The organism is Chitinophaga sp. MM2321, assembly GCF_964033635.1.
Classification (GTDB): Bacteria; Bacteroidota; Bacteroidia; order Chitinophagales; family Chitinophagaceae; genus Chitinophaga.
This window is the reverse complement of the sequence record NZ_OZ035533.1, coordinates 2018496-2076166: the sequence shown is the minus strand read 5'-3', so window position 1 is coordinate 2076166 and position 57671 is coordinate 2018496. Positions and strand designations below refer to the sequence as shown.

Sequence of the window (57671 nt, the reverse complement as noted above, 5' to 3'; positions counted from 1 at the left end):
TTGCCTCGGGCATTTCTTCATTACCACGTATTCCTTCCTGTGTCAGCAGGTTGGGATAGGTTCTGCTAAAACCCGTAGGACGATATTCATCATGAATATCAACCATGAGGTTATACTTCGCACATTTCTTCACGGCATCATGCAGCCATGTTGTCCATTTATACGATCCTACTTCCACAAAGCCAAACTTAATACCTTTTACGCCCCACTTTTGATATAGCGGAAGCAACTCGTCCAGTTGCTTATATAATGCTCTTTGATTTACATATAAAAACACGCCGATGCCTTTTTCATTGGCATACTTTATTACTTCCTGCAGGTTGAGGTCACTGTTAGCATTACGTCGGGGGTCAACATTCACACGGGTTGCATCGGAGGCCACCACATATTCATAGCCATACCAGCCGGCATCGAAGTGAATGTATTGAAGTTTACGTTTTACGGCAAAATCAATCAGCTCCTTTGCACCTTTCATCGTAAGGGATACTTCACGCATAATTTTACCCGGTTTTATCCAGGAAGTATTTTCAATTGCGCACGGTGGATTAAGGTTTAAAAGAAGATCATTATTTGCCAATAGATCAATTGGGCGTTGTGCTACCATTACCACCCGCCATGGTGTAGCAAAAGGCGTAAAAAAATCTACACTCCCATTTATTGCTGTACAAATAGTATTTTCTTTAGTAGGATGAAGGGCAAATTTTGTGCGTGAGTAATTCACCATTTCAGCTTCTGCCAAGCTAACATACAGGCCATTGGGCATTTCCAGCGTTAGTGGTCGCTCACTTTCACCCGGCCAGCCTTTTAAGGGCAACAAACTATAATGGCTTTGTGCACTTGCTGCGAACCATGCTTTTGTTCCTTCAGGCATAGAAAATTCAGTATACTCCGCCTTAATGCTTATATCCGTTCCCCCATTCGTATCTTCAGGCAACAAATAACGAAAAGCGATACCTTCATTGTAGGCCCTTACCTGGATCTGGAATTGCTGTTTTCCATTTTTACGCCGTAATAGTGTAACTGTAATTTCATTGTAATGATCTCTTACTAAACTGCGTTCACCGTATACCGGTTTCCATATCGTATCTTTTTTTGATATAACAACATCGGCCACGATAAATCCCTTTTCCCATCCACTTAATCCTAAAGCAGAAGAAAGCACAACAGTTTTTTGCTGATATGTTATACTGTATACCGGTGCACCTCCGGCATTTAACTCAAATAAAAACTGAAGCTTTCCATCGGGTGATGTAAGTGGTTGTACAGATTGCGCAGACAACTGTACACAAAGCATTAAAGAGATGAGTGATAAAATAAGTTTATTCATACTTTCGTTAACTGTATATGACCAGGTTAAAGGAAATTTCTTGTATTTTCCTTCTACTGCGAAATAATTTTGTTCTGATTTGTTCAGCAGCTGTCCGGCGAAATTATTATACTACACTTATAAAACCTATTCCAATATAAAACTCAATGGTTCGAATCGCTGTAATGACACAGTAAGGCTGTTGTTCTTAATCAATATCTTCTTTCCAGATATTTCACTTCGCAGATTAACCGGAACAGCATACTTAATTTTCATACCATGAGGAAATTTGATTGTTACGGAAGAACTGATACCCGTCTGCTCCCATACACGTAACAAGGTACCCTTACTGCCGTTGGGGTCAGCGCCGAATGCTGTTACCAGCACACCTTTACGGGAAACGCTTAATCCTTCCTGTATTGCAGGTAGTGTACCTGAAGCATTATCAGTAATTGCAGCCAGCAATGGCAACCTCGCTTCCCAGGACTGAACTGCAAGGTCATCTATGGCGTTTACATCTTTTGCAACAGGCCAAAAGCGAATTCTTTCACTCCAGGAGCCATCTTGCCAAAGTGGAAAATTTGTATTCCACATATTGTTATATAGATTCACAAAAACAGTTGGCTTTTGCGGAACAAAGTCCATGCTCCAATGCCACAATCCCGGTTTATCAAGTGAAACCAGCGGCGCATCAATGGGACAAAGCGCAACGCCTGCGTCATTCCCCGAAATAGCCACCCCTGTTGTAACAGCATACAAATAACGATTGGTTCCCGGGATAATATCAACAGCAGGGTTAACAGGTGCGCCTAACCGGCCTAGTGTAAAAACAGGCTTTTGGATATTAAATGGAAAACAAAGCCAACCTCCTTCCGGATGTTTGTCTGCGGTCTTCGTATCAACTTTCCATGATACATCAACAGATGGCATATGTTTAGGAAATGAAAAACTAATTGTATAACCCTTTGCCAATCCTCTACAATCAGAAGCGGTAAGTGTGACAGTTTCTTCTATAGCTGATTGTGTAGACCTGATTTTCCAACCTGCAGGGGTTGTAATCATATAGGGTACTTTGCTTTCATCAGGCATACCGGGTTTGCCAATATCATTCAGCGCCCACCCTTCATGTAAACGGGAATATTTATCAAAAAAACGATCAAACACTTCCTTTGTACTAAACCGTTCATGCAAAAACTGTCCAATTATATAAGGGCTGCTTTGATCAGCCAACTCCCTGCCGGTAGCCTTTTCAACTAAAGAACGGATGCCGCCCTTTTCAAGATCGAAACTGGCTACAAAATAGTTCGTTTCTATTTTTGTCTCATTTCCTTCAACTGCTACTTCTTCCCTGAAGGGTACTGTTTTATATCCCTTTGCGGGAACATCTTTTACAAAGACTTTTAATCCATCAACTTCAGTAACACCTGACCGCTTCCACGGAAGTGCATTGTAAACAACAATACTTTTACCCTTTGTTTTAACTGATGATGCCAGCAGCAAAAGTCTATCATTTAATTCTTTGTTTACAATTGATGCAGCTGTGTTGGCATAATTCCGGTGATCATCATAAGACTGAAGCCACTTTCGTTTACTACCACGGGGCAATTTTGAATAATCACCATCAGCGGGTAGGGGTTCATTTTCCATCTCAGTCATCCATTGCTTCCATGCGTCGCCGTACAAACGTCTTGGCCCGTATTCTGCGTTCATACCCCATGTATGCTCGCTGTAAAGCAAGCTTTGCTCATAAGCCTTTGCAAGTTGTTTTTCCAAACTGTCTGGATGGAGCCCCCAATACCGAAGATGCGTATCGAATGTTTCAAGTGCAGGCTCGAGCGGACGGGTATTCCTCGCCGCTTTTGTTGCCTGTGGCATCGACATAAGGCCATGAATCCATGTATCGGGCATATCACCTTTTACTACAGGCAATTCGGGCTTCTCTTCCAATACTGCTTTTGCAAAATCATCAAGCGTTCCGAAATGCACTTTTACGCCAGGCATTTTATCCTCGTATTGTGTTCTCCACCGGGCTACTTCTTCAGTTGAGGGCGGGCCATGATTATCACCGGCCATAATCAGGGACAAATAATTTTTACATGGCCAATCGGCAGGCGGTAAAAAGCTGCTGCCATAATCAATGGTATAACCGCACAAAACCTTTGAGCCATCTGCCCCTTGCCACCAAAACAGTTGCGGTACGCGAGGATACTGACTTGCCGGATTAACACCGATATGTAAAAATTTTATTCCTGCGTGATATAATAAAGTTGGAAGAACCCAACTGTGCGAAGGAACATCCGTCATCTTCGCTGCAATAGGAAGCGGGCGTCCATATTCTTTACAAACATTACTGCTGTAGGAAAGACTGCGTACCAAATCTTCCAGGTCCTGCGATTCGGTATGTGTTGAAAAAGCCAGCGCATGTGGTGTTAACATTCCGTCTCTCACAGCCTGTTCAATTCTTTTTTTTCGGAGAGAATCCTGTTTTGGACCAAGCATTTGCGCATATAATGGCCAACCCGGCACTGTCCATACAAATTGGTTTTCTTTAGACAGCCCTCTGTTGGCCTCCATAACTTTAAGCGACTTGTCCATCATTTCGGTGCGGTATCGCTGGAAAACATTTTCGGCCAGATCAGTAAAGCCAAGATCAAAATGACTTTTCACAACAATCCAAACATCAGTAACCTTGTTGGAAACAGTGTTATTCTGTGCAGTCACATCACACATCAAGAGCATACACACTGCCAGTACAAACAATTTTAATCTTCCCGGAAACAGATTCTTCTGCAGCATAAATAATTCTTTTCAATTAAAACACATTACTTGCGTAAACCTACCATACTCTGATCCGTTGTTTTCCATTCTTAATGATTTCAACCGCGCCAGGCGATGGATTACCCGCACTGCGTTTATTCCCTGAATAGTCAACATCGATCTTCAACGGAGATCCATCCGTATTTTCAAAAGGTAAATCGGGAATAATGGCATTGCTCAAAGATCCGGTGGTTACCATGTTCCTTTTTTGCGCAGTCAGCCATTTTTTGTCCAGTGCAATTTCCAGGTACATTTTATCCCCTTCTGCTACCAGCCTTGCACCTGCATCAAAATTTTCATCCGCTATAAAAGTATCTTCCATGGCATCCTTGTCCTGCACATTTGCAATTTTCTTTTTTGCTTCCGCGCTTATTTCACCAAAACTTCTTTGCTTATTACCGGACACAGCTCTGATAGCTCCTTTCGTATATACATTTCCGTGAAACACCACTGGTAAAATACTTTTCTTATACTGACCTGCATTAGCGCCATTCACAAATAAGTTATTGACGAACTGAATATCACCGCCGGGATTATCGTGCAATGCGGCTACATAGGTAGAATGAGCTTTGTGGTAAGGTGTCAGACGAGCATCGTAGGATACAACTTCCATATTTCCCGCAAAAATGTTATGTACAAATGCAGCTCCGCTCGAATTCATCAGCAAACTGTTTTTAGAGAGAAAAATATTATTGCTCACAAGCATAGGCCCATGATTCACCTCTAAAAAGAGATCACGATCCAGGTTATCATACATCAGATTATTCTTTACCTGCACGCCTTGCGCCATCCAATCCAACCAGATACCCAAAGCAGTCCGATAGATTTGGTTATTACGGATAACCACATCCACAGCGCCATGAAATTTAATGCCTGCCATTTCTGCTCCACCAAACAATCTTCTTATATGGATATCGTGAATGATATTGCCTTCAACAGTGCTGAATGCACAACCCATGCTACCCACAATACCAGTTTGTTCACAATATGCAATGCTGTTGTTGCGTACCAAATGACCGCCAATAGTTCCCTTATTCCATCCAAACTTCAATGCCCTGTTGATAGTGCCTACATAGCCTTCTGCCGATTCGGTATTTTTGTTGTTGTATTCATCACCATACTTACCCAATGATATACCGACACATTTAGAATATTGAACAATGTTGTTCTCAATAATCCAGCCCCTGCTCCAATTAGTGCCAATCAATCCCATTTGCTCTGCGGTAGGCGGCGCCCAGTTGGTAGCAGCATGCTGCATAATAAAGCCCCTAACCATTATGAAATTGGTAAATGGTTGCTCCGGATAAAAAACCTTTTGACGCACATTAATCTCGACGGTTTCTTTGTTGGGGTCTGTATTTTTAAACTGCGCCCAAATCGTAGTGGTAGCAGCATCTACACTAGCACACCATAGCGGATCTTTTTCATTGGCCGGACGCATCACGTCATCCTTCTTTAATGATTCCATCAACCAGTCACCATTCAGGTACACAGCCCCCGTATGAAACTTGCCGCCTGAATACCAATCCCCACGGATCAAATCATCAAAGGGATTAAATTTCCCAAAGAAGCTATTGGGAATTTTTACTACCCAGGTATCATTACCTGTTTTTTCCCAACCCTTTATAATTTCAGATCCTTTAATCTCTACTTTCTCTCCTTTGCCCGCCTGGTAAACGATCCGCTCATTTTCGGAATTACCTCCACGCGGAGGTGCGATCTGCTCCCGGTACACACCTGCATGAACGGTAATTACATCGCCCGGCATAGCTACATTGGCGGCTGCTGAAATGGTTTTAAAGGGTTTTGTTTTACTTCCATCGTTTGTATCATTACCACTTACCGATACATAATATTCTTTATGAACAGGTTTATTCTTATTGACCAGGTTACTTTGCGCACAAACACCCACACTAATCATCCAAAACATTATAATTTGAAAAACGATTTTCATACAAGTAGCTTATAAATTTGAATCACGATAAAATTGCTTTACTATTTATTCTTATGGTCTGCTAAACTGGTAAAACGGTTTTGCTTCAACCCATGTTTGTCCAGGTAATGTTCCCTGTACACCTTGCTGATAAGTATTCATTAATTTATTCCATGCTGCACAACGTGGATCAGATGCTTCAGCCAGTTTACCCATTTCTCCTAAATCAGCACCAACAGGCACTGTAATCTTCATTACCAATAAATAGTCGTACCGGTAGAGCACAATTTTCCTGTACCCTGCTTTTTTAAATCCGGCTTCCACCTGCGGCCATACCTGTTTGTGATAATTGAGGTACGCTTTTAATTTCAATGAATCATGTACAATGTTTACAACAAAAACCCTGTCCTCAAACTCCTGTACTTTTTTCACCTCAACCTGTTTTTGAGTACATCCAGTTATCAACGCGGTTGCAGCCAGCGTGGCACCGGCAAGCAGGAAGAAAATTATTTTTTTCATAACGTTTCTTTTCGTTGTCTACTTTTTAATAATAAGCACTTCTGGTCTTAAGTATGGCTTGTTCATATCTGTAATGGGTTTGGCGGAATATGGATCAGTACCTGCTATCATCACAATATCTCTCATATCTTCTGTTGAAGGTAGTTTTCCATCCTGATCCCAGGGTAGCATGCTTTCAGCACTCATGTAATGATTCACCAATGCCGTACGGAAATTTGCGGTTGTTTTATTGCGCATGGAGCTGTGCAACAAATATCCATTAAAGAATATAACTGAACCGCTCTTTACTTCAACAGGAATGATTTCCTCCTGCTTATAACTACTCACATCAATCGTATCAACATCAGCATATTCATTACTATCATTGTCCACCCTTGGCATGATGTAACCGGGTTTGTGGCTGCCGGGGATAATCCATAAACATCCGTTTTCAATAGAAGCATCGTCAATAGCGATCCATACACCAATTAATGATTTATCCCTTGTAGGAATGTAAAATTCATCCTGGTGCCAGGCCTGACCGGCCTTACCGGGTCCTTTCACAAACAACATACTTTGCATGCATTTCACATTGGGGCTTACTATATTTGTCAACACGTCTACTATCTTCCCCTGCGTCAGGAAGTCTTTAATCACCGGAGAAATTTTATGCGGAAAATGAATAGCCACATACTTTTTCAATACATCGGCATCTGTTTCATCGGCTGCAACAGGCATCAATCCTTCCATTACACCATATTCGCCCCTGAATATCTTTACGGTATCCCTTCTTAACTTGTCGATTTCATCGGGTGAAACAAGACCCTGAGCAATTAAATAGCCGTATTCCTTGTAGAACTGTGTGTTTTCAGAACTGAGGTTACCATTGATAACAAATTGTGACGGATTTTTCATAAAAAAAGTTTGAGCGACAAATAGAGATCTTTTTATAGTATGGTTTCAGGAAGATTTCACCAGCATCTTTTCCAACTCTTCTAATGTCTTCCCTTTTGTTTCCGGAATTTTTTGGTTGATGTAGATATAATAAATAATACATAATGTCGAAAAGATGAGCAGCGTTATTTCTACGCCAAATTTTTCATTTAGAATGGGGAATGTAAAACTTGCAGCAAAATCGGCTATCCATAACAACAAGGTACTTACTGATAATGCCAGGCCCCTGATGCGGTTGGGAAATATTTCAGAAAGAATGACCCATGTTACTGCCCCCAGGCTGGCTGAAAAACCTGCTATATACAGCATCAGGAACAATAGCACCAGGTAATTATCAAAATACCGGAAATGAAAGCAAGTCGCTACGCCTATAAGCGAAAGCCCCATTACAGCACAACCAATCTGCAATAAAATTTTCCTACCCGCTCTATCAACCAGCCAAATGGCTACCAGGGTAAACATCGCCATAATGATTCCAATACCAATGGTTTGCAGCAAAGCATTTTCATTGTTTACACCTGTTTTTTTTATTATTTCCGGCGCATAATATAAGATGGCATTGATGCCTGTAACCTGTTGAAAAATGGCAATAATAATCCCCATCCATAGCAGGGGGCGAAAAGCAGGAAGCCATAAATCAGTAAATTTTTCTTTATGCTCATGCTGAAAACTTTCTTCAATTGCTGCTAACTCCAGGTTGCTGTACTCCGTTCCTCCAACTTTTGTTAAAATAACTGTGGCCTCATTTTTTCGCTCCATTTTTATCAACCATCGTGGTGATTCGGGTACTAAAAACATAAAGCCAAAGAACAACGCTGATGGTAATACCTGGGAGGCAAACATCCAACGCCAGTTATTTTCACCTGCATCGGCTAATAAATAATTGGAGAAGTAGGCCAGCAATATTCCAAAAACAATTGCCAACTGATAAAGCGAAACCATTCTTCCGCGTAAAGCGGCAGGCACCGTTTCAGCAATATACATGGGCGCCGCCATAGCAGCAGTTCCTACAGCCAAACCACCTGCTATTCTAAAAAACACAAACACTGTTAATGAATGTGCCATAGCAGTACCAATACCTGTAACCGCAAATAAAAATCCACATAGAAGTAAGGTTTTCTTCCTACCCCACAAATCACACAGTTTTCCGGCAATAGCCGCACCAATTACACAGCCAACCAAAATGCAACTTACTGCCCAACCCAACGAGTATTCGTTCAACTTAAAATAGGGTTCAATAAAATTGATAGCACCGGAAATAATAGCCGTATCAAATCCAAATAACAATCCACCCAATGCAGAAACCATGCTGACTAAAAATATATAGGAAGCATTAAATTTTACTGCTGGCCGAACCGCCGCATTTGTTAATGCTGAAATTGTTTCCATGCGTAAACTATTAATTAGTTATTGCTGATACCGCCGCTTTAACAACTGCATCATGTAAACATTAATATCCCACTGGCTGGCAACAGGTGTTTGCGAAAAAGGCAATGTCTGCATATAAGGTATTGGTCCAAACTCCGGCGTAATAGTCATTTTTAATGCCCCTTGCTGTCGCTGTTGCTTTATTATACAATCCCACCATTCTAAATGGGCGTTGAGTTGTTTTTCCCATTCCGGCGCACGGGGATCGTTAATCTGTGGCCCCTGCTCGTACCCCACCCGTGCATGAATATGTATAGCATGCTTACAAGCCAGATCCATTGCGTCCTCCTGATCCTCCAATAAGCTTTCCGCCACATTACACCAGTGAGAAAAATCGGCGGTAATGGTTAAACCAGGTATTTCCTGCAATATTTTTTCCGTACTATGTGCTGCAAATAAAGCCTTATTCCGGTGTGTTTCATGCGCAATAGGGATGCCGCTTTCTAATGACATTTTTGTTGCCAGGTCAAAGAGTATTTTATTCTGCGCTATTGTAAAATAATCCTTACCCGTTTGGGCATCAATCTTCAGCGGCTTTACACTAAGAAGGTTTGCCAGATGTTTTTCATAACTGGTCTTATGCTCCGCAAAATTCTTTTCAAAAGATTGATAATACTGCCCAATCAATTGCAGACTATGTTTTGTGAGGGCCTTCAGTACTTCATCTTTTAACTCAGGTTCAAAAGGGATGGCTGCTTCAACACCATCAAACCCCTCATCTTTTGCTTTTTCACAAAAAATATCCCAACTTAAATTTTCACTTCCCCATCGAGGGCAGAAGAAAAGAATCTCCATCTTAAATGATTAATATCGTTAACGGAATATAAAATAGATAGCCCCCATTACAGCAGCCAGCAAGGCCCATCTTATCCAAACCGCTTTGGGTTGATGTCCTGCCTGCCTGTTGGTTTCCACCAATGATGGAAGCGACTGCCGCTCATTTGGCTTGGTAAACAATGTTACCAATACGATTACAAATGAAAAAGATAAAAACAAATAAACAGACAAAATCAAAAAATGTGGCCAGAAACCTTTGTAAGGATAACCCAGCACATGACACAAACCAATCAGAAGGGAGATCAGGCCTCCGCCATATAAAACTGTTTCTGCTGCAATGCTGTTAACACGTTTCCACATAATACCAGCTAAAAAAACAACGGATAAAGGAGGTGCCAGTATCGATACCAAACCCTGGCTTAATTCAAAAAAATTCTTACCTGAATGTGAGTAGAGGAAAGCAATACAACCCCCCAGTGTTGCAGCTACCCAGGTAAGCCATTTGCCCATTTTCCGTTTGTCGCTTTCATTCATCACTTTAAATTGTGCTACTACATCGAGTGTAAAAACCGTACTGAACGAATTCAGACCGGACGACACGGTATCAATCAATGCAGCAATCAGCGCAGCAATACACAAACCCAGCAGACCATGCGGCATCAGCTGTGTCACAAGCGTGATGTATGCATTATCAGGTTGCGCTGTTTCTTTAAACAAGACAAAGCACATAATGCCCGGAAAAATAAAAATCAGCGGCATGATTATTTTAAGTACCGCAATAAACATGGCGCCATATTGTCCTTCTTTCAGATCTTTTGCCGCCAATACTTTCTGCACAATGGTTTGGTCGGCACACCAATAATAAATGGCAACAACGGGATAACCGGCCAGGATAGCGATCCATGAATACTCCGGATCAGAAGCAGGGCGAAACAGTTTCCAGTAATCAGCCGGCACCGCACTTACAAAAGCCTGCACTCCACCGATTTTTTTCAATGCTAAAAAAGTAAGAATAATGGAAGAGGTGATAATGATGAGCGATTGAAAAATACCGGTACGTACCACTGCTTTCAATCCTCCTATTGAAGTAAAGCTGGCCGCAATTACAGCAACAATGATAACCGATTTCATCAACGGCCAATCAAATATCTGTGAGATGATAAGTCCCCCTGCATACATAGCACTACCCAGCCATACAAACAAAATAGACAATAAACTGTAAATGATAAGAAAATTATACGACCGTTTTCCAAAACGCAGCAACAGGAATTGTGGCACCGTAGTTACCCTGGTTGCCATGTAATGCGGCAGAAAAAACATAGCCAACAACATCAGGAATATCCAGGCAAGCCATTCGAAATTGCTCCCTACTACACCTTGCGAAAAACCAATACTCGCAAAACCGATCAACATCGTAGGGCCCGCATTGGCGCTAAAAAGTGAAAAACCGATCTGCCACCATTTAAGCGACCTTCCTCCCAAAAAAATATCACCGCTTTGCTTTTTGCTGATATAAAAACCAAAAGCCAAAAGCAAAACAGTATAAACAAGTAATACAAGATAATCAACCCAGGAAATCGTTACGTTCACAATAAATAAGATTAAGGGTTACATATTTACTATCGGACGATATTGAGCCACCTGATCACTTTCCCAGCTTTGAAAACCAGCGATCAGCTCTTTCTTCTGACAATAATCCCAGTCAACCCGAACGGATAACCCTTCAACATCAGAAAGTTCAAACATCCCGTTTTTCAATTTGGGGTAAACAGAAAAATACTTTTCCAATCCAGCCATCAATGAATATAAGTACTCAACCTGGCAGTCTTCAGTTGCAGAAGCAATGAACGGTGCAGTAACCCAGGAATAACCACCTGACGAAAATTCAATCCCCTCTTTAGCAGCAAGATCCCTAACCTGCATCCACTCGTTTACCCCATTTATTTGCGTTGGTACCGGTTGTAAATGACGCACCCCTGCATTCACTAATGCAGGGAATACCAAAGCAGAACGTTCCGATTCACCATATGCTATTTTTGATGTTGTGCTTTTACACAGTTGTGCGATCTGATCGAGTGAAGCAGAATGTATGGGCTCCTCAAACCAGGCTAAATTTTCATTACCTGTAAGATCTATAAATTTGCGTGCCTGCTCGCAATTCCAGATCTGATTGGCATCAACAGCAAGTCTTACATCCTTACCCAACAGGTTTCTCACAAATTTCACACGATCTACGTCTTCTTTCATCCTCGTTCCAAAATATTTTCCCACTTTCATCTTATAACAATCAACCCCGGCACTCAGAAAAAAAACTACTTCAGCTTCCAGTTCTTTCAGCGAATAATTAGTACCTCCTCCACTACCATAAACTCTTACCAGGTTCCTCGATGCATTCAGATATTGATGAAGCGGCAATCCTTTCCGTTTTGCCGCCAAATCATGAAGGGCAATATCTATTTGTCCTATTAAAGCTGCCGCCTGCCCACGGAAACCTTCATTGCGTATCGACCAATACAAGCGATAATACATCGTTTCATAAGAAGCGTTATTGTTATGGAACAAAATTGGTAGCAAGCAGTTTTCAAAAATATTATTATAAGAATGAAATACCGGTGCTTCTCCTGTAAACCCGTTTTCATCTTCAAGACTCAACATGGCAATTCCGAAACTGTGAAAAGGACCCATAGTTGCATCTTCAAATGGAGTAACAGCCTTTGCCGGTTTCAAAATCCTGATATATGCTTTTGTTATATTGAAAATCTCCTCATCTATTTTATGCATGTAATTCCGTTTTATCGAGATTATTCATTATTTCCAAAAAAATGTCGCGCGGTAGTGTTCCGTTATTAAAATCATTAAGCGTATCATTCAGTTGTTGCCGGTTTGATGCTCCGATTACAATATGAAACAACTGTGGAATTGACAGCAGAAACCTGTGTGCAAGTGTATGTAGCGCCATTTCATGCCTGTCGGCAATGCTTTTCATCTTTATGGCTGCATCAACAAATTTTATGTTAAGCCATGCCGGGTTATTGGTTATAAAGTTTTCATAATTGCTGCCAAGTAAGCCCATATTCAAAGGACTTGCGGCGAAATAGGTGATTTTATTATCGATACAGAACGGAAGATTCTCTTTCAATGCTACAGCAGAGCATGCGTTGAGTTTATTAAATTCCATCAACACATCAAATACCCCCGATTTCAGGTAGGGCAATAACCACAGCGGCGGGTTACCGCCTACCCCTATTTTGCGGGTATAGCCTTTTGCTTTAAATGTTTGTAAGGATTCAATTACCATTTCGACTTCAGCAGGATGAATGGCATCAGGGTCGTGCAGAAATAAAATATCCAATTGCGGTACACCCAATGTTTCCAGGCTTTGCGCTACACTACGCTGCATACCGGAATGGCTATAGTCGTACCGTCCCTCATCAGCTGCGTAGGATTTAAGCCTGCCTACCTTGGTACTGAGTTGTGGGCGCTCACCAGACCACAAACGAAGAGCTTCCCCCACATACATTTCTGCATCACCATAAGCAGGGGCAGTATCAATTGCATTAATTCCTGCTTCAAGGGCTGTGAGTATCGTGTCAACAGATTCCTTCGGGTCTACTTTGCCCCATATACCACCAAGACCGGCCGTACCAAGCACACATCGCTCATTATTCCTGATTGCAAGCATGAATCATTTTTTACTGTCACGCTTACAAAAATAAGCGTACACGGAGGTTTAGACTATTCTCATTTTGACCAATTCGAATGCTTTTTTGATTCCTTCAACATCCAGACATCTCTCTCTTTCTCCCATTACAAAAATCATCGTCATTTTTCAGATCACTTCATATTTTTCTTAATCAGCCATAACCGGCCATAAGGATTGCATTGTTCTTCTTGAACCAAACAACTCAAATACAGCTATCGCTATAGCTGAACGGGAGTATCGCATGACGAGTATGCAATTAAGACGCATTCTCCATAAATGTAGATATTAAGGTGAGATGTTAATATGTTCAAACATAATAAAATTTATGGAATTGAAAAATAGTAATGATTCTCTTTTATGAGCCTCCTTAATTGCTCTTACCTACTTGTGAAGCGGTATTTTGTGTTTATGATCAAAGAAGATATATTTGCCAATATGTATAAACATAATAAAATTGCGGTATTTGATTTGGAGATAGTATTCACTATATGCCGGGAAGTCGAAAAACGGTAATACCATACTCAAAAAATAATGCTACATGAAAAACAAAATATAGTGATCAATGAAAAGAACGATACTACTGTTTCAATTTCTACTGTGCTTCACTACTATCTTCTCACAAACCAATAAAAGCTGGACACCCGATCTGGGTAATGGGTATTTTAAGAATCCGCTCATGTGGGGCGACTGGCCGGATCCGGACATTATCAGGGTAGACGATAAATTCTATTTTATTTCCACCAGCATGCATTATGTACCGGGTTGCCCCATTGCCGTTTCCCGGGATCTGGTAAACTGGGAAATGGGAGGCTATGCCGTATCCAGGTATGATGAAGATCCCCGTTATGATATGAAAGGAGGAGATATGTACCTCAGTGGTTCCTGGGCAGCCACCATCCGCTATCATGACAGCACCTTTTACGTAGGCTTCTGCACACCAAAGATGGAAGGGAAAGAAGGACATTTTTCCATCTGTACCGCTAAGAATATAAAGGGACCATGGACAAGAACCATCTTTAATGAATACCTGTATGATCCGGGACTCTTTTTTGACGATAATGGTAAAGTATACGTTGCGCATGGGCAGCAAACACTTTATATCACGGAATTAAACAGCGATGCGAAATCCGTAAAAGTTCCACAGCGGAAAATTTATGACAACCCCGGGTTCCCTTATCTCGAAGGATCACATCTCTACAAAGTCAATAATAAATACTACATACTCGGCTCTACCGGCGGTACGCGTGGCCGGCAGGTCTGTTTGCGATCAGACAGTATTTACGGACCTTATGAATCAAAAGTTGTGATACACGATGATCATACCTACCCGGGCAACGGCCTGCACCAGGGCGGTATGGTACAGCTAAAAGATGGCTCCTGGTGGTTTATTATTATGCAGGACCGTGGCCCTATAGGACGCGTACCTAACCTTGAACCAGTTACCTGGGTAGATGGCTGGCCCCTGCTGGGTAAAAACGGGATGGGCGTAGATACCTTCCCTAAACCTGCGGTTGGCGTAACCTCTCCGATAACTGTTCCTGCCAGCTCCGATGAATTCAATTCCCCGGAACTGGCCTTACAATGGCAATGGAATCATAATCCCGATAACAGCAAATGGTCGCTGAGTGAACGTCCGGGCTATCTTCGTTTAAAAGCCGGTAAAGCGTCAACATGGCTACATGCTATCAACACTTTAACTCAACGGGTAGAGGGTCCTTATGCGGAAGGAACCATAGAAATGGATATAAGAGGGATGAAAGATGGCGATATTGCCGGTTTAGGCATCTTCCAGCTTCCCTATGCTTATGTAGCCGTTCAGCAAACCAACGGCAGGAGAAAAATTATAATGACAAACAATGACAGTATTGTAGCGACTGTTAACTTAAAAGGTGCTAAGATCTGGTTTAAGTCCTATGTCAGGGAAAAAGGCTTTGTTGCCACGTTTGCCTACAGTACCAATGGCAAAGACTTTATTCCCATCGGAAACGAACTAAAAATGGGTCTGGGGTTAGATTGGACGGCCAACCGGTTTGCTTTGTTTAATTTCAATACCCGCGCAGCAGGCGGCCATGCTGATTTCAACTGGTTCAGGCGATAGCAAACCCTGAAACGATATGGCCAGGAGAGAATACCGGATTAAATGAGGCAATTGGTTTTTTTGTACCTTACAGCTGCATCGCTATCGTAACCACAGCTCGTTCAACTACTTTGTTTTTAGATTTGCCGCGATTGGATGATATTTAAGGGATCAGGTTTTAACAGGATGAATAATGACACAATAAATGAAACAGCACTTTTCCTCCAAATTGCTCAGGGGGATGAAGTTGCATTTGAAACGCTGTTTCACCTGTATGTACCAAAGATCAAACCCGTCATTGCCCGCGTTATACAAGTGGAGGGCCCTGAAAAAGACATTATACAGGAAATATTCCTGGGCATATGGTTGGGCAGGGAAAAGCTGACAGATGTTATTGTTCCGCACAACTGGATTTTCAAAATGGTGTATCACCGTTGTTACAGCTGGCTGCAAAAACAGGGAGTCCGTAATAAAGCCAGCCAGGTCATTACACGGGAAAGCAGCGACCATTCCAACCTGACGGAAGAAAATATTGCTTTTTCCGAAACGTCCCGACTGATAAAACAAGCCATTCACCAGTTACCACCACAAGCGCAAAAGATCTACCTGCTCAGCAGGGAGAAGGGACTGAAAATCGCAGCAATAGCGGATCAGCTGCAACTATCGCAGCAAACCGTTAAAAATTCACTGGTCCGTTCCCTGAAATCCATCAGGGAATACCTTATCAGCAAAGGCGTTACACTTCCGCTCATCCTGCTTGGATGGGATATCCTGTTTTTTTCTTAATTTTTTTTAACCGGATAGGTACTATTTGTTTTGTCACCGTACGTATATAGTGGGAGCCTTGTCAAAAGGTGATTTTCCCTGATGTCAACTAAATTCAAAAGACTTAAAATTTCACTTGTTGTCCACGCCGGAAAGACTTAAATATTTATCAGAACAGGTAAAGCAGCTGCACGCCACACAGGCGGAATACAAAGAACTGTTACAACTGATCAGTGATGATGAGTCAGGCGAAATAGTGCGGCAACTGGACGCACTTCATGCCATCGGGCCATCAGCAGCTACCACGGATGCTGAATATAACTACTCCTACTGGCAATCAGTCCTGAAAGAAATACTGGAGTCGGATAAATTGACGCAGCAAGCACCGGTTAAAAAGCGCATACATTTACTGCAACGTTATTGGTGGGCTGCCGCATGTATAGTGTTTATAATATCCGGCACTTATTATTATCATTTATCAACATCAACACACCTGCCAGCTATAGTGGCCACTCCTTCCGTAATGGATATTGCACCCGGCGGCAACAGGGCTATGCTCACCCTCTCAGATGGTTCCCGGATACCGCTCGACAGCGCAGGCAATGGTGTACTGGCACAGCAAGGTAATACCCGTATCACCAAATTGAGTAATGGTCAACTCGCCTATGACGAATTAGGAGGCTCAGCGGATAAAGTGTTATATAATACCATGAGTACCCCCTTGGGCGGACAGTACAAACTTATTTTACCGGATGGTACAGCCGTATGGCTAAATGCCGGTTCTTCCATCTACTACCCTACTGCATTTACCGGGCATGAAAGAATGGTAACCATTACCGGGGAAGCCTACTTTGAAGTAGTAAAAAATGAAAAAATGCCCTTCCTTGTGAAGACCGGCAATACAACGATAGAAGTACTGGGCACACATTTTAATATTAATGCGTATCAGGACGAGGCGACTACCAATACCACTTTAATGGAGGGAGCTGTAAAGATAATTGCACAGCAGCAGCAACAAATACTTAAACCAGGCCAGCAGGCAAGGGTAAGCACAACAGGCCAGTCCATACAGGTATTGGATCATGTAGATTTATTACAGGTGCTGGCGTGGAAAGAAGGCTTCTTCTATTTCAATGATGCAGACCTTCCCACCGTTATGCGCCAGCTCTCACGCTGGTATAATGTGGAGGTAAAATATGAAGGTGATATCCCTCAACGGATATTTACCGGAGAAATAGGCAGGAATCTCACCCTGTCGCAGGTATTAAAAGGATTGTCTAAAACAAGAATCAGGTATAGAATTGAAAATGGCAACAGGATCGTTATCCAGCCATAGTTATGAACAATGAAATATTCGGAACAATGAATCAACTGAAGCAATCAACAGTGGCTTTCTACACGTATTGAATAAAAAAACCGGGGATTAAGATTGGCGTCCTACCCCGGTTACAGTTCAATTTCATCAACAAACAAGTCGGTAAACTTTATTTATTAATTCAACCAAACATTGCAAAAGTATGCAACTTAAGGCTATTTGTAACTCCGGTACCCGCAAATATTGGAAGTTTGCGGAGCTCCCAACCAAAATCTTGTTAGTTATGAGACTAACTTCTTTCCTGCTACTCGTGGCCACATTGCAGGTGAGTGCCAGCAGCAGCGCACAAACAGTCACCTATTCCGCCAAAGCGGTGAGTCTTAAGAAAGTACTCCATGCTATAAAAGAGCAAACAGGTTATGTTTTCTTCTACGATAAAGAGGATCTGAAAAACAGTAAGCCTGTTTCGGTTGACCTTAAAAATGCGTCGCCACAGGCAGCAATGGAAATGGTGCTGCTCCAGCAACCTCTGAGTTTTGAAATCCAGGGTAACACCATCTTCATTACCAAAAGCGAGAAACCGATAGATATCATGCCGGTATCTCCACCACCTGTTATCATTACAGGGATCATTACGGACGACACCGGAGCGCCCATTCCCGGAGCTTCTGTGGTGATAAAAGGAACCCGTAAAGGAACTATTTCCGGTCCGGATGGTACCTTCCAGCTGAAAGAGGTAGCGGAAAATGCTGTACTAATCATCAGCAGCCTGGGATATATTACCCAGGAAATTCCTATCGCCAGCAGAAAACAATTCAATATTTCGCTTGCTCCCGATGTAAGCGCATTAAAACAATTTGTAGTAGTAGGCTATGGCATACAAAAGAAAGCCAATCTTACGGGTGCCGTCACCTCCATCACTTCCGAGCAGCTGACCAACAGACCGGTAACCAGCGTGAGTAACGCCCTGCAGGGAACTATGCCCGGTGTAACTGTTACCGCCAATATCAGTGGACAACCAGGCAGTGACGCCGCAAGAATCCGCATCAGAGGTATCGGTACAATGAATAACGCGGATCCAATAATTGTAATAGATGGCGTCATCACCAACCTGAACAACCTGAATAATATCAATCCAGATGATATTGCTACTTTGTCTGTACTGAAAGATGCAGCTTCCTCTTCTATCTATGGCTCCCGCGCAGCCAATGGCGTTGTACTCATTACTACCAAACAAGGCACAAAAGGAACACCACAAGTGACCTATAACGCATATGTAGGTAAACAAAAAGCTACCGGCTTACCAGACTTTTTACCTTCCTGGCAGGCAGCAGATCTGTATAACAAAGCCCTCGTTAATGAAGGAAAGCCAGTACGCTGGACAGATGCAGAAGTGCAGAAATTCAAAGATGGTTCTGATCCTTATAAATATCCTAATACTGACTGGCTCGACTTATTTTATCAAGGCATTGGCTTACAACAAAATCACTACGTAGGCGTATCCGGCGGTAGTGACAAAACACAATATGCTTTCTCCCTCGGTTTGTTTGATGAGAATGGCATTATTAAAGAAACAAATGCAAAACGTTATACCAGCAGGCTGAATATCACCTCCGAGGTTACCGACAGAGTAAAGGTAAATGCCAATATTGCCTTCACTAACACCAATAAAAGAGAACCGAGTAACCCTTATACCGGTGATTTTACGCAGCTGGTAAGACAGGTAAACCGTATTTCCCCTACCATCCCTTATAAATACGAAAACGGTTACTATGGCTACATCGCTGATGGTAGCCCCATGGCATGGCTGGAAGGAAACAGCCAAAACAAATTCAATAACTACGACCTGATTGGTAATGTGGGTGCAGACTGGGAAATTGTAAACGGTCTTCATTTTAAACCATCACTTTCCTACGTGATGAAAATAAGTCACAATAAGAAATTTATTGCTGATCAGCAGTACTATGATGCCAACGGGAAACCTACATTTTACCAGGGTCCCAACTCCGTGACAGATGAAAATACCTTCGGTAACACGGTTACACAGCAGGCACTCCTGGACTATACCAAATCCTTTAATAAACATAATTTCAAAATACTGGGCGGCTACTCACAGGAACTGACCAAATACACTTTTGATGATGGTTACCGTAAAGGTTTTCTGAACAACCTGCTAACGGATGTGAACCTGGCTTCTACTGATGGACAAAAGACCAGCGGATATTCTTATGAATTAGCACTCCGGTCTTATTTTGGCCGATTGAATTATGATTACGATGGCAAATATTTATTTGAAGCCAATCTCCGTTACGATGGTTCTTCCCGCTTCGCTTCTGACCACAGATGGGGAGCATTTCCTTCCTTCTCTGCCGGCTGGAATATAGACAGAGAAAACTTCTTCGGGTCTTTAAAGAAGTATGTGTCTTACCTCAAACTAAGGGGTTCCTGGGGGCAACTGGGTAACCAGATCGTGGTGGGCCCGGATGATGTCAATTACCCCAGCTTTCCCTATTATCCTTATGTGTTGCAGGTGAATGGTAGCCAGAACTATACATTTGGTGGTACCGGTGCTACCATCGCCCCCGGTATATCGGCTATTAATGGTGCCAACCCGGATCTGCGATGGGAATCCACCACTGAAACCAGTGTGGGTCTTGATGCGGGATTTCTGGATGGAAAAATAAATTTTACTGCCGACTATTTCCGTAAGGTTACCAGTGATATTCTGCTGCCTGTAGAAGTGGGTGCTCCATATGGCCTGAAGCCTTCGGTGCAGAACGCAGGCGCCATGCTGAACAAAGGCTGGGAATTCTCCCTTAGCTATAATGATACTAAAGGAGACTTTAAGTACGACGCAGCTATCAACGCCTCTTTTATCAACAATAAAATAACTGACCGCCATGGCGCAGGCGCCAAGATTGATGGCTATACTTTCCAACAGGTAGGCTATCCTGTTTATTCTCTATATGGATATGAAGCAGATGGTATTTTCCAATCGGCAGATGAGGTGAAAAAATTTCCTTTCCAGACCAACAGAACATCTGCGGGTGATATCCGATACAAAGATAAAGACGGTAATGATACCATTAACACGGCCGACAAAGTATACATCGGTAATTATTTCCCTAAGGTAACTTTTGGTATTAACCTGGGCGGTGCCTGGAAAAATTTCGATATCGCCATTTTTTCTGCAGGGAGCTACCGGTGTAAAAACCTATATCGACGGGGGTAAACTGGGTAGTGTAAGTTCTTCTGCAGGTAAACCTACTTCTGCGTTGCTGGATACCTGGTCTGCAGATAATACCAACGCTTCCTTGCCACGTATCTGGTATACCAATAAAGAAAATGATCCCAGCGGTACGCCTTCCTCCTTCTGGGTGAAAGACGGCTCTTATCTGCGCCTCAAAAATCTGCAGATAGGATATACCCTGCCGGGCAGTATTGTGAAGAAAGCAGGACTCAGCAAAGTACGTTTTTACTACAGCGGACAAAATATCCTCACGTTTGATCACCTGTACAAATGGATAGATCCGGAAGCTTCCATTTCGAGCAGTATTTATTACTACCCACAGGTAAAAGTGCACACATTTGGTGTAAATGTTAGTTTTTAACAAAAAGTACTTAACATCATGAAAAGAAACATTCTCTATATAATACTCGCTACAGGTTTGCTGCAATCTGCCTGTCAGAAGGATTTCCTCGATAGAAAGCCATTGAATGCTTACAACAACGCTTCTTTATGGACCTCCCAGTCAGATGCACTGGCGGCCCTCAATGGTTGCTATAAAGATTGGGAAGGCGACTACTCCTTACTCTACCTGGATGCTGCCAGTGATAATCTCTACAGCCAATATCCCTGGGAAGGTTACACAGATTACGGTAGTGGTGCCATTACACCAGCCAATACGAATGCTTACACCCGCTGGAGCTATACCACCATCCAGAAATGCAACTGGTTCCTGGAAAATATAGATAACACACCAATGGATGCCACGTTAAAGGAACAGTATAAAAGTGAAGCCCGTTTCCAGAGAGCTTATCAGTACTTTATTATGACCCAACTTTATGGGGATGTGCCTTTCGTTAAAAATACCGTTACTACAGACGAAGCCAATACCGTTTCCAGAACACCTGCTACCGAAATACGCAAGTTTGTGAAAGATGAACTGGCAGCCATCGCAGTCATATTGCCGGTAAGCTACAGTGGCAGCGACGTAGGACATATCACACAAGGCGCCGCCCTCTCCCTGAGAGCCAGGATGGAATTATACGATAAGAATTATGCAGACTGTATTGCCGATTGTAAAAAAGTAATGGGCTTAGGCTACGAACTGTTTAATAACTACCAGGACCTCTTCCGTATTCAAAATGAAAATAATAAAGAAGTTATCCTGGATGTCCAGTATAAGGAAAATGACTACTCCAATGCAGATCTCGGCGTAATGCCGTCGTCTTCCTTTGGTGGATGGGGTTCACTCGATCCAACCCAGGCACTGGTAGATGCCTACGAAACAAAAACCGGTAAAACCATCGACGATCCCACTTCCGGCTACGATGACAAGGATCCCTACAACAACAGGGACCCGCGCTTAACAGCCACCATCGTTTGCCCCGGTCAATTGTATGAAGGCGTCTACTACAACTCCATAGAAAGCAGTTCAGGCGATTACTATAACGGCGATAATAATTCCAAAACAGGTTACATTCCGAAAAAATTTACGTCTAACCTGTCTGACTACACTGATATGTGGAATACCGGACTGAATATGATTGTGATACGTTATGCGGAAGTCCTGTTGACCTATGCAGAAGCGCAGATTGAATCAGGTGTGATTGATAATTCTGTATATGCTGCAATAGATGCCATCAGAATACGCGCCGGCATGCCAGTGGTAGACCGGACTGTATACAATACTGTCGATAAAATGCGTACGCTGGTAAGACGCGAACGTAGGGTAGAACTGGCATTGGAAGGACTGCGCTGGTACGATGTGCAACGCTGGAAAATTGGCAGCGCCGTTAGATCCGGCACCGTGTATGGTACAAGATTAGGTACCGTTGATCCTGCGAATGGTAAACTAACGCTCAGTGGAGAACACGTTAAAGTAGAACAACGTACTTTCCAGGATAACAAGGATTACCTGTGGCCGGTACCACAAAAAGAAAGGGACATCAACAAGAACCTGACACAAAATCAGGGCTACTAATTAATACAACAATAATGATTGAAAAATCCCGCGAGTTGAAAAATGAGCGGGATTTTTTATCTTAAAAAAACGCCCGCATGCCGGTATTATTCATTGACGGGTACAAATAAAAAAGGTCCACTTTCGTGAACCTTCTTAAAACTTTGGTAGTAATTGTGCCCAGAACAGGAATCGAACCTGCACACCCTTGCGAATACAAGATTTTGAGTCTAGCGCGTCTACCAATTCCGCCATCTGGGCAATCTCTATAAGAACTCTCCGCGTCAATTGCGGGATGCAAATATAGAAAACCTTTTTTTAACCTGCAAGAAATTTTTCTCTTTAAAATAAAAAAATACCGTCCTCATTCAGAGGTGGCGGCTATATCTGTATTGGCTTATTCGTTATTGGCAATAAAATTTGCAGTAAATTCAGGAATGGAAAACACGATTTATATAGGGCTGATCAGGGAAGAAAAACATCCGCATGATAACCGGGTTGCGTTCTCTCCCAAACAATGCCAATGGATCATGCAGCACTACCCCCAGGTGCAGATGCGGGTACAACCTTCTCCACATCGTTGTTTTGAAGATGAAGAGTATGAAAAAGCAGGTATCATCCTGAAAGAGGATCTCTCGCACTGCCACTTCCTGCTGGGAATCAAAGAGGTCCCCGTTGAAAATCTCCTCTCCGGCAAAACTTATCTCTTCTTCAGTCATACTAAAAAGGAACAGCCACATAACAGGCAGATGCTCCAGGCAATCCTGAAAAAAAATATCACACTGATCGATTATGAATGCCTCGTGCATCCGGACGGACAACGCATTCTTGGTTTCGGCTTCTTTGCCGGTGTAGTAGGCGCCCACAACGGATTACAGGCCCTGGGCAAAAAAACAGGCGCCTTCTCCTTCAAGCCTGTACATACCTGCCGCGACTTCCAGGAACTGATCACACACTACTTTGGCGTGAAACTTCCGCCGATGAAAATCGTGGTTACCGGCTCCGGCCGTGTGGCAGCAGGCATATTGGAAATCATGGGACTCCTGGGGGTCAAATATCTTCCCCCCGAAGAATACCTCGTTAATCAATACGCTTACCCGGTATATACCCAACTCAAAGCCGGCGAACTCTATCTGCGAAAAAACGATAAAACATATAGCAGGGCCGACTTCCATGCCCATCCCGAAAACTACGAATGCCGTTTTCTTCCGTATGTAACGGTGAGCGATGTGCTCATGAACGGCATCTATTGGGATAAGCGGATCCAGCCCCTGTTCAGCGCCGCCGACCTGAAGAAAGATAATTTCCGCATACAGGTGATCGCCGATATTACAGACGACACCTATGGGTCTATTCCCTGCAACCTGGGCGACAGTACCATCGAAGACCCTGTCTATGGCGTCATCAAAGAAACAATGACGAAAACAGCACCCTACCTGCCAGGCACCGTAGATATGATGTGCGTCAGCAATCTGCCTAATGAACTGCCCCGGGACGCTTCCCAATACTTCGGCGATCAGCTCATGAAATATGTATTTGAAGAATTGTTGAAGCCCAACAGTGAAATGATCGGGAATGCCACCATCACGGCGCATGGCTCCCTCACGGCAAAGTATGCCTACCTGGAAAATTATGCAAAAGAAGAAAACTCAGAGGTATAAATAGTAGGACTGTAACAGTGCCACAAACGGAGACGTATATACGTTATGCTCATCGTAAATGGCCAGCTCTGTTTCATGCGTCTCCAACGCTTCGCGCCCAAAGATACCGGTAGCCCTGAAATAGCCATGCTTCACACTTTGACGGATATACAGCACCTCCTGTAAATGAAACCCTGCCGCCTCAGCCAGTACACGGAACGTCTCAAACTGCACAAACGGAAGCAATATTGAAAAAGTACCTGCCGGATGAAGATGCCGGTCTATTGCTGTTATCAACTCCCCGTAACCCAGGGTGGTGGCATGCATAGCCTGGTCTTTCTGCGCATGCCCGCTCTTCAGTGCAGATTCATAAAACGGCGGATTCGTAATAATAAAATCATAAGGGATGGCTACCTCCATTTTTCGTATATCCTGATGCGTTAGTACCAGCCGGTGCGCCCAGGGAGAGGCTGCGAAGTTCTTTGTTGCCTGCTCCGCTGCGCCGGGGTCCAGCTCCACAGCGGTAATACATGCGTCTACCTGCTGCGCCAGCATCAGGCTGAGCAAACCCGTACCGGCGCCTATATCCAGTATAGCCGGCACCGTTAGCTGGTTGTTCACCAGGTATTGGGCCGTGAAAGCACCTTGTATACAGGCATCTGTACACACCTTCATGGCGCAATGCGCCTGGTCAACATTAAATTGCTTAAACCTGAAAAAAGTATTTGCCATTATTATTTTGCATCCATTACCACAGATAAGTCAGGCATCCGCAAATTGCGGTGTACAGATACCGGGTGCGCCTGCCTGATCTCACAGGTCTGTACTTTACCACTCCCTTCCACCTGCAACAGTACCGGTTGCGAATACAATACCTGCGGCACCTGGCGGTTAATAGCCCAGGTAGTAGATGGCTTATCAAAGCGGTTATAAAATTTCACCAGCAACTGATTCTTACCCTGCCTGAATGGCAACAGCAATACTTCTGTTTGCGTGGTTCCCCTGTCAGGATTATTATGTACAATCTGTTCTTCTCCGTTTAAATATACCGCAATGCCATCACCACTCGTAAAGCCTACAAGGTAAGCTCCCGCCGCTGGCGCCGTGATTTCCTGCAGGATATACCAGGCCTGGTTTCTGTCCATCGGAACCGTTTGCGGTGCATCATTCTGCCAGTCCGTATGAAGCATCCATGCTCCGTTACCTTTATTGGTCCAGGGTTTGGCCGGATCAATATCTTTCACATTCCCTTGTGTGCCATCAATACCTGACCAGAAGGGGCCAGCCTGGTACATAGGCCCCCATTGCAAACTGCCCGGCTGATTATGCAAAGGCTGTTCTGTACCACCATCCAGCAGGATCTCCTGCCTGCTGCCATTCAGCGTCAGCTGTATGCTGTTACCCTTTTCGGCTGCACTGTATATCAGGCGAAGCTTTGCAGGCTTCGCAGTGGTAAACGACCAGGTTTCACCCACCCGGCTACGGTAATAACTTTCGTAGTCAATCCCTGAAAAACTGAATAAAGGTGTAGCATTATCCCTGTTTAATACCACCGGGTTTTTCAACAGGTGTTGCGGCGTAATTTTCACGCCGTCTTTACAGGTCAGCGCCAATACTTTAATATCTTTCTCTCCTATCTTAAATCCAGCCGGTAGTTGCAGTACCGTTGCGCCATTTTTCACCGTTATTTTACAGGATATTTTTTTGTTGTCTTCCAGCAGGGTTACCTGGCTCACGCGGCTGTTTAAACCGGGCAGGGTAATCATTCCATCCACAGGTGTTTGCAGCAGGTGTAAATATAGTTTGCCAGGTTTGGTAGTTACCTCTCCCCAGGCAAAGGTGGTGTCAAACGGATTGGCACTTGCGCTGTAAATGGCCTCCCCGTTGCGTTGCAGCCATTGACCGTTCAACAGCAATACTTCTTTCTCAAAATCCACTACGGAACCATCGCCACGTGGACCTATGTTCAACAGGTAATTTCCGCCACGGCTTACCACTTTAATCAACCCTTCCAGTTTTTCGTGTGCCTTATCCCCTGCTTTACCATGTTCCTGCCAGGAGCGGTAGCCCCAGGTTTCATCGTATACGGAAGCAGGTGTTTGCCAGGGTGCAGCTATTTTATAATCAGGATACTGGTTATCTCCCATCACGCAAAAATCGCCCGCATCATTACCCAAACGTCCGCTCACCATACATCCCGGCTGTAAACGATGTACTACATCCGCCAGCTCGCGGCTCTGCTGCGCCGTCAAAGACCCCATGTCAAACCATATCTCCGACACCGGACCGTAGTTCGTCATCAGCTCTGTTACCTGTTGCTTGTTATACGCATGATGCTCCGGCGTAATCGGATCACTATTGCTGCTGGAAATAGGATATGCCTGCGGAAAATGCCAGTCGATCAGTGAAAAATACATCCCGAACTTCAACCCATGCCGGGCACAGGCTTCCGACAATTCTTTCAACACATCTCTTTTAAAAGGCGTGGCATCTACCACATTATAATTTGTATAGGCAGAATGAAACATGCAAAACCCATCATGATGCTTGGAGGTCATTACAACCGACTTCATGCCCGCTGCTTTGGCCAGCAATACAATAGAATCAGCATTCCAGTGTGTGGGATTAAAACGTTTGGCTACATCGCCATATTCATCGCTGAAAATACCGCCCTGCGATTGGATCTGCTCACTGTATCCCTTCGTTACCGGCTTGCCCTCCCATACGCCTCCCAGCGTCGAATAAATAGCTCCCCAGTGAATGAACATCGAATATTTCTGGTCTTTCCAGGCAGACAACGATGCCGGCTCCTGCGCCCTGGCAACATTAAAAATGATCAGACCCAGTATGATCAATAAAACACGGCTGTTCTCCGCCCTCCGGAATATCCTTTTTGCAGTTTCCATATACAGCATAATAAATTATATAAAAATATTATTTAAACATCCGGCATCCATCCCGACAATCCTGTTCAATCCCGGCAATCCTGGTCAGTCCATTGATGCTCTTGCGGTAGGCACTGCATCCAGCGAAGTAAATTCGCCTGCGAGATATTTATAATAAGCCATCATCGCTATCATACCTGCATTATCCGTACAATATTCAAACTTCGGAATAAAAGTACGCCAGTGATACTTGGCGCCATATTGCTGCAAAGCTGCACGCAGGCCACTATTGGCACTTACACCGCCAGCAATGGCAATATCACGGATACCCGTTTCCTGCGATGCTTTCAATACCTTATTGAGCAGGATACTAACGATACGTTGCTGAATAGATGCACAGATATCAGGCAGGTTCTTATTAATAAATTCCGGATCTTTCTGTAGGTTCTCCTGGAGGAAGTACAGGATGCCTGTTTTCAATCCGCTGAAACTGAAATTCAGTTCCGGGATACGTGGTTCGGTAAATTTAAATCTTGCAGGATTTCCTTCTTTGGCATATTTATCAATCAAAGGACCGCCGGGATATGGCAGTCCCAGTATTTTGGCACTCTTATCAAAAGCTTCTCCGGCTGCATCATCCAGCGTTTCGCCTATCACCCGCATCTGCAGCGGACTTTCACACAACACAATCTGTGTATGGCCACCGGAAACAGTCAGACATAAAAAAGGAAACGAAGGCTTTGGATCATCAATAAAATTAGCCAGTACATGCGCCTGCATATGATGTATCCCGATGAGCGGGATATCCAGCGCCATGGCCATTGATTTGGCAAAACAACTACCTACCAGCAGCGAACCTATAAGTCCTGGTGACTGCGTAAAAGCGATCGCACTCAACTCACTCCGTTTCACCCCCGCTGTTTGCAACGCTATATCTACTACCGGCACTATATTTTCCTGGTGCGCACGCGACGCCAGTTCTGGTACCACTCCCCCGTATTGTTCATGTATTCGCTGGTTGGCAATATGATTGGATAACACCTTCCCATCTACCAACACGGCCGCTCCTGTATCATCGCAGGAAGATTCTATAGCTAATATTCTGACAGACATAAGCCACAAAACTAGACAAATATTTATGGATTTTGGAATTTTGGAATTTAGAGATTTGATTGTGTTTTGTTATTTAAATTAAAAATATTTTAATTTGACTTTTCCGGGAGAATAAACAAAACACAATCAAATCTCTAAATTCCAAAATTCCAAAATCCATAAATATTTCTCTAGTTGCTGCGTATCGCTACCACCGGATCCAGTTTACTGGCGGAGTAGGCAGGGATAAAACCGGCCAGTACGCCTACAACGGCGGAAATGGAGAGTCCTTTAATGATGTTGCCTAAAGACAAAACCACTTCAAAAGTACCGGACATATTGATCACCAGGGTGCCGGCATATACCATCAGCAAGCCCAGCGAACCTCCTATGAGACACAAACAAACGGCTTCCATCAGGAATTCCGCCAGGATAATGCCTCTGCGGGCGCCGATAGCTTTTTTTAATCCTATAATGCTGGTTCTTTCCTTTACGGTTACAAACATGATATTGGCAATACCAAATGCTCCTACGATCAGCGCAAACACAGCAATAAAGCCACCTCCCAGGTTGATCGCACCAAAAATAGCATTCAGGTTTTCACTGGCGGAACTGATTTCATTCAGCGCAAAATCATCTTCCTCCCGGGGTTTCAGCCGGTGCGTGGCACGCATCACACCGCGCAGTTCATCTTTCAGCTGATCCAGCGACACGTTGGGCCTGACTTTCACCAGGATATAAGGATCGGCAAAACGGCGTTCATCTACCAAAGTTCGGGCAAACCGATAAGGCAGGATAATCGCATTATCAAAATTCAACCCACCAATCATGCTCTCCCCCTTCTTCTTCAGCACCCCTACGATCTTGGTATCACGACCTGCTACCCGCACCGTTTTGCCCAGCGCCGCTTCTGCAGAGCTAAACAAACCATCCCACACAGTAGCACCCAGGATACCCACGTTGGTACCGCTATTGCTTTCACTATTGGCAAAAAAACGTCCTTGGATGATCTGCAACTGCTGAATCTGGTCAAAATCGTTGCTCACGGCCATCATCGTCACCCCATCCATATAATCATCCCCATACTCCACCTTCTTCCCGCCCGATTCAAAGTTGAAAGAAGAAAAGCTGGCGCTCTGCACTTTCTCCTCGATATTTTTAAAATCTTTGTATTCCGGCTGCGGACGATTCATATATTTCCACCAGGGATACTCCCCATTGCCTCCCCAGGGCCATTTCTGCACGTAGATAACATCATCCCCCAACGCACTCAGATCCTTCCTGATATTGCGTTCCAGGCTATTAGTGAGTGTAAATACCGCTATGATACAGAATATACCTATGGTAATCCCCAACAATGACAAAAAGGTACGCAGCTTGTTTACCCGAAGCTCCTGTAATGCCATTTTGAAGCTGTTCCACAATATTTTAAGGGTTGCTATCATATTCCAAATTTAGCGGATTTATATTTCACCTGCATCGCCAATAAACACGAAATATAGCCGGATAAAAAATTTAGTTACCTTTGCTGCCATTTTTCGGATATATATGAAGTACGCTAACGAAATCAGTAAAAGAAAATCCTTTGCTATCATCGCTCACCCGGATGCCGGTAAAACCACGCTGACAGAGAAATTCCTCCTGTTCGGCGGTGCCATCCAGACAGCGGGTGCCGTGAAATCCAATAAAATCAAGAAGCACACCACTTCCGACTTCATGGAAATTGAACGGCAAAGAGGTATCTCCGTGGCTACTTCCGTAATGACCTTCGAATACCGCGATATACTGATCAATCTCCTAGATACACCCGGTCACAAGGACTTTGCGGAAGATACTTACCGCACCCTCACGGCAGTAGACAGCGTTGTACTGGTGATCGACTGTGTGAAAGGGGTGGAAGAACAAACAGAAAGACTGATGGAAGTGTGCCGCATGCGCGATACACCTGTTATCATCTTCGTAAATAAGATGGATCGTGACGGTAAGTATCCGTTCGACCTGCTCGATGAACTGGAAGAAAAACTCAGCATCCGTGTAAGACCACTCAGCTGGCCTATTAACATGGGTAAGGACTTTAAAGGGGTGTACAACCTGTACGATAAAAGCCTCGTTGCCTTCCTTCCCAATAAAAAGGCAACAGATGAAGATGTAGTACCACTGGATGATCTCAGCAGCAGCTATGTGGATGAACACTACAATCCTACCGACGCTGCCCAGCTGCGCAACGATGTAGAACTCATCGAAGGCGTTTACGATAAATTTGACAAAGAAGAATACCTGCAAGGAAAGCTGGCCCCGGTTTTCTTTGGCAGCGCCGTTAATAACTTCGGGGTAAAAGACCTGCTGGATACGTTCGTTGACATTGCACCTATACCACGCAACCGTCAAAGCAGTACCCGGGTCATTGATGTAAACGAAGACAAATTCAGCGGATTCATTTTCAAAATACATGCTAACCTGGATCCCCGCCACCGCGACCGTATTGCGTTCCTGCGCGTTTGTTCAGGTAAGTTTGAGAGAAATAAATTCTATCACCACGTTCGTTTAGACAAAGACGTTAGGTTCAGCAATCCTTACAGCTTTCTCGCCCGTGAGAAAAATATTGTGGAAGATGCCTACCCCGGTGATGTAGTTGGTTTATTTGATACCGGTAACTTCAAAATTGGCGATACATTGACGGAAGGCGAGAATTTCTTTATCACCGGCATCCCAAGCTTCTCTCCTGAACTGTTCAAGGAGCTGGTAAACAAGGATCCGATGAAAACCAAGCAATTGGAAAAAGGTATCCGGCAGCTTACAGACGAAGGTGTGGCGCAGCTGTTTACACAACATGGCGGCAACCGCAAAATCATTGGCTGCGTGGGTGACCTCCAATTTGAAGTAATCCAGTACCGTCTCCTCCAGGAATATGGCGCATCCTGTCAGTTTAATTCACTTCCCTTCTTTAAAGCCTGCTGGATCACTGGTCCAAAGGATAAAATTGAAGACTTCATCCGGTTCAAATCTTCCAATGTAGTAGAAGATAAAGACGGCCACCTGGTATACCTCGCACAATCAGAATGGTACCTGAATACAGAAAGAACAAACAACCCGGAAATACAATTTAATTTCACTTCAGAGATCCATAAATAAATATTTACGGATTTACGAATTTTTTGATTTTGAGATTTGGAATGAAGCGGAACAGATAATTATTTATACTGATCTCCGCTGCATTCCAAATCTCAAAATCAAAAAATTCGTAAATCCGTAAATATTTTGTTAGGGTTCCTGCATATACTGGAATATATACTCCTCTATCGTCCCGTCCCGTTCTCCTTCTACGCGGGCTTCCAGGTGGCGGGCATCTTTAAAGCGATAGGTTACTTTCCGGGGAAAATCATTGTTCAGATCTTCAGCTACAAAACCGACGGCTTTTAATACACGTAGCTTCAGACGTGTAGGCGTTAACGTTTCACTTCCTTCGTAGGAAGGCATAAAAAAGATGTCATTGCCCTGGCGCACCAGCTGGATAGACTGTTGTACGGCGCTATCGGCGCCCACTACGCGCCATGTTTTACCATGCCAGGTAGAGTCATTCAGACGGCTCCAGGTTTCTACTACAGTACTGTGACGGGTTTTCATGACCCAGGTGCCTTCCAGCCTGTTCAGCAAACTGAAATCGGCAGGACGCACCTGTGCAGCAGCCTCCAGGCTCCCGGTAAGTATGATCAGCAGCAGCAGATAGCTACTGCTGTGCCACCGCTTCTTCACCATACATCTGTTGTTTATATTTCAGGGAAGGCGATGCCAGGAAAGGTCCTATCTGCAATGCCTCCCATTTGGCATCAATTTTACGGATAGTTTCATCATCTGCAACAATGATATTGGGCCAATCGCGCTCAAAGTTGTCCAGCAACCTGGTTTTCTGAGTACCGTCCAAACCAATGCCGCCAATGTACCTGCCGGTTTGTGCAGCCGGTTTGTTGATCACAAAGCTGTCACGTTTCGGGTCCAGGTTATTACAGAAGCGCCATAGTGCGGAGGCCAGGTCCTGTACATCTACGGTGTGTTCCACATACAGGATCATCTTTATACCTGCCAGCGATGGCAGTGTGAAGAGTTGTTCATTCAGCTCACGTATATGAAACGGACGACTTTTCTGAACCGCTACCAGGATACAGGAAATATCCTGCGCCAACAAGCGGTCGTTGATGCCTTTTATTTCAGGGAATTGCTGCATGATAGCCGCTGTGTCTATATTTACAGGTGCCGCTACCTGGAGGTAAGCGGTATCTGTTTCCTCTTCGTACTTGCGGGTACCATCGATACACATCTTACCACCGAAGCCCATTTTGGAGCAGGAATGGTCCAGTACATCCATTGGGCCCTGGCTCAGGTAAATGTCGGTGGCGGGGTTCAGGTTGCGGAATACGTATTGTGCCAGCTTCCTGTAATCGTTGATGCCTTCTCCTTCATCCGTTACCACGAGGATCTTGTTAAACATCATCTGTCCGGCACCCCACATGGCATTCATCACTTTCTGTGCCTGTCCGGCGTAGTCTTTTTTGATCTGTGCAATAACCAGGTTATGGAACACCCCTTCTACGGGCATTTCCATATTTATTATTTCGGGTACCAGCGTCATTTTGATGGGCGCCAGGAAAATACGTTCTGTAGCTTTCCCTATCCAGGCGTCTTCCTGTGGCGGAATACCTACTATCGTGGACGGGTACACGGCATCTTTGCGGTGCGTAATAGCCGTTACATGAAATTTAGGATACCAGTCGGCCAATGAATAATAACCGGTATGATCACCGAAAGGACCCTCCCATACAAGTTCTTCAGAAGGCTCCACATACCCTTCTATCACAAAATCGGCATCTGCCGGTACTTCTATTTCGGGTTGTGAAATACATTTTACCAGTTCTACTTTCTTCTTACGGAGAAAACCGGCGAGCATATACTCATCTACATTTTCAGGTAGCGGCGCCGTGGCAGAATAGGTGTATACCGGGTCACCACCAAGTATAACGGCAACGGGCATACGCTTATTCAGCTTTTTGTATTCCATAAAATGTTTTGCAGACACTTTATGTTTATGCCAGTGCATACCGGTCATATCTTTTTCAAATACCTGCATACGGTACATGCCCACATTGCGTGTACCGGTAAGCGGATCTTTGGTATGTATAACGGGCAGCGTAATAAACGGCCCCCCATCTTTGGGCCAGCAGGTCATTACCGGCAATTTGGTCAGATCAGGCTCGGTCATCACCACTTCCTGGCAAGCACCTTTCCCACTTACTACCTTGGGCATCCAGGAGGCAAACTGTCCCAGTTTAGGTAGCAGGGCGAGTTTATCAAGGATGCTCTCTTTGGGTTTGGACAACAGTTTAAAGAGCGCCTCAATTTCACCGGCTACATCATCCAGTTCCTGCACGCCCAGGGCCATACACATCCTTTTATAGCTACCCATGGAGTTGATCAGCACGGGGAAGTCATAGCCTGTATTTTCAAACAGTAAGGCTTTGCCACCATCGGGCGACTTGCTCATCCTGTCTGTTATTTCAGCTATTTCCAGCTTCGGATCTACATAAGATGTAATGCGAATCAGTTCTCCTGCCTGTTCCAGCTTCTCTATAAAATGCCTGAGATTTTTATATGCCATATTGAATAATCTAATGAACCAATTAACAAAAGTAACCATCCCACACCGCAATAAAAAATGCCCCCCGGGAATAACCGGGAGGCACCTCATTTTTCTATTTTTCAGTTATCAGTTGACAATTGTAACACCTGCATGGAATACGGCTCTTGGTCTGGCTGGCGCATATACGCGAACCGGTACGGGTACCGGAACCGGCACTACAGGATAATATACAGGCTGTGGTGCATATACGACTCTCCTGGAGGGTCTGTAGCAATCATCATCCCAGCGGCGGTAATCCCTTCCTCCTCTATGCTTATGTTCCCATTTGTCCCAGTGTTTATCATGGCCGCGTCCGCGGTGACCGCGATCGTATCCTCTCTGTGCGTAGGTGGTGAGCACTGTGCCGCCCATGAGCAGCATTATCAGCAATAATTTTTTCATGTTTCGTTGGTTTTGGTTCAAGATCGGTTGGCAAAAATTAATGTTGTGGTAATTTGTATTATCTGCAATTACTGACTATAGCACTACTTTTTTTTGTTAATGACAGGAAGTTGCTCACCAACTCATTTCGCATCTGTTGTTTCATTACTCTCTCCGCGATTTGTGATCCATTGATTGGCTACTTTAAGCCGGTGGTGCAATTCTTTACCTGTTTAAACAGATAAATTCAACAACTATGCCAAAAGTACCAGGATTAAAGGATGATAAGATTTTACTAGATGGGCGTTTTGCTGTTTTAAATTATAAACAACAAAACGCCCATCTAGTAAAATCTTATCATCCTTTAATCCTGGTCTCTAGCGGAACACCGGGCATCTCAGCGATTTCTGGTTTCCCCATCCATTGCCACTGCCAAGGCGGTAGGTGATGGTTACCCCGGAAAAGGAGTACCAGTCTTTGTATTTAGGAGAACCCCGTTGACTGCCATCAGCCGGGTATACACCGGGAGTCTGCTTGCCGCTTACTTCATCGCCGCGGTAGGCCATATCTACAGATTTTTGACCACGATAGGCCAGTAAAGTATTTTGATCTACATAATTTCTGCTTAAATCATCCAGGTAATCGGTGAGCGTAGGCCGTAACCCTATTTCAAAGCCTACTGTCCAGCGGTCATTCAGGATCGCTTTTACACCAGCTCCAAACGGGAAGGAAAAGGAAAAGAGATCATACGGCTGCCGGTCAGGATATGACGGCAGGCCCTGTCCCTCTGTGCCCAGGGGGCGTAGCCGGACCCGGTTACCGGAAACGTCTTTGGCAGTGGGATCAAATCCGAAACCACCTATCCCGGCAAAAACGTAGGGAGTAAAGTGTTTCTCTTCTATGTCCAGGAAATTGAATTCAGCGATGAGGCTACCTTCAAAGATGTTGGTTTTGAAGCTCAGGTTCCTTGCCAGCAGGAATTTATCGGTGCTGGTACTGTCAGCGCCGGTAGCAATCCCCCAGGTAAAGGCCGCTCGTATGGTGAGGTACCGGTTGATATCTCTTCTTACCAGCAACCCCAGTGCTGGCCGGGTGTATTTCATATCCACCCTTTGTTTGGTGAGGTCACCGCTGTAATTACTCGCACCCAGGAAAGCGCCTACATGCCAATCCTGCGCCAGGCTGATAAAAGGTACTGCCATGAATAACAACAGTATTCCGGTAGATTTTGTGAATTTCAATGTATTTTGTTTTAAGAGGTTAGTCCTTTGAATAGCGTCTTAATTTAACGTTGTTACCGGTAGTTTTATTTGGTATGCCTGCTTAGAAAGCAAGATTGTCGTTTAAGGATCACCGTTAAATCCACCGTTAAAGATGTAAAAATAAACTAATAAACCAATTAAGTAATAAGAATTACACTAACACCTGATATAAGACCAGCCTTCTGCCTGCCGCTCTACCAGGTGTGCAATGGCTGCCGGTACGATCTCCACAAAAGAAAATAACTGTTGGCTATCCAGCTGATGCCCACGCATAGTGTTACGGCAGATCAGCCATTTTACCGATCTTTCCTGCAACGCCTGTACCTTGTCTGCAAAGGGATTACCGCTCGTCAGCAATAAATTGAATGCATCCCCGTGTACCACTACCTCAACGGCTATACGTGTTTGTTTTTCCTGGAAATACTGAAGGAGGTTGTTGAGTTGCCCCAACATGGCTTTCTGTGCTTCTGCCACAGATGAAGTGATTTGAAAAACTACCTGCATGGTAACAAACCTACTTAAATACCTGCAAAAACAGCAAAACAGGTGCGCTTAAATTTCAGCCGGGGTCATGCCCGCTCCCCCTGCTGCTGTTTTTCCCTTTACGCAGCTGGTGCTGCGCATCATGCAACTCATCTTCCAGTACCTGGTACTTTTCCGACACCTCCCGCAGCTCGGAAACCAGGGAAGCCGCTTTCAGCTCCTGTTGCAGCAGATTAATCTGTGCAATCTGTAATGCTTTACTGTTGCGTAATAATATTACCCAACCAAGAAACAGGAATAATGATAAAGAGATGATCAGCAATATTAAAGTAAGTAAGAGAACCGGATGACTGCCACTAACCTGCTCTTGCTGCCATCGGCTTAATGGAACGGCGTTGCGACTTGCGCAACCCCATAACAGGATCGATAGGACAAATAAGGTAAATGGCAGTTGGGTACGCAATGGTCCGATGGTTGTTTTGGGTGAAAGGCCTTATTTTAAAGTTATATAATCAAAATGATCCCAGTTTGTCCATTTTGGCTTTTTTACGCAAGTTCTGCTGACAAATTTATCAATACAGACATGCATTAAAAAAATATTAAATATATTTATCTTCCTATCAAACTGATAATCAATACATCAAATTCATCATAAAAAAATTATCGCTGATGATGATAAAAAAATTAAATTGCTGTATCCGTGAATATAGCCAGGCGCCCGTTTTATCAAGTTATTAAGCCTGGCTGACGAATCCCTTGAATAACCAAAAAAAGCAATCTAAATTGGCTACCACCACCAGGCAACAACTTGAGCAGCTGGCTTTACAGGGATTATCTTATGCAGATGACCATGTAGGAGATCCCTTTAGCATCAAAGATGTAGCAGAGCGTCTGGGAATTTCCTATTCCTATTTTTATCACAACTTCGCCGACTGTATGGGAGAACCGTTCTGGCACTATGTGAAAAGACATCGCCTGGAACTGGCAGCCGGTTTGCTCCGGCACAGCGGGCATAATATCGGGGAGGTAGGAGATCTATGCGGATACTCTACCACGGCAGCTTTCAGCAAGGCATTCAAACAACATTTCAAGGAAAGCCCCAAAGAATTTCGCCGCATTTCGGAACTACCCAATGAAAAAAGGACTATACAGATTGTAGAAACAATCACCATCGCTGCCGGCGGCGATATCTTCTCCAACATCTTTAATTATGACCGGGGTGAAAAAGTACACTTGCCAGACTGCATCCTGTATTATTCATTGTTGTCAGACGGACGGGATCCTATTGGCGAAATGATCGCCCGGATGAACAGGTACCAGCATGCATTCACTAAAATACTGCAACAGCTGAACCTCCCACAACTCAATGTAATTACGGGCACACTGGACGCTGTACCGGTTACAGATTATGAAAAACTGTCCATATTTGCGGGGATCAGTATTCCCATTACCAGTACTACAGTACACCAGCTAATGGCTGAACGCTACAGCTACCTGATGAAAAAAAGGATTCCCGGCGGATCGTACCTGAAACTGCCCGTACCCATGGACTTCGCTACAGCAGGCATTCCCATGTATAATTTCATCAACCGGAACTGTAAGGAAGGTATCTTTAAGATGAGTGGTAATCACTTCTTCATCTCCCTTCATGGCACCACTCGCTGCGAAATTTTTATTCCTTTACTGAGAAAACATTATTAACCACCTTTTCTTACTTCGCAAACAGGGCACGGAAGCAATTGGCGCTCGTATTCACCGTATCCTTACCCGGGTTGCCACGACCATAAAATTCATCCAGGAAATGGCCGGCATCTGACCATATTGTTTGCATCATGCCCTGGTAACGTGGCTTCATTTCAGCGGTGGCCGTTTCCCGGTAGTCATACATATCCTTTAGCTGCAACCTGGCATTGGCAGGCATCCTCCATGGACAGGTAACCACCTGCAAACCCTTCATGGCAAAGTATACCGGCGTTTTATCCGGACGCTCGTAATGCCAGTCGCATACCATAATATCTTTGGGTACCAGATCTACCGCGCGATAGGTATTATTCATACTGGCTTCCCACATACCCATACCGGTGGTCTTTCCATCGATCAGGCGATCACCCCAGATCCATAAAGAACGGCCTTTCTGCGCCAGGTGATTGCGGATCGTCCACACCTCACCGGCAAACAGTTCCGCCTTGTCTTTGCCCCCGCAACGCGGACATTTCGCCTCCCCTATGTAAAATACTTCGTCCATACCGGCATGAAAAGCATCGGCTTCAAACACATCACAAATCTCATCTACCAACTCAAATACTACTTTATGCACACCCGGATGCAACGGACAATAACTCTTGCAATACAATCCATCAGGATTAGGCCATTCATATTTGGCCGGCATCTTTACCCAGGGTGTTTCATCAAAATCAGGATATACTTTCAACAGGTTGGTGGTTGTACCGGCCCACGACTGATGCCCCAGCAGATTGATCTGTGGAATGATCCGGATATGATGCTCCCGGCAGGCCTGCACCAGCTGCTTTACCTGCTGCTCCGACAAAGCACCTGCATCGCGCAACTCCGGGTGCGACTTAAATTGATAGTTAAAATCTACCCGCAGCACCAGCGTGTTAATATGGCGGGGTGCCAGCTCTTCATGAATAAATTTCAGGAAAGGAGCCAGCTTCTCCGCAGAAGGCGCCGCGATACAAAATCCGCGAACAGGTAGTGTATCTGTTGGCAAAGCTTTTGCAATGGATAAAGAGAGGGTACTGCAACAAACCAATAATAATACAAACAGTTTTTTCATATCAACGGGATTTTCAAGCATAACAACAAAATAACAAATGCTTTTAAGGATGTGTAATCTTTTCGTCACCTTACCAGCATTAAATAAACTTTAATGCGGAAACAGCTGATATTTAATAAATTTGAATAAAACTAGCAAATCCATGAACGAGTTGAAGCTCCCGTTTAATGCGAGACTGACCTTTACCCTGTTGTCTATCATCCTGATGATATACATCGCTCATATAGGCAGTGAAATTATTATCCCGCTGATCTTTGCGATGCTGATTGCCATCATGTTACTGCCGCTGGTACACCTGCTGGAAAAATGCCGCTTCCCCCGCGGGCTGGCCGCCTTTACAGCCGTGTTGCTATTTATCATCAGTATCATTCTGCTCATGCTATTGCTGGGAAAACAAATGGAAGCATTTATTTCAGATTTTCCAGAGCTGGAAAAGAAACTGATGATGACCGTAACATCGTTGCAGGACTGGATAGATACTAAATTCCATATCAATTCCAACACCCAGATGAGTTACCTGGAAAAGGCTGCCATGGGCACTTTGGGCACAGCTACCAGTTTTATCAGTCAAACATTTTTATCACTTTCGTCTCTCCTGATCTTCATCGTATTTGTTTTACTATATTCTTTCTTCATCCTTTTTTACCGCAGAAGACTGGTTACTTTCCTGGTCAGACTTTTCCAGGAAAAGCACCGCGAGAAATTACTGAATGTAGTAGCACGGACCCGTTCTGTGATCAAGAGCTATGTAGGCGGATTGATGATAGAAATGGTGGTGGTAGCCATTCTGAATACTTCCCTGTTTTTAATACTGGGTATAAAATACGCCATCCTGCTGGGGGTAATGGCCGCCATTTTTAATATCATTCCCTACATCGGTATCTTCACCGCGCTGATTCTCAGCATGCTGGTAACATTAACGACCGGTGCGCCAATAGCCGCCATACAGGTAGGTGTTGCGCTCTTTCTTGTTCACCTGCTGGACAGCAACGTACTGCTACCGCGCATCGTAGGTTCCAAAGTAAAGATCAACGCACTGGTAACGATCATTGGTGTGGTGCTGGGCAATTTGCTGTGGGGCATACCTGGTATGTTTCTCGCCATCCCTATTATTGCTATTATGAAGATTGTATTTGAAAATATCGAGCAAATGCATCCATGGGCAATACTATTGGGAGATGAAGAAAAAGTGAAAGTAAAAAAAGCAAAGCTGCCGGCGCCACCGGCAGAAGAATAACTATTTAAAAAGGGCTGCCCAACATCCTGTTGAAGCAGCCCTTTCCTCTCATATAAAACATACTAACTTAAAGCCGGCCCCCCTTTGCCTTTCCGCAACATCCTGTTGTACACCCAATAAAAGATAATGGGGAAGATGAACAGGTTAAACACTGTATCTGTTATCAATCCGCCTATGACCACACGTGCCAGCGGCCTAGCGGTTTCTGAGCCAATACCCATGCTGGTGGCGGCCGGTAGCAATCCAATAGCAGCCATCATAGCAGTCATGATAACAGGACGCACCCTCGATTCCACGCCTTCCCGGATGGCATGCGCCAGGCTGAATGTGGCACCTTTATGCATCATCCGCACATTGGTTTTGAATTTTGACAACAGGATCACCCCATTCTGTACACAGATCCCGAACAAGGCGATAAAGCCGATACCCGCGGAGATACTGAAGTTCATTCCCGTCAGCCATAAAGAGAATATGCCGCCGATGATAGCGAATGGCACATTGTTGAGTACCAGCAACGCATCTTTTACTTTCCCGAAGAGGATAAAAAGGATCAGGAATATCAGCAGCAAACTGATAGGCACTACCTGCATCAGGCGTTTGGTAGCTCGCTGCTGGTTCTCGAAATCGCCCGCCCACTCCAGGGTGTAGCCTTTCGGCAGGCTGATCTGTGCATTCACTTTTTCCCGCGCTTCTGCGATCGTACTTCCCAGATCACGTCCGCGCACAGAGAATTTTATAGCGCCATAACGCATATGTTTATCCCGGTAAATCATACTGGGGCCAATGATATGATCAATCTCCGCTATTTCTTTCAGGGGTATCTTATTACCACGTATAGTCGGTATCGTTAGGTTACCAATAGATTCTTCGTTCTCCCGGAAACTCTCAGGATAGCGTATACGAAGATCAAAACTTTTCTCTCCTTCATAGATACGGGTAGCGCCCTTGCCGCCAATCGCCATTTCTATCACCGAATTGGCATCCTCCGTAGTAACGCCATAGAGCGCCATCTTCTGCTGGTTCAGGTTAATGCGCAGCTCCGGCTGACCAATATTCCGCAGAATACCCAAATCTTCAATACCATGCACACCTTTCAATATTTTCTCCATCGCCTCCTCTTTCTCTTCTATCAGTTTAAAATCATCGCCAAATAATTTCACGACGATCGACCCTTTCACACCGGATACCGCTTCTTCCACATTATCCATAATAGGCTGGGAAAAATTCAGGGTGATACCGGGAATGTTGTCCAGCTTACTATCCATACGGCGGATCAGCGCCTCTTTGGTAATACCGCTCTTCCATTCCTTTTGCGGGTAGATGTCTACATGAAACTCCATATTATAAAAACCGGTAGCATCTGTACCATCATTGGGCCGGCCGGTTTGCGATATCACCTGCTTTACTTCCGGGAAGGCGAGCAGCTTCTTTCTCATATCATTAGCCACCTTCACGGATTCTTCCAGGGAGGTACTGAGGGGGCCTGTAGCGCGGATATAGATAGCACCTTCATTTAACTGTGGCAAAAATTCTGTACCCAGAAAACGGAAGCAATACAATCCGAAAACCAGTACGATTAACGAGGTCACCACAGCGATGCGGCGATGCCGGAAGCAATAATTAAAAATGCGCAACGTATTCCGGCTGATAAAATCCAGGAAGAAGTTTTTCTTCTCCCGTACATTTTTTTTCAACAATACACTTGCCAACGCTGGCACCAGGGTGAATGTCAGCACAAGTGCGCCCAGCAAAGCAAAGCCCAGCGTCCAGGCCAGTGGCGAAAACATCTTCCCCTCTACTTTCTCAAAAGTAAAGATGGGTAACAGCCCGGTAATGATGATCAGTTTCGCAAAGAAAATGCCTTTCCCATTTTCCATGCAGGCTCTGCGGATCATACCCATCTTACTCACTTTGTTGAAACGATCCATCCCCAGCTGGTGTGCGCGCTTGTCGAGGGTCACAAAGATACCTTCCATGATGACCACCGCCCCATCAATGATGATCCCGAAATCGATAGCCCCCATCGACAACAGATTGGCGCTCATTCCTTTCATCCGCAGACAGATAAAGGCAAAGAGGAGCGACAGCGGAATCACAACGGATACAATAACCGTTGTGCGCCAATCGGCCATAAAGAGGAATACGATCACGGTTACAAAAATGATCCCTTCAATCATATTGTGCAACACCGTATGCGTGGAGAAGTCGATCAGGTCTTCCCGGTTATAGAACGATTTTATTTTTACATCATCCGGTAGTATACGTGTATTCAGTTCCGTTATCTTCTCTTTGAGGTCTTTGATCACCACCGCCGGATTCTCCCCCTTTCTCATCACCACAATTCCTTCCACTACATCATGATCACGGTCACGTCCCACCTGCCCCAGACGCGGCAGTGCCGAAATGGTGACTTCCGCTACATCCTTTACCAGGATGGGCGTACCGCCGATATGATCAACAATAATGTTCTTGATTTCGTCTACATTATTGAGAATACCGATCCCCCGCACCACATACGCCTGTGCGTTTTTTACAATCACATCCCCGCCTACATTGATATTACTTTTAGACAATGCCTGGAACATCTCCTGCGCGGTAATATCATACTGTACCGCTTTATCGGGATTAATGGTCACCTGGTAGATCTTCACTTCCCCACCAAAGCTCACAATATCTGCCACACCGGGTACAGACAACAGGTTGCGGTCTATAACCCAGTCCTGTAACGTCTTCAGTTCCTGTACAGATAGTTTATTGCTTTCCAGTGTATACCGGTAAATTTCGCCGGTAGGTCCGTATGGTGGCTGTATTTCAGGATCGGCGCCTTCGGGCAAACTGGCGGAGGTAATGTTATTATTGATTTGCTGCCGCGCAAAAACATCATCTACATCATCATCAAAAATGATTTTGATCACAGATAAACCGAATAAAGAAGACGACCGGATATGCGTTTTTTTCTGCGCCCTGTTCATCGCTATTTCTATGGGCCGGGTAACAAATTTCTCTACTTCTTCCGCACTGCGCCCCTGCCACTGTGTGATGATGGTAACGGAAGTATTGGTAACATCCGGAAAAGCATCTACGCCGATCTGCTTAAAACTGATGTACCCTGCAACCGCCATCACCGCGGTGGCGAAGAAAATAAAATATTTATTGCTTAAAGAAAAAGCAAGCACTTTTTTAATGAATCTGTTCATGTTGGTAGCCTTTAGGGGTTACTGCTGATCATTCAGCGTGTCATAAATGAATACCTGCCGCGATGCAATAACGCGGTCATTCTCCTGCAATCCGGAGGAGATAAAGGCACGCCCCTCAATGGTCTTCGCTATTTTAATTTCCCGGATGGCTACCCGTGGCAATGCAGTTGTTAATACCAGCACATAATATTTATCGTGATCAAAAATGATCCCTCTCGATGGAATGCTGACCATATTACTGTCTGCATGCCGTTGCGCTTTAACCCTTACAAACATTTCAGGTTTCAGCAGGAACCCGGGGTTATCTACTATCACGCGGGCTTTCATCACTTTATTTTCGGGGTCCAGCACATTATAGATCTTCTCAATTTTGCCGGAGAAAGTTTTATCGGGATAAGATAAAGTAGACATCTCTACTTCATCGCCCTCGCGGACGCCTGCAATATCAGATTCAAAGATGTTGATCATCGCCCATACTTCATTCAGATCGGCGATCACAAAAATAGGATCGGCATTGTCGGTACGCCATTGCAGGTTTTCAACCGCTCTCTTGCTGATGACAAACCCCGGTACCGGGGCTTTCACAAAGTAATCGGTCTGATGAGCGCCACCGTTGATATTCAGTACTGCGGTCGACTTATTGTGCGCAGCTACCGCTTTATCATAGTTACTTTTGGCCTCTTCATAATCTTTTTGTGAATTAAGACCGCTTTGATAAAAAGATGCCGCTACTTCCATATTGCGTTTTGCCGTTTGCATTTCGCTGGCAGCAATACTTTGGTCTGCTGTAAAACCGGCCATCTCGGGGCTTTTGATGATAGCCAGCACCTGCCCTTTCCGGACAAAATCGCCGGAATGTACTTTTACTTCCGTTACAATACCACTCACCATCGGGAAGATGCGGGCGGTTTTATCTTCATTCTCTGCAATCTTTCCTGTAAGGGAAATTTCATTTTCTACTGGTCTGGCGGTAGCGGTATCAACAACCAGCGTACGGAGCAGGGAGTCTGTCAGCTCCCATTGACGGGGCAGTTCGGGCGCTGCCTTGCTGCCGCAGCTGGTGATGATACCCGTGATGGATATGGTGATAACAATTGCAGGTATATAATGCTTCATAAAATTTTGCATGATCAGGAATATTTATCAGGGATGAAAAAGGAAGGTACCGGTAGCGAAATTGAGCGATACCAGTGCATGTAGCCGCTCGTATTTCAGCGCATTCATTTTAAGGACATTATTACGGTAAGCATCATACATATCTATAAATTCCAGTAATCCGATGTGATGCAGTCCATAATTCTTTTCAATTTCCTTCATCATGCCGGCGTACTCATTTTCAAAACCGGGATCAAATTCATGTAGCAGCTTTTCCGTTTTCAGGGCCTGTTGCAGGCTGTTCATCACCTCATGTTCCAGTTGATCTTCCTGCCCGGTGAGTTGTAGTTTACTGCGCTCCATTTCGGCTTTTGCCATTTTTATATTGCCCTGGTTGCGATTAAAAAATGGTAGCGGCATAGATATGTTCAGCCCATTATAATTCCGTTCAAAGTTGCCTTGCTTGTCGTAAGCAAAGCCCACTTCCAGGTCCGGTACAGCCATCGCCTTTTGCAGGCGCAGATTAAGATCGTTATAGTGTACATTTTCCTGTGCCATTTTCAGGTCATAACGGTTTATACGGGCGGTATCCATGAGCGCGGGGAAACTGAATTGTGCGACCGACGCCGCATCCATGCGCTGATCGGGCATTTGCGGTTGCAGCACGGTAGTAGCAGGCACACGTATCAGCAGGGCAAGATCGGACTGTGCTTGCTGGATCTCCTGTTCCAATGCCAGGGCATCATGTTGCAGATCATACAGCAGCGATTTGATACGGATGATTTCTTTCGGTGCCATATTTCCCATGGCCTGCTGTTGGCTGAAAACTTTCACCAGCTGTTGCAGAAAGGCGATCTGCCGGCCATACGTTTGCAGCGAGCGTTGCTTATAATAGAGGTCATAGAAATTATCGTGCAGCGAAAAACGCAATGTGCGCAACAGATCATAGAACTGGAATTCACTCATCTTCACGCCGCTCTGCGCCAGCTTTACCGCCTTATTACGCTGCCCCGCAATTTTAAACAACTGTTGCACCTGTAAAGTATTTTGCCCTTCATAGGAGAAATCAAACCACTTTTTTTCTGTGTGGCTGTACAATACATTTTCAAATGTTACCTGGGGATTATCGTATAGCCGTGCCGTGATAATGCCGGCTTTGGCGGAATCAATATTATAACGCTGTGCCAGCAGGGGAATATTTTTTTGCAGCAGCAGTTGCTCAGCTTCCGGCAACGTGAGAGCAAGGGTATCTGTCACCTGCGCTGAAAGCGGATGGCGGAACAAGGCGCCCGACAGCACAAGGAAGGCATATAATGCTAGTCTATTCGTCATACAACTTTTTTTTCGTTGCAAAGATCACGACCAGCTATTAAGTGCCTGTTAGAATGAGGTTAGAATAGCATTAGATTTTTTGAGAGCGGGGAAAAAAGATATTAAACGTGGTACCCTGGCCCAGGGTACTACTCACGGTAACGTGCACACGATGAATTTCAAAAATTTTTTGCGCCATAGATAAGCCGATACCATAACCCGAAAATGCATGTGCATTATCCGCACGATATAAAGGAAGGAATATTTTCTCCAGCTCGGCAGGGGCTATGCCAATACCCTGATCGCTTACAGACAATACCAGGCCCTCTTTACCGGCCGTAAGTGTGGTACTAACGGGGTGGTTATACGAAAACTTGAATGCGTTCCTGATAATGTTCTGCAAGGCCAGCAACAGCAGCGATCTGTTGCCTCTTATCGTCAGTTCCCCTGCATCTTCCGGCAGCTCCAGCAGTTGTACATCTATTGTTAGCGGTGGGGTTTTATGCCGCCAGTGCTCCTGGATTTCCCATAACAGCTCATCCAGCCTGATGGTTTCCGTATTGGCTTCTGTGAGGATCACATCTACCCGTGTCAACTGTAACAGGCCATCCGTAATGATCTTCAGCTTTTCAGATTCGTCCAGCACCGTGCGGAGGGTCTGGATGTAATCTGCTTTCGTTCTCTCTTTATGCAGGGTTACTTCTATTTCTCCGATGATGGTGGTAAGTGGTGTGCGCAACTCATGGGAAGCATTGGATACAAAAGACCGCTGCATTTCAAAAGCCTGTTCCATATGTTGCAGCAACTCATTGAAGTTGCTGGCCAGTTCATCTACTTCATCCTTGTTGCTGCCTTGCTGCACCCGCATGTGCAGGTTACTGGAACGGATCATCTTCACCTGCCGGTTAATACTCTTTACCGGCTGTAAGGCCCTGCTGGCATACCATTGCCCCATTAAAAATATAATCAGCAGCGCCACACAGAACATGATCACCAGGATCCATAACAGGTACTGTAATTGCTGTGCTCCTGCTATATTGCGTGCAGTTATAATCACCACAAAATCGCCCTGGTTATCCGGGTAAAACATACCCAGTCCATATTCATCTCCGTAAGTGAAGCGGTGAATTTTTTTGTTGCGGACAATATCCAGCATAGATGGTGGCCAGTCGTGTTTTATCTTCTCTATAAAAACAGGATTATTACCGGCATCATAAATATTACTGGATTCATCGGGGATGCTTTGCCGGTAGCTCTTTTCTATTTCGCGGAATTTCTTTTTTGTCAGCTCATCTTCTTCCAGGTAAACCTGTGCTGTTATCAGGGCCCGCACCTGTAGCAGCTTATAGAAGCTGTTCCTGACATACTGCACTGATAAAAAGTAGATCAGAACAAAAACGATTGTCAGGATGATGCCTGATATGACCGTAAATTGCAGTGATAACCGGTGGCGGATCTTCATGTTAACTGTTGGCTTTTACCTTCATCACATATCCCATTCCCACTACGGTATGGATCAGCTTTTCGCCGGTAAAGCCTTTTTCTATTTTGTTACGGAGATAATTTACATACACATCGATGGTGTTGGTACCGGTGTCGAATTCCAGTCCCCATACGGCTTCAGAGATGAGCGCACGGGAAAGTACCTTGCCGGTATTTTTCAACAACAACTCTAGCAACGCGTATTCTTTTGCGGTGAGTACAATTTCCTGTCCTTCTCGATTGGCGGTTTTGGTGCCGGTATCCAGTTGCAGGTCTGCCAGTGCAAGCACTTCTTTTTCCTGCCGGAAATTATTTTTCCTCCTGGACAATGCATTTACGCGGGCTACCAATTCCGAGAAATGGAATGGTTTGGCCAGGTAGTCATCTGCGCCAGCGTTCAATCCGTCTACAATATCATGGGTGGCATTAAGCGCGGTGAGCATAAGAATAGGTGTAGCCACCTCCTTCGCGCGCAGGTTTTTGCAGATGGTAAGACCATTGATACCCGGCAACATAATATCCAGCATAATAAGATCATAATCCTGTTCCAATGCGGCCTGCTGACCAAGAAGCCCGTCAGCAGCTATTTCTACCTGATGATGATGCTCCTCCAGCCCTCTCTTTATAAAAGCACCCACTTTGGATTCATCTTCGATAACTAATATTTTCATACCTGCAAGATTATAAGCAATAATGGCTGCAAAATTAAGATTGTTTATGCTGGCGGTCATTAAAGCCACATTAAAATCGGGTATCGTTTTATATTTGTTGTGCTTACAATTTACATAAATTAGCTTTGCAGCAACCTAAAAAGGCAACTGTATCATGGAACTACCCATTTTAAGCGCAGGCAAATTAATATTAAGGCCCATTACCGAAAAAGATACCGCTGCTTTGTTCAGGCTCTATTCCAACCAGGAGGTTACACACTTCATGGATATAGATGCCTTCGCCAATATCAGTGAAGCTACACAGATCATTACCTTTTTCCGGGAAATGCTGGCCAGCAAAGAAGGTATGCGCTGGGGTATCACACTCCTGGATCATGATGAACTGATTGGCACCTGCGGGTTTCACCGCATCAGCAGAACACACTTCAAAGCAGAAATAGGCTACGATCTCTTCCCTGACTTCTGGGGCAAAGGCATTATGACGGAAGCAGCCGGTATCCTGCTCACTTATGGCTACCAGGAGCTACAGCTCAACCGCATAGAAGCATTTGTGGACCTGGAAAACATTGCCTCCTCCAGATTGTTGACAAAATTGGGTTTTAGATTTGAAGGATTATTAAGAGATGCATTTTTTGAAAAAGGAAGATTTGTAAATGCACAACTCTATAGTCTTTTACGGCGGGAACACGCCAGGGAAGCGATATGGGAATAAAAACAACTCAACTTTCAGACATACTATGAATTTACAGTACAGGGATGCCCTGCCGGATGATTTACCGGAAATAGTAGCCATTTACAATACCACCATTGCTGGCAGGATGGTAACCGCAGATACCAGCCCGGTAACGGTAGAAAGCCGGTTGTCGTGGTATAATGCCCATGATCCTGCACACCGGCCACTGTGGATGATCAGCGCCGGCAGACAAACCGTCGGCTGGATGAGCTTTCAGTCATTTTACGGCCGGCCGGCCTACGATGCCACCGCAGAAGTGAGCATCTACCTCGCTGAAAATGCCCGTGGGAAAGGGTTTGGGAAAGATGTGCTGCAATACGCCATAACGGTGGCGCCGCAATATGGCATAAAAACATTGCTGGGCTTCATTTTCGCGCATAATGCACCTAGTCTGAAACTCTTTATGGGTATGGGCTTTGAAGAATGGGCACACCTCCCGGAAATAGCTATACTGGATGGTGTAGAAAGAAGTCTGAAAATCCTTGGATACAAAATAAAATAATCCTCATGTGGTGGTTCTATGCTTTGCTCTCCGCAGTTTTTGCCGCACTCACCGCGATATTCGCTAAAATTGGTGTTGCGGACATCCCTTCTAACACGGCTACTGCTATCCGGACGGTCATTATCCTGGTAATGGCCTGGGGAATTGTTTTGGCAAGGGGAGAACACAAAGGCGTCACTATTTCAAAGCACACCATGTTGTTCCTGGTCCTTTCCGGGCTGGCTACGGGCTTTTCCTGGATCTTTTATTTTAAAGCATTGCAGATGGGAAAAGTATCGCAGGTGGCGCCGGTGGATAAATTAAGTGTGGCCTTAACCATTATCCTGTCCGTGGTTTTCCTGCATGAGGCTATCACCTGGAAAACGGCTGTAGGTGCATTGCTGATCATTTCAGGCACTTTAGTGCTGATCATTAAGTGAGATAAAACCAGGGAGATGATCAACTAACCGTTACCGGTAATGGAATAATTTTGTAAACACAGCGGCGGGCGCCGTTGATGATATGATCCAACCGGGTCACTTCCACATCGGCTCCTATGATACTGATGAAAGTATTCATTTCCGAGGTGCAGATGTTATCGCATTGGGTAGCCGCGCAACAAATAGGACAGTGATTTTCTATAAAAAAGAATACATCGTCTTCTTTCTTCCATTCCGCCAGGTAACCTTCTCCTGTTCTAATGGCAGCAAAGGCTGTCAACCTGTTTTCGATGCCGGTGATGCCGGCCAGGGCGGCCTGGTATTTTTCCTGTTGTTTCTTTTCGCGTGCAATGACCACATTATCCAGTGCTTCCTGTCCCAGTACGGTTTTGATGGTTTGGATCAGTTCCAGGGTCAGTTCTGTATGTGTGTCAGGAAAACGGCTGTTTCCAAGCGGGGTCAGGCTCCAGATCAATACCGGACGGCCAACGCCTTTGGAGGTGCTGCTTTCTGATAAAACAAAACCCTCTTCGGCTAACCGGAGTAGTTGTAAGCGGGCGCCTTCACCGGTAATACCCAGTTCACTCGCCAGCTCGGAAGCAGACAGCGGTCCCCGGGTCTTGAGCAAAGTCAAAAACCTGTCGGCAGCATTCTTGGTTCGTGATGGATAATTTTCCAAGTTATTACTTGTTTTATTCTCAAATGTCGTAATTTTGGGGGAGCTAAAAAAATAGATTTTGGGATTTTGAAGATCTGGAGATGAAATTCACCTGATTAAAATCTCTCAATCTTCTGAATTTCTAAATGTTAAATATTAATGAACGTACTGATATTTAATGGTTCTATTGATAACCGTCCTTATGCCACTTCCAACAGGCTGGCAACTTACCTGGAAGAGCAGTTAAAAGAAAAGAACTTTTCACCCGAAATATTCAGTCTGGCAGAAGGCCAGATCCCTTTTTTCGCACAGCATGAGGCAGGAGAAACGCCGGCAGCAGTAACAGCTATGTGTGAATCATTCCGGAAAGCGGACCTTCATATATGGATGACGCCATTATATCATGGAGGAATGACCGGCGCCATGAAAAATTGTCTGGACTGGCTTGAATTAACGAGCAAGCACCAGCGACCATATTTAACAGGAAAGGTCGTAGCTTTGCTTTCCTGGGCAGACGGTACACAGGCCATGCAGGGTATAAACGCCATGGACGCAGTAGCGAAGGCATTGAGAGCCTGGGTGTTACCATATTCGCTGCCCATTTTGAAAGATAACCTTTACGACCCGCAGACCCGCGGGTTTACTGCGTTTTACCAAAGTAAGCTGGATATCATGGTACAACTGTTATGTGCAGCAAAATCGCATGTAGCAGCCGGTATTAAAGAATAACCGGCATCACAGATCATTACCGGGCAACCGGTTACAACAATTAAAACAAGTGCTGATATGATAACCGTTTCAGAAAAAGCAAGAGAATATATCAAGACGCTGATGGAAAAAGAGCATCATGCGCCAGATACCTTTGTACGCGTAGGTGTAAAAGGTGGTGGTTGCTCTGGCCTCGAATATGTCATGAAATTTGAAGCAACCGAGGAAGAAGGCGACCAGATTTTTGAAGACAAAGGGATAAAAGTAGTCGTACAGATGAAAAGCCTGCTGTATCTCTATGGTACAGAACTGGACTATTCTGATGGCCTCAATGGTAAAGGTCTCTACTTCAACAACCCGAATGCTACAAGAACATGCAGCTGTGGCGAAAGCTTTGCTGTATAAATATCAACCCATATGATGAACAGTAACGAAATAATAGATGATATAGCCACAAAGGAGTATGAGTTTGGCTTTACCACCGATATTGAAATGGACATAGCTCCGCCGGGGCTGAATGAAGATATCATCCGTTTTATTTCTGCTAAAAAGAATGAGCCGGAATGGCTGCTGGAATGGCGTTTAAAAGGATTCGCCGCATTTAAGAAAATGTCGTTCCCCAAGTGGCAACATTTTGAAATGCCCAAACTGGACCTGCAGGCGCTCTCCTATTACGCAGCACCGCGTAAGAAGAAACAACTCAACAGCCTGGATGAAGTAGATCCCGAACTGCTGGCAACTTTCGCAAAACTGGGCATTCCGCTGAATGAACAGAAAGCGTTAAGCGGCGTTGCTGTAGATGCTGTATTCGACAGTGTTTCTGTAGCTACTACCTTTAAAGGCAAGCTGAAAGAAATGGGTATTATATTCAGCTCGTTCGGTGAAGCTGTACAGGAACATCCTGACCTGGTAAAAAAATACCTGGGCACCGTAGTGCCTCACTCTGATAATATCTTTGCTGCATTGAATGCCGCGGTTTTCTCCGATGGTTCATTTACCTACATTCCTAAAGGCGTTCGTTGCCCGATGGAACTGAGCACTTACTTCCGTATCAATGCACAGAACACCGGCCAGTTTGAACGTACACTGATCATTGCTGATGAAAACAGTTATGTAAGTTACCTCGAAGGCTGTACAGCTCCCATGCGGGATGAAAATCAACTGCATGCCGCTGTAGTGGAGTTAATAGCCATGGATCATGCAGAAATCAAATACTCTACCGTACAAAACTGGTATCCCGGTGATAAAGACGGTAAAGGCGGTATCTTCAACTTTGTTACCAAAAGAGGGATCTGCAAAGGCAACGCCAGCAAGATCTCCTGGACACAGGTAGAAACCGGCTCCGCTATTACCTGGAAATATCCCAGCGTAATCCTGCAGGGCGATTATTCCGAAGGCGAATTTTACTCCGTAGCGGTAGTACGCAACAAACAGATTGCAGATACCGGCACAAAAATCCATCATATCGGTAAAGGCACTAAAAGCCGGATCATTTCAAAAGGAATCTCCGCAGGACATGGCGACAATAGTTACCGTGGACTGGTAGCGGTAGGGCCACGCGCTGAAAATGCACGTAACTTTACCCAGTGCGATTCCCTCCTGATTGGCAACGAATGCGGTTCTCATACATTTCCGTATATAGAATCCCGCAACAAAACGGCCATGATCGAGCACGAAGCCACTACGTCCAAAATCGGGGAAGACCAGATCTTTTACCTGAATGCACGTGGTATTGATACGGAGAAAGCAGTAGCCCTTATCGTAAACGGCTATGTGAAGGAAGTATTAAACCAGCTACCCATGGAATTTGCCGTGGAAGCACAGAAACTTTTATCTATTACACTTGAAGGAAGCGTTGGATAATTCGTTTATCCAATCAACTACATAAAGAACGAAATAAAACAATCATGCTGACGATTAAAAATCTGCACGCAGAAGTAGAAGGGAAACAAATACTGAAAGGCATTAACCTCGAAATAAACAAAGGAGAAATGCATGCCATCATGGGACCCAACGGTTCCGGCAAAAGCTCACTGGCTTCTGTCCTGGCGGGTCGTACCAACTATACTGTTACCGAAGGTGAAGTATGGTTCAATGGTAAAAATCTGCTGGAACTGTCTCCGGAAGACCGCGCCCGCGAAGGTGTATTTCTCGCGTTTCAATACCCGGTGGAAATCCCCGGTGTATCCAACCTCAACTTTCTGAAAACCGCGATGAATGAAATCCGGACCTACAAAGGCCTCCCACCCCTGGAAGCCAGAGAGTTCCTGAAGTTGTCAAAAGAAAAACAACAGCTGGTAGACTTTAACGCCAACCTGATGAGCCGCTCCCTGAACGAAGGATTCAGCGGTGGTGAAAAGAAACGTAACGAAATATTCCAACTGGCCATGCTGGATCCCAAACTGGCCATCCTGGATGAAACAGATTCAGGACTGGATATCGATGCACTACGCATTGTTTCAAATGGTGTAAACACCCTGCGTGATGCGGAAAAATCTTTCATTGTCATCACTCACTACCAACGCTTACTTGAATATATCGTGCCTGACTTCGTACACGTATTGTACAACGGCCGTATTATCAAGACCGGTACCAAAGAACTGGCACTGGAGCTGGAAGAAAGAGGATACGACTGGCTGAAAGAGGAATTACATTTGAAAGAATCGGTATAAATCATTTTCGATTTATTGATTTTGATAGCTGGATATTTTGCTTCAATAGCAGATCTCTTTCTGAAACAAAATATCAAAATACGAAAATCAATAAATTCCAAAATAGTTAGGAATAATTATGACAAGCGATATTACATTGCCTTTTTATAAGGCGTTGACGGAAGATGTGAATGCACTGGTCCAGCACCCTGCGCAGGATTCGCTGCACATCACCCGCTGCGAGGCGCTGGAGCGTTTTACTGCGTTGGGACTCCCTACGCTTAAAACAGAAGCATGGCGCTATACCAATATTCAGCGTTACCTGAAAGAGTATCCCTATGAATTACTCACCACTGCTACTCCGGTAGCTGCCGATGTAGTGAATAATGTCGCGATACCACAACTGGATTGCTACCGCATTGTGCTGGTAAACGGACACCTGCAGGCAGATCAGTCTGAATTACCAATCGGTAAAGGCATTACTGTAGGCCCCATGAGTGCGCACACAGCTGCCCCCGGCTTTGTCACCTATTTTAATAAACAGCAACACCTGGTAAATGAGCCACTGGCAGCCCTGAATACAGCCCTCTTTGCGGATGGCCTGTACATTGAACTGGCAGCCAATGCGGTGATAGATAAACCGGTACATATCGTTAACGTATACACGTCATCACAGCATGCATTTATCCAGCCCCGCCACTTATGGGTACTGAATAAAAATGCTGCTGCTACCATCATTGAAAGCTCCGTACATCCTGAAACCACCACCGTGGCTTTTGCCAACAGTGTACTGGAAACAGTGATTGACGAAAACGCTGAACTGTGGCACTACAATGTGCAGCAGGGAGATGCCGGCTTCCGTGAAGTACACACCACCGCCGCACAACAGCATACTAACAGCCGTTACCATCATTTTAATTTCACCCTGCCCGGCACCCCGTTCACCCGCAACAACCTGAGTGTAGCGTTAACCGGCAGTTATACCGAAACGAATCTGAACGGCCTGTACATTGCCAACGACAACCAGCACGTAGATAACCATACTTTTATGGATCACCTGGTACCGAACTGTAACAGCAATGAACTGTACAAAGGCGTATTACTGGACGCTGCCAACGGTGTGTTTACCGGCAGAATCCTCGTACACCAGGAAGCACAGAAAACAAACGCCTTCCAACAGAACAACAACCTGTTGCTGGGTGATAAAGCAGATATTAACTCTCAGCCTCAGCTGGAAATATATGCAGATGATGTGAAATGCAGCCATGGTTTTACCGCCGGCCAGTTCAGCGAAGAATCCATGTTTTACCTGCGCTCCCGCGGTATCGGCGAAGATGCGGCGAAAGCACTGATGGTAAATGCATTCTCGCACGATATTACAGACGAGGTGAAGATTCCTGCCCTGCAACATTACTTGCAGGTGCAGATTGCAGAGATCATGAATAACTAAAATTAAGATGGAACATATTGCTAACATAGTAGCCGCTGACCTGGATGTAATGCAGATACGGAAAGATTTTCCGATCCTGCAGCAACTGGTGCATGGTAAGCCGCTGGTATACCTGGATAACGGGGCTACCACGCAGAAGCCACAGGTTGTAATAGATACAGAAGCCCGCTATTACAAGGAGTATAACAGCAATGTGCACCGTGGCGTACATCACCTGAGCCAGGTAGCTACCGATGCATATGAACAGGCCCGTCACATAGTGGCCGGCTATATCAATGCAGCGCATTCGCATGAGATCATTTTTACCAAAGGCACTACTGATGGTATCAACCTGGTAGCTAATACCATGAGCCGCCGTTTCCTGAAAGCCGGCGACAGTGTGATCATCTCTGCAATGGAACATCATTCCAATATTGTTCCCTGGCAGATCGCCTGTGAAGAAAGTGGCGCTACGCTGAAGGTAATACCGATCAACGATCAGGGCGAACTGCTCATGGATGCCTTCGAAGCCATGCTGGATGATACGGTGAAGATGATAGCAGTAACGTATGTTTCCAATACAATGGGCACCATTAACCCGGTGCAGGATATTATAACGTTGGCGCATGCACGGAATATACCAGTGCTGATAGATGCCGCACAGGCTATTCAGCATATCAGTATTGATGTACAGGCGCTGCAGCCGGATTTCCTCGCGTTTTCCGGTCACAAAATTTACGGCCCTACCGGTACCGGCGTGCTGTATGGCACCACGGAATGGCTCAACAAACTGCCTCCCTACCAGGGTGGCGGCGATATGATCAAGACTGTGACTTTTGCCAAAACGATTTATAACGAGCTTCCCTATAAATTTGAAGCAGGCACACCGCATATTGCAGGAGCGATTGGTTTAGGGGCTGCTATAAAATATGTACAGCATACCGGCATCAGCAAAATCCAGCAATGGGAAGAACAACTGCTGACCTATGCGATGGAGCAACTCCGCCAGATAGACGGTATCCGTTTTATCGGTGACGCTGCACAGCGAAGTGGCGCCATCTCCTTCCTGGTACATGATATTCACCCGTTTGATATGGGCGAACTGCTGGACCAGCAAGGTATTGCTGTCAGAACAGGCCACCACTGCACTGAACCGCTGATGGATCGCTTTAAGATCCCTGGCACCGTGCGGGCTTCTCTCTCCTTTTATAATACAATGGAAGAAATAGATAAACTGGTAGCAGGCATCAGGAGAGCTGCTTCCATGCTGTTGTAAACAGGTGAATATGACGATTAACGAAATACAGGAAGAAATAATATCCGATTTTACGGTGATGGAGAACTGGGAAGATAAATATGAATATATCATCCAGCTGGGCAAGGAATTGCCGCTCATCGCAGAAGAATACAAAACACCGGAAAACCTGATCAAAGGCTGTCAGTCACGCGTGTGGCTGCATACAGAGCTGGAAAACGGCAACCTGATTTTTACCGGCGATAGCGATGCCGTTATTACAAAAGGACTGGTAAGCCTGATGATCTACGTACTTTCCGGACATACACCCCGGGAAATTGCAACAGCAGATATTTATTTTATCGACGCTATCGGCTTGAGCAGTCACCTCTCTCCCACCCGTTCCAATGGGTTGCTGAGCATGCTCAAACAAATGAAACTTTATGCGGTAGCCTATCAGGCAAAAAATAATCAGTCATGAGCGAATCAACGTTAAGAGAACAGATAGAAGAAGTACTGAAAACCGTTTACGATCCGGAAATACCGGTGAATATCTGGGAGCTGGGACTCGTCTACGAAATCAAAATAAAGGAAAACAACCGCATCGGTATTGATATGACCCTCACCGCACCAGGCTGCCCCGTGGCCGGCGACATTATCCGCGAAGTGGATGAGAAAGTGAAGAGTATCGAAGGCGTGTCTGATGTAGACGTACACCTCACCTTCGATCCACCCTGGACAAAAGAAATGATGAGCGAGGAAGCCAGGCTGGAATTGGGTTTCATGTAACCGGAAAATATTTTAGCATTTTTTGATATAGGGATTTTGAGATTTTATTTATGCAGATGATGCAAATAAAATCTCAAGATCCCTACATTTTTATACGCCAATTCCTTTACTTTGTGGCGAATTGATAAAAAAATGCGCCTATTTAAGCCTTATGCCGTACACGAAAGAGCATTTACTACCTCTTGTTGAGAAACTGGAACAGCTTTATGACTATGACAACATCGAAGTATACGTACAGGCGGGAATAGATTTCCTTACCGGACGAACAATCACTGTACCCGAATTTCAGGAGGAGGAAGCGGCGCGACTGATGAGCATTTTCATTTCATTGCTGCGCCTACCCGATCAATGGGAGGATAACGACCGTCTCGTACTACAACTCATAGCACCACCGCTAACCTGGCAGCATTGCAGCGAAACATTTCTGTTGCATGTGGTACCACTCATGGATGCTCCCGGCACCTCTTCCTCTATTGTACTGCGTTTCAGCTATTTTACCAGCTTCCTGCAACAGCGGGGATGCACACCGGAGGAAATCGGCTCTTTCCTGATCAGCTACTCCGGAGATGGCAACAACTTTGACCT

49 protein-coding genes and 1 tRNA gene (2 of these 50 cut by a window edge) are annotated in these 57671 nt (G+C 44.8%); 22 read left to right on the top strand and 28 right to left on the bottom strand.

The annotated features are described in order from the left end of the window. The 10 genes from ABQ275_RS08070 to ABQ275_RS08025 all read right to left on the bottom strand — a co-directional run. Nucleotides 1–1327 carry the 5' portion of a glycoside hydrolase family 97 N-terminal domain-containing protein gene (locus ABQ275_RS08070; protein WP_349317774.1) on the bottom strand. It extends 554 nt beyond the left edge of the window, so the window shows 1327 of its 1881 coding nt (coding positions 1–1327); the start codon lies at nt 1325–1327; its stop codon lies off the left edge, out of view. Nucleotides 1328–1453: 126 nt separating this feature from the next. After that, on the bottom strand, nt 1454–4102 hold the full coding sequence (locus tag ABQ275_RS08065; protein WP_349317773.1) for a hypothetical protein: 2649 nt from the start codon (nt 4100–4102) through the stop codon (nt 1454–1456). Nucleotides 4103–4142: 40 nt separating this feature from the next. Continuing rightward, on the bottom strand, nt 4143–6053 hold the full coding sequence (locus tag ABQ275_RS08060) for a right-handed parallel beta-helix repeat-containing protein (protein WP_349317772.1): 1911 nt from the start codon (nt 6051–6053) through the stop codon (nt 4143–4145). A gap of 75 nt (nt 6054–6128) precedes the next feature. Next, entirely contained in the window at nt 6129–6575 is a 447-nt protein-coding gene (locus ABQ275_RS08055) for an L-rhamnose mutarotase (RefSeq protein ID WP_349317771.1), read from the bottom strand. Nucleotides 6576–6593: 18 nt separating this feature from the next. After that, nucleotides 6594–7469, bottom strand: a complete 876-nt coding sequence (locus tag ABQ275_RS08050) for a phytanoyl-CoA dioxygenase family protein (protein ID WP_349317770.1) — start codon at nt 7467–7469, stop codon at nt 6594–6596. A gap of 45 nt (nt 7470–7514) precedes the next feature. Further along, on the bottom strand, nt 7515–8897 hold the full coding sequence (locus ABQ275_RS08045; protein ID WP_349317769.1) for a sugar porter family MFS transporter: 1383 nt from the start codon (nt 8895–8897) through the stop codon (nt 7515–7517). Between the two features lie 18 nt (nt 8898–8915). Beyond that, nucleotides 8916–9731, bottom strand: coding sequence for a sugar phosphate isomerase/epimerase (locus ABQ275_RS08040; RefSeq protein WP_349317768.1), 816 nt, complete (start codon nt 9729–9731; stop codon nt 8916–8918). Between the two features lie 18 nt (nt 9732–9749). Next, nucleotides 9750–11303, bottom strand: coding sequence for a sodium:solute symporter family transporter (locus ABQ275_RS08035; protein ID WP_349317767.1), 1554 nt, complete (start codon nt 11301–11303; stop codon nt 9750–9752). A gap of 18 nt (nt 11304–11321) precedes the next feature. Next, complete coding sequence (locus ABQ275_RS08030; protein WP_349317766.1) at nt 11322–12494, bottom strand: enolase C-terminal domain-like protein; 1173 nt, start codon at nt 12492–12494, stop codon at nt 11322–11324. Next, nucleotides 12487–13395 (bottom strand): aldo/keto reductase, encoded by a 909-nt coding sequence (locus tag ABQ275_RS08025; protein WP_349317765.1) that lies wholly within the window; start codon nt 13393–13395, stop codon nt 12487–12489. Before ABQ275_RS08025 ends, ABQ275_RS08030 begins: the two co-directional genes overlap by 8 nt. 583 nt (nt 13396–13978) lie before the next feature. Here ABQ275_RS08025 and ABQ275_RS08020 point away from each other — a divergent pair. The 6 genes from ABQ275_RS08020 (at nt 13979) to ABQ275_RS07995 (ending at nt 22780) form a co-directional block, all read left to right on the top strand. Continuing rightward, entirely contained in the window at nt 13979–15514 is a 1536-nt protein-coding gene (locus ABQ275_RS08020) for a glycoside hydrolase 43 family protein (RefSeq protein ID WP_349317764.1), read from the top strand. A 165-nt stretch (nt 15515–15679) separates the two neighbouring features. Further along, a complete protein-coding gene (locus tag ABQ275_RS08015) occupies nt 15680–16279 on the top strand; it encodes a sigma-70 family RNA polymerase sigma factor (RefSeq protein WP_349317763.1) in 600 nt (199 codons plus the stop codon). A 118-nt stretch (nt 16280–16397) separates the two neighbouring features. Further along, on the top strand, nt 16398–17594 hold the full coding sequence (locus ABQ275_RS08010; RefSeq protein ID WP_349317762.1) for a FecR family protein: 1197 nt from the start codon (nt 16398–16400) through the stop codon (nt 17592–17594). Nucleotides 17595–17856: 262 nt separating this feature from the next. Continuing rightward, nucleotides 17857–20805: a TonB-dependent receptor gene (locus ABQ275_RS08005; protein WP_349317761.1), complete on the top strand. Its 2949-nt coding sequence runs from the start codon at nt 17857–17859 to the stop codon at nt 20803–20805. Continuing rightward, a complete protein-coding gene (locus ABQ275_RS08000) occupies nt 20729–21184 on the top strand; it encodes a hypothetical protein (protein ID WP_349317760.1) in 456 nt (151 codons plus the stop codon). The genes ABQ275_RS08005 and ABQ275_RS08000 overlap by 77 nt, the downstream gene beginning before the upstream one ends. An 18-nt stretch (nt 21185–21202) precedes the next feature. Next, nucleotides 21203–22780 carry a RagB/SusD family nutrient uptake outer membrane protein gene (locus tag ABQ275_RS07995; protein WP_349317759.1) on the top strand — a complete coding sequence of 526 codons (1578 nt, stop codon included), beginning with the start codon at nt 21203–21205 and terminating at the stop codon, nt 22778–22780. A gap of 156 nt (nt 22781–22936) precedes the next feature. Here ABQ275_RS07995 and ABQ275_RS07990 read toward each other — a convergent pair. Then, a tRNA-Leu gene (locus ABQ275_RS07990) sits at nt 22937–23020 on the bottom strand. A 176-nt stretch (nt 23021–23196) separates the two neighbouring features. Between ABQ275_RS07990 and ABQ275_RS07985 the strand changes: the two genes are divergently transcribed. Then, nucleotides 23197–24420: an NAD(P)-dependent oxidoreductase gene (locus ABQ275_RS07985; protein ID WP_349317758.1), complete on the top strand. Its 1224-nt coding sequence runs from the start codon at nt 23197–23199 to the stop codon at nt 24418–24420. On the opposite strand, the gene ABQ275_RS07980 is transcribed toward ABQ275_RS07985, so the two are convergent. The 4 genes from ABQ275_RS07980 to ABQ275_RS07965 all read right to left on the bottom strand — a co-directional run bounded on the left by ABQ275_RS07980 (nt 24409) and on the right by ABQ275_RS07965 (nt 29821). Next, nucleotides 24409–25131, bottom strand: a complete 723-nt coding sequence (locus ABQ275_RS07980) for a methyltransferase (RefSeq protein ID WP_349317757.1) — start codon at nt 25129–25131, stop codon at nt 24409–24411. The genes ABQ275_RS07985 and ABQ275_RS07980 overlap by 12 nt on opposite strands. A gap of 2 nt (nt 25132–25133) precedes the next feature. Then, nucleotides 25134–27305: an alpha-L-fucosidase gene (locus tag ABQ275_RS07975; RefSeq protein WP_349317756.1), complete on the bottom strand. Its 2172-nt coding sequence runs from the start codon at nt 27303–27305 to the stop codon at nt 25134–25136. 84 nt (nt 27306–27389) lie between these two features. After that, on the bottom strand, nt 27390–28397 hold the full coding sequence (gene tsaD, locus ABQ275_RS07970; RefSeq protein ID WP_349317755.1) for a tRNA (adenosine(37)-N6)-threonylcarbamoyltransferase complex transferase subunit TsaD: 1008 nt from the start codon (nt 28395–28397) through the stop codon (nt 27390–27392). 170 nt (nt 28398–28567) lie between these two features. Next, nucleotides 28568–29821 carry an ABC transporter permease gene (locus ABQ275_RS07965; protein ID WP_349317754.1) on the bottom strand — a complete coding sequence of 418 codons (1254 nt, stop codon included), beginning with the start codon at nt 29819–29821 and terminating at the stop codon, nt 28568–28570. 103 nt (nt 29822–29924) lie between these two features. Between ABQ275_RS07965 and ABQ275_RS07960 the strand changes: the two genes are divergently transcribed. Further along, nucleotides 29925–31508, top strand: a complete 1584-nt coding sequence (locus tag ABQ275_RS07960; RefSeq protein WP_349317753.1) for a peptide chain release factor 3 — start codon at nt 29925–29927, stop codon at nt 31506–31508. Nucleotides 31509–31637: 129 nt separating this feature from the next. Here the strand turns inward: ABQ275_RS07960 and ABQ275_RS07955 are convergent, their stop codons facing one another. From ABQ275_RS07955 to ABQ275_RS07930, 6 genes are all read right to left on the bottom strand, one after another. Then, on the bottom strand, nt 31638–32132 hold the full coding sequence (locus tag ABQ275_RS07955; RefSeq protein WP_349317752.1) for a DUF6265 family protein: 495 nt from the start codon (nt 32130–32132) through the stop codon (nt 31638–31640). Beyond that, nucleotides 32104–34026: a menaquinone biosynthesis decarboxylase gene (locus tag ABQ275_RS07950; RefSeq protein WP_349317751.1), complete on the bottom strand. Its 1923-nt coding sequence runs from the start codon at nt 34024–34026 to the stop codon at nt 32104–32106. The genes ABQ275_RS07955 and ABQ275_RS07950 overlap by 29 nt, the downstream gene beginning before the upstream one ends. A 108-nt stretch (nt 34027–34134) precedes the next feature. Continuing rightward, nucleotides 34135–34449, bottom strand: coding sequence for a hypothetical protein (locus ABQ275_RS07945; protein ID WP_349317750.1), 315 nt, complete (start codon nt 34447–34449; stop codon nt 34135–34137). Between the two features lie 356 nt (nt 34450–34805). Further along, on the bottom strand, nt 34806–35669 hold the full coding sequence (locus tag ABQ275_RS07940) for a DUF6089 family protein (protein ID WP_349317749.1): 864 nt from the start codon (nt 35667–35669) through the stop codon (nt 34806–34808). Between the two features lie 177 nt (nt 35670–35846). Beyond that, nucleotides 35847–36194: a DsrE family protein gene (locus tag ABQ275_RS07935; RefSeq protein WP_349317748.1), complete on the bottom strand. Its 348-nt coding sequence runs from the start codon at nt 36192–36194 to the stop codon at nt 35847–35849. 55 nt (nt 36195–36249) lie between these two features. Continuing rightward, nucleotides 36250–36636 (bottom strand): hypothetical protein, encoded by a 387-nt coding sequence (locus ABQ275_RS07930; RefSeq protein WP_349317747.1) that lies wholly within the window; start codon nt 36634–36636, stop codon nt 36250–36252. Between the two features lie 320 nt (nt 36637–36956). Here ABQ275_RS07930 and ABQ275_RS07925 point away from each other — a divergent pair, with 320 nt between their 5' ends. After that, a complete protein-coding gene (locus ABQ275_RS07925) occupies nt 36957–37874 on the top strand; it encodes an AraC family transcriptional regulator (protein ID WP_349317746.1) in 918 nt (305 codons plus the stop codon). Nucleotides 37875–37884: 10 nt separating this feature from the next. Here ABQ275_RS07925 and ABQ275_RS07920 read toward each other — a convergent pair whose 3' ends face one another. Continuing rightward, nucleotides 37885–38970, bottom strand: coding sequence for a family 20 glycosylhydrolase (locus ABQ275_RS07920; protein WP_349317745.1), 1086 nt, complete (start codon nt 38968–38970; stop codon nt 37885–37887). A gap of 142 nt (nt 38971–39112) precedes the next feature. Here ABQ275_RS07920 and ABQ275_RS07915 point away from each other — a divergent pair, with 142 nt between their 5' ends. Next, a complete protein-coding gene (locus ABQ275_RS07915) occupies nt 39113–40207 on the top strand; it encodes an AI-2E family transporter (RefSeq protein WP_349317744.1) in 1095 nt (364 codons plus the stop codon). Nucleotides 40208–40269: 62 nt separating this feature from the next. Here ABQ275_RS07915 and ABQ275_RS07910 read toward each other — a convergent pair whose 3' ends face one another. The 5 genes from ABQ275_RS07910 to ABQ275_RS07890 all read right to left on the bottom strand — a co-directional run bounded on the left by ABQ275_RS07910 (nt 40270) and on the right by ABQ275_RS07890 (nt 47963). Next, the gene (locus ABQ275_RS07910; protein WP_349317743.1) at nt 40270–43404 is read right to left on the bottom strand and encodes a CusA/CzcA family heavy metal efflux RND transporter; all 3135 of its coding nucleotides are present in this window, start codon (nt 43402–43404) and stop codon (nt 40270–40272) included. An 18-nt stretch (nt 43405–43422) separates the two neighbouring features. Continuing rightward, nucleotides 43423–44520, bottom strand: coding sequence for an efflux RND transporter periplasmic adaptor subunit (locus tag ABQ275_RS07905; protein ID WP_349317742.1), 1098 nt, complete (start codon nt 44518–44520; stop codon nt 43423–43425). Between the two features lie 27 nt (nt 44521–44547). After that, nucleotides 44548–45831 (bottom strand): TolC family protein, encoded by a 1284-nt coding sequence (locus ABQ275_RS07900; RefSeq protein WP_349317741.1) that lies wholly within the window; start codon nt 45829–45831, stop codon nt 44548–44550. A 70-nt stretch (nt 45832–45901) separates the two neighbouring features. Next, nucleotides 45902–47272, bottom strand: a complete 1371-nt coding sequence (locus ABQ275_RS07895) for a HAMP domain-containing sensor histidine kinase (protein ID WP_349317740.1) — start codon at nt 47270–47272, stop codon at nt 45902–45904. Between the two features lies 1 nt (nt 47273). Further along, nucleotides 47274–47963 (bottom strand): response regulator transcription factor, encoded by a 690-nt coding sequence (locus tag ABQ275_RS07890; RefSeq protein ID WP_349317739.1) that lies wholly within the window; start codon nt 47961–47963, stop codon nt 47274–47276. A gap of 154 nt (nt 47964–48117) precedes the next feature. Between ABQ275_RS07890 and ABQ275_RS07885 the strand changes: the two genes are divergently transcribed. The 3 genes from ABQ275_RS07885 to ABQ275_RS07875 are packed head-to-tail and all read left to right on the top strand — an operon-like array spanning nt 48118 to nt 49617. After that, a complete protein-coding gene (locus ABQ275_RS07885; RefSeq protein ID WP_349317738.1) occupies nt 48118–48675 on the top strand; it encodes a GNAT family N-acetyltransferase in 558 nt (185 codons plus the stop codon). A 25-nt stretch (nt 48676–48700) separates the two neighbouring features. After that, complete coding sequence (locus ABQ275_RS07880) at nt 48701–49198, top strand: N-acetyltransferase family protein (RefSeq protein ID WP_349317737.1); 498 nt, start codon at nt 48701–48703, stop codon at nt 49196–49198. Nucleotides 49199–49203: 5 nt separating this feature from the next. Next, a complete protein-coding gene (locus ABQ275_RS07875) occupies nt 49204–49617 on the top strand; it encodes an EamA family transporter (protein ID WP_349317736.1) in 414 nt (137 codons plus the stop codon). 19 nt (nt 49618–49636) lie between these two features. Here the strand turns inward: ABQ275_RS07875 and ABQ275_RS07870 are convergent, their stop codons facing one another. Then, nucleotides 49637–50296 (bottom strand): metalloregulator ArsR/SmtB family transcription factor, encoded by a 660-nt coding sequence (locus tag ABQ275_RS07870; RefSeq protein WP_349317735.1) that lies wholly within the window; start codon nt 50294–50296, stop codon nt 49637–49639. 138 nt (nt 50297–50434) lie between these two features. Here ABQ275_RS07870 and ABQ275_RS07865 point away from each other — a divergent pair, with 138 nt between their 5' ends. The 9 genes from ABQ275_RS07865 to ABQ275_RS07825 form a co-directional block, all read left to right on the top strand. Next, on the top strand, nt 50435–51004 hold the full coding sequence (locus ABQ275_RS07865; protein ID WP_349317734.1) for an NADPH-dependent FMN reductase: 570 nt from the start codon (nt 50435–50437) through the stop codon (nt 51002–51004). Nucleotides 51005–51061: 57 nt separating this feature from the next. After that, a complete protein-coding gene (locus tag ABQ275_RS07860) occupies nt 51062–51388 on the top strand; it encodes an iron-sulfur cluster assembly accessory protein (RefSeq protein ID WP_349317733.1) in 327 nt (108 codons plus the stop codon). A gap of 12 nt (nt 51389–51400) precedes the next feature. Beyond that, a complete protein-coding gene (gene sufB, locus ABQ275_RS07855) occupies nt 51401–52846 on the top strand; it encodes a Fe-S cluster assembly protein SufB (protein ID WP_349317732.1) in 1446 nt (481 codons plus the stop codon). 44 nt (nt 52847–52890) lie between these two features. Then, nucleotides 52891–53655: a Fe-S cluster assembly ATPase SufC gene (sufC, locus tag ABQ275_RS07850; RefSeq protein WP_349317731.1), complete on the top strand. Its 765-nt coding sequence runs from the start codon at nt 52891–52893 to the stop codon at nt 53653–53655. Between the two features lie 118 nt (nt 53656–53773). Beyond that, nucleotides 53774–55084 (top strand): Fe-S cluster assembly protein SufD, encoded by a 1311-nt coding sequence (gene sufD, locus ABQ275_RS07845; protein ID WP_349317730.1) that lies wholly within the window; start codon nt 53774–53776, stop codon nt 55082–55084. Nucleotides 55085–55091: 7 nt separating this feature from the next. Further along, on the top strand, nt 55092–56339 hold the full coding sequence (locus ABQ275_RS07840; protein WP_349317729.1) for a cysteine desulfurase: 1248 nt from the start codon (nt 55092–55094) through the stop codon (nt 56337–56339). Between the two features lie 10 nt (nt 56340–56349). After that, the gene (locus tag ABQ275_RS07835; RefSeq protein ID WP_349317728.1) at nt 56350–56778 is read left to right on the top strand and encodes a SufE family protein; all 429 of its coding nucleotides are present in this window, start codon (nt 56350–56352) and stop codon (nt 56776–56778) included. Continuing rightward, nucleotides 56775–57086 carry a DUF59 domain-containing protein gene (locus ABQ275_RS07830; protein ID WP_349317727.1) on the top strand — a complete coding sequence of 104 codons (312 nt, stop codon included), beginning with the start codon at nt 56775–56777 and terminating at the stop codon, nt 57084–57086. Before ABQ275_RS07835 ends, ABQ275_RS07830 begins: the two co-directional genes overlap by 4 nt. Nucleotides 57087–57237: 151 nt before the next feature. After that, nucleotides 57238–57671: the 5' portion of a DUF4132 domain-containing protein gene (locus ABQ275_RS07825; RefSeq protein ID WP_349317726.1), read on the top strand. 2173 nt of this gene lie beyond the right edge of the window; 434 of the gene's 2607 nt are visible here — the first part of the coding sequence; the start codon lies at nt 57238–57240; its stop codon lies off the right edge, out of view.

What these genes read in the sequence shown, in the direction of transcription:
- ABQ275_RS08065 (WP_349317773.1), bottom strand. Translation starts at nt 4,102, where the DNA reads ATGCTGCAGAAGAATCTGTTTCCGGGAAGATTAAAATTGTTTGTACTG.
- ABQ275_RS08060 (WP_349317772.1), bottom strand. Translation starts at nt 6,053, where the DNA reads ATGTTTTGGATGATTAGTGTGGGTGTTTGTGCGCAAAGTAACCTGGTC.
- ABQ275_RS08055 (WP_349317771.1), bottom strand. Translation starts at nt 6,575, where the DNA reads ATGAAAAAAATAATTTTCTTCCTGCTTGCCGGTGCCACGCTGGCTGCA.
- ABQ275_RS08050 (WP_349317770.1), bottom strand. Translation starts at nt 7,469, where the DNA reads ATGAAAAATCCGTCACAATTTGTTATCAATGGTAACCTCAGTTCTGAA.
- ABQ275_RS08045 (WP_349317769.1), bottom strand. Translation starts at nt 8,897, where the DNA reads ATGGAAACAATTTCAGCATTAACAAATGCGGCGGTTCGGCCAGCAGTA.
- ABQ275_RS08040 (WP_349317768.1), bottom strand. Translation starts at nt 9,731, where the DNA reads ATGGAGATTCTTTTCTTCTGCCCTCGATGGGGAAGTGAAAATTTAAGT.
- ABQ275_RS08030 (WP_349317766.1), bottom strand. Translation starts at nt 12,494, where the DNA reads ATGCATAAAATAGATGAGGAGATTTTCAATATAACAAAAGCATATATC.
- ABQ275_RS08025 (WP_349317765.1), bottom strand. Translation starts at nt 13,395, where the DNA reads ATGCTTGCAATCAGGAATAATGAGCGATGTGTGCTTGGTACGGCCGGT.
- ABQ275_RS08020 (WP_349317764.1), top strand. Translation starts at nt 13,979, where the DNA reads ATGAAAAGAACGATACTACTGTTTCAATTTCTACTGTGCTTCACTACT.
- ABQ275_RS08015 (WP_349317763.1), top strand. Translation starts at nt 15,680, where the DNA reads ATGAATAATGACACAATAAATGAAACAGCACTTTTCCTCCAAATTGCT.
- ABQ275_RS08005 (WP_349317761.1), top strand. Translation starts at nt 17,857, where the DNA reads ATGAGACTAACTTCTTTCCTGCTACTCGTGGCCACATTGCAGGTGAGT.
- ABQ275_RS07995 (WP_349317759.1), top strand. Translation starts at nt 21,203, where the DNA reads ATGAAAAGAAACATTCTCTATATAATACTCGCTACAGGTTTGCTGCAA.
- ABQ275_RS07985 (WP_349317758.1), top strand. Translation starts at nt 23,197, where the DNA reads ATGGAAAACACGATTTATATAGGGCTGATCAGGGAAGAAAAACATCCG.
- ABQ275_RS07980 (WP_349317757.1), bottom strand. Translation starts at nt 25,131, where the DNA reads ATGGCAAATACTTTTTTCAGGTTTAAGCAATTTAATGTTGACCAGGCG.
- ABQ275_RS07975 (WP_349317756.1), bottom strand. Translation starts at nt 27,305, where the DNA reads ATGGAAACTGCAAAAAGGATATTCCGGAGGGCGGAGAACAGCCGTGTT.
- tsaD (WP_349317755.1), bottom strand. Translation starts at nt 28,397, where the DNA reads ATGTCTGTCAGAATATTAGCTATAGAATCTTCCTGCGATGATACAGGA.
- ABQ275_RS07965 (WP_349317754.1), bottom strand. Translation starts at nt 29,821, where the DNA reads ATGATAGCAACCCTTAAAATATTGTGGAACAGCTTCAAAATGGCATTA.
- ABQ275_RS07960 (WP_349317753.1), top strand. Translation starts at nt 29,925, where the DNA reads ATGAAGTACGCTAACGAAATCAGTAAAAGAAAATCCTTTGCTATCATC.
- ABQ275_RS07955 (WP_349317752.1), bottom strand. Translation starts at nt 32,132, where the DNA reads ATGGTGAAGAAGCGGTGGCACAGCAGTAGCTATCTGCTGCTGCTGATC.
- ABQ275_RS07950 (WP_349317751.1), bottom strand. Translation starts at nt 34,026, where the DNA reads ATGGCATATAAAAATCTCAGGCATTTTATAGAGAAGCTGGAACAGGCA.
- ABQ275_RS07945 (WP_349317750.1), bottom strand. Translation starts at nt 34,449, where the DNA reads ATGAAAAAATTATTGCTGATAATGCTGCTCATGGGCGGCACAGTGCTC.
- ABQ275_RS07935 (WP_349317748.1), bottom strand. Translation starts at nt 36,194, where the DNA reads ATGCAGGTAGTTTTTCAAATCACTTCATCTGTGGCAGAAGCACAGAAA.
- ABQ275_RS07920 (WP_349317745.1), bottom strand. Translation starts at nt 38,970, where the DNA reads ATGAAAAAACTGTTTGTATTATTATTGGTTTGTTGCAGTACCCTCTCT.
- ABQ275_RS07915 (WP_349317744.1), top strand. Translation starts at nt 39,113, where the DNA reads ATGAACGAGTTGAAGCTCCCGTTTAATGCGAGACTGACCTTTACCCTG.
- ABQ275_RS07910 (WP_349317743.1), bottom strand. Translation starts at nt 43,404, where the DNA reads ATGAACAGATTCATTAAAAAAGTGCTTGCTTTTTCTTTAAGCAATAAA.
- ABQ275_RS07905 (WP_349317742.1), bottom strand. Translation starts at nt 44,520, where the DNA reads ATGAAGCATTATATACCTGCAATTGTTATCACCATATCCATCACGGGT.
- ABQ275_RS07900 (WP_349317741.1), bottom strand. Translation starts at nt 45,831, where the DNA reads ATGACGAATAGACTAGCATTATATGCCTTCCTTGTGCTGTCGGGCGCC.
- ABQ275_RS07895 (WP_349317740.1), bottom strand. Translation starts at nt 47,272, where the DNA reads ATGAAGATCCGCCACCGGTTATCACTGCAATTTACGGTCATATCAGGC.
- ABQ275_RS07890 (WP_349317739.1), bottom strand. Translation starts at nt 47,963, where the DNA reads ATGAAAATATTAGTTATCGAAGATGAATCCAAAGTGGGTGCTTTTATA.
- ABQ275_RS07885 (WP_349317738.1), top strand. Translation starts at nt 48,118, where the DNA reads ATGGAACTACCCATTTTAAGCGCAGGCAAATTAATATTAAGGCCCATT.
- ABQ275_RS07880 (WP_349317737.1), top strand. Translation starts at nt 48,701, where the DNA reads ATGAATTTACAGTACAGGGATGCCCTGCCGGATGATTTACCGGAAATA.
- ABQ275_RS07875 (WP_349317736.1), top strand. Translation starts at nt 49,204, where the DNA reads ATGTGGTGGTTCTATGCTTTGCTCTCCGCAGTTTTTGCCGCACTCACC.
- ABQ275_RS07865 (WP_349317734.1), top strand. Translation starts at nt 50,435, where the DNA reads ATGAACGTACTGATATTTAATGGTTCTATTGATAACCGTCCTTATGCC.
- ABQ275_RS07860 (WP_349317733.1), top strand. Translation starts at nt 51,062, where the DNA reads ATGATAACCGTTTCAGAAAAAGCAAGAGAATATATCAAGACGCTGATG.
- sufB (WP_349317732.1), top strand. Translation starts at nt 51,401, where the DNA reads ATGATGAACAGTAACGAAATAATAGATGATATAGCCACAAAGGAGTAT.
- sufC (WP_349317731.1), top strand. Translation starts at nt 52,891, where the DNA reads ATGCTGACGATTAAAAATCTGCACGCAGAAGTAGAAGGGAAACAAATA.
- sufD (WP_349317730.1), top strand. Translation starts at nt 53,774, where the DNA reads ATGACAAGCGATATTACATTGCCTTTTTATAAGGCGTTGACGGAAGAT.
- ABQ275_RS07840 (WP_349317729.1), top strand. Translation starts at nt 55,092, where the DNA reads ATGGAACATATTGCTAACATAGTAGCCGCTGACCTGGATGTAATGCAG.
- ABQ275_RS07835 (WP_349317728.1), top strand. Translation starts at nt 56,350, where the DNA reads ATGACGATTAACGAAATACAGGAAGAAATAATATCCGATTTTACGGTG.
- ABQ275_RS07830 (WP_349317727.1), top strand. Translation starts at nt 56,775, where the DNA reads ATGAGCGAATCAACGTTAAGAGAACAGATAGAAGAAGTACTGAAAACC.